This window comes from Microbacterium ureisolvens (genome assembly GCF_015278315.1).
Classification (GTDB): domain Bacteria; phylum Actinomycetota; class Actinomycetes; order Actinomycetales; family Microbacteriaceae; genus Microbacterium; species Microbacterium ureisolvens.
This window is the reverse complement of sequence record NZ_JADIJE010000008.1, coordinates 169,064-220,639: the sequence shown is the minus strand read 5'-3', so window position 1 is coordinate 220,639 and position 51,576 is coordinate 169,064. Positions and strand designations below refer to the sequence as shown.

45 protein-coding genes, 1 rRNA gene and 2 riboswitches (1 of these 48 running past the window's edge) are annotated in these 51,576 nt (G+C 69.6%); of the genes, 18 read left to right on the top strand and 28 right to left on the bottom strand.

The genetic code is table 11. From position 1 onward, the window contains the following. Positions 1 to 29: 29 nt before the first annotated feature. Positions 30 to 1,553 (bottom strand): 16S ribosomal RNA (locus tag IM767_RS13840). Between the two features lie 559 nt (positions 1,554 to 2,112). Between IM767_RS13840 and dapD the strand changes: the two genes are divergently transcribed. After that, entirely contained in the window at positions 2,113 to 3,069 is a 957-nt protein-coding gene (gene dapD, locus IM767_RS13835; RefSeq protein ID WP_109212372.1) for a 2,3,4,5-tetrahydropyridine-2,6-dicarboxylate N-succinyltransferase, read from the top strand. A 101-nt stretch (positions 3,070 to 3,170) separates the two neighbouring features. On the opposite strand, the gene IM767_RS13830 is transcribed toward dapD, so the two are convergent. The 6 genes from IM767_RS13830 to IM767_RS13805 all read right to left on the bottom strand — a co-directional run bounded on the left by IM767_RS13830 (position 3,171) and on the right by IM767_RS13805 (position 7,767). Beyond that, positions 3,171 to 4,469, bottom strand: a complete 1,299-nt coding sequence (locus tag IM767_RS13830) for a citrate synthase (protein ID WP_109212373.1) — start codon at positions 4,467 to 4,469, stop codon at positions 3,171 to 3,173. A gap of 186 nt (positions 4,470 to 4,655) precedes the next feature. Next, positions 4,656 to 5,774, bottom strand: coding sequence for a succinyldiaminopimelate transaminase (gene dapC, locus IM767_RS13825; RefSeq protein WP_109212374.1), 1,119 nt, complete (start codon positions 5,772 to 5,774; stop codon positions 4,656 to 4,658). Position 5,775: 1 nt separating this feature from the next. Continuing rightward, positions 5,776 to 6,096: a ferredoxin gene (fdxA, locus tag IM767_RS13820; protein WP_018170155.1), complete on the bottom strand. Its 321-nt coding sequence runs from the start codon at positions 6,094 to 6,096 to the stop codon at positions 5,776 to 5,778. Positions 6,097 to 6,211: 115 nt separating this feature from the next. Then, positions 6,212 to 6,595, bottom strand: a complete 384-nt coding sequence (locus tag IM767_RS13815) for a DUF6113 family protein (RefSeq protein ID WP_109210947.1) — start codon at positions 6,593 to 6,595, stop codon at positions 6,212 to 6,214. 96 nt (positions 6,596 to 6,691) lie between these two features. Continuing rightward, positions 6,692 to 7,006 (bottom strand): AzlD domain-containing protein, encoded by a 315-nt coding sequence (locus tag IM767_RS13810; protein ID WP_109210946.1) that lies wholly within the window; start codon positions 7,004 to 7,006, stop codon positions 6,692 to 6,694. Continuing rightward, positions 7,003 to 7,767 (bottom strand): AzlC family ABC transporter permease, encoded by a 765-nt coding sequence (locus IM767_RS13805; protein WP_109210945.1) that lies wholly within the window; start codon positions 7,765 to 7,767, stop codon positions 7,003 to 7,005. The genes IM767_RS13810 and IM767_RS13805 overlap by 4 nt, the downstream gene beginning before the upstream one ends. 280 nt (positions 7,768 to 8,047) lie before the next feature. Here IM767_RS13805 and IM767_RS20840 point away from each other — a divergent pair, with 280 nt between their 5' ends. Beyond that, positions 8,048 to 9,394, top strand: a complete 1,347-nt coding sequence (locus IM767_RS20840; protein ID WP_239453362.1) for an SMP-30/gluconolactonase/LRE family protein — start codon at positions 8,048 to 8,050, stop codon at positions 9,392 to 9,394. Between the two features lie 190 nt (positions 9,395 to 9,584). Next, positions 9,585 to 11,273, top strand: coding sequence for a pectate lyase family protein (locus tag IM767_RS13795; RefSeq protein WP_339327398.1), 1,689 nt, complete (start codon positions 9,585 to 9,587; stop codon positions 11,271 to 11,273). Between the two features lie 65 nt (positions 11,274 to 11,338). On the opposite strand, the gene typA is transcribed toward IM767_RS13795, so the two are convergent. Continuing rightward, positions 11,339 to 13,252, bottom strand: coding sequence for a translational GTPase TypA (gene typA / locus IM767_RS13790; protein ID WP_109210943.1), 1,914 nt, complete (start codon positions 13,250 to 13,252; stop codon positions 11,339 to 11,341). Positions 13,253 to 13,343: 91 nt separating this feature from the next. Beyond that, the gene (locus tag IM767_RS13785; RefSeq protein ID WP_109210942.1) at positions 13,344 to 15,104 is read right to left on the bottom strand and encodes an ABC transporter ATP-binding protein; all 1,761 of its coding nucleotides are present in this window, start codon (positions 15,102 to 15,104) and stop codon (positions 13,344 to 13,346) included. A gap of 38 nt (positions 15,105 to 15,142) precedes the next feature. On the opposite strand from IM767_RS13785, the gene IM767_RS13780 reads away from it, so the two are divergent. Continuing rightward, positions 15,143 to 15,748, top strand: a complete 606-nt coding sequence (locus tag IM767_RS13780) for a PH domain-containing protein (RefSeq protein ID WP_109210941.1) — start codon at positions 15,143 to 15,145, stop codon at positions 15,746 to 15,748. Positions 15,749 to 15,762: 14 nt separating this feature from the next. On the opposite strand, the gene IM767_RS13775 is transcribed toward IM767_RS13780, so the two are convergent. The 3 genes from IM767_RS13775 to IM767_RS13765 form a co-directional block, all read right to left on the bottom strand. Continuing rightward, positions 15,763 to 16,917, bottom strand: a complete 1,155-nt coding sequence (locus IM767_RS13775) for an ABC transporter permease (protein ID WP_198425934.1) — start codon at positions 16,915 to 16,917, stop codon at positions 15,763 to 15,765. Beyond that, complete coding sequence (locus IM767_RS13770) at positions 16,917 to 18,452, bottom strand: ABC transporter permease (protein ID WP_109210940.1); 1,536 nt, start codon at positions 18,450 to 18,452, stop codon at positions 16,917 to 16,919. Before IM767_RS13770 ends, IM767_RS13775 begins: the two co-directional genes overlap by 1 nt. Positions 18,453 to 18,611: 159 nt before the next feature. Next, a complete protein-coding gene (locus IM767_RS13765; RefSeq protein WP_239453360.1) occupies positions 18,612 to 20,390 on the bottom strand; it encodes an ABC transporter family substrate-binding protein in 1,779 nt (592 codons plus the stop codon). 163 nt (positions 20,391 to 20,553) lie between these two features. On the opposite strand from IM767_RS13765, the gene IM767_RS13760 reads away from it, so the two are divergent. Both IM767_RS13760 and IM767_RS13755 read left to right on the top strand, forming a co-directional pair. Further along, entirely contained in the window at positions 20,554 to 21,426 is an 873-nt protein-coding gene (locus IM767_RS13760; protein WP_239453358.1) for a CPBP family intramembrane glutamic endopeptidase, read from the top strand. Between the two features lie 408 nt (positions 21,427 to 21,834). Then, a complete protein-coding gene (locus IM767_RS13755; protein ID WP_109210938.1) occupies positions 21,835 to 22,824 on the top strand; it encodes a hypothetical protein in 990 nt (329 codons plus the stop codon). Between the two features lie 431 nt (positions 22,825 to 23,255). Here the strand turns inward: IM767_RS13755 and gcvP are convergent, their stop codons facing one another. The 9 genes from gcvP to IM767_RS13710 all read right to left on the bottom strand — a co-directional run bounded on the left by gcvP (position 23,256) and on the right by IM767_RS13710 (position 34,844). Continuing rightward, positions 23,256 to 26,147, bottom strand: a complete 2,892-nt coding sequence (gcvP, locus tag IM767_RS13750) for an aminomethyl-transferring glycine dehydrogenase (protein ID WP_109210937.1) — start codon at positions 26,145 to 26,147, stop codon at positions 23,256 to 23,258. After that, positions 26,144 to 26,527, bottom strand: a complete 384-nt coding sequence (gene gcvH, locus IM767_RS13745; protein ID WP_109210936.1) for a glycine cleavage system protein GcvH — start codon at positions 26,525 to 26,527, stop codon at positions 26,144 to 26,146. Before gcvH ends, gcvP begins: the two co-directional genes overlap by 4 nt. Next, entirely contained in the window at positions 26,524 to 27,648 is a 1,125-nt protein-coding gene (gene gcvT, locus IM767_RS13740) for a glycine cleavage system aminomethyltransferase GcvT (protein WP_109210935.1), read from the bottom strand. Before gcvT ends, gcvH begins: the two co-directional genes overlap by 4 nt. Before the next feature lie 48 nt (positions 27,649 to 27,696). Further along, positions 27,697 to 27,791: riboswitch (glycine riboswitch) on the bottom strand. 1 nt (position 27,792) lies between these two features. Next, positions 27,793 to 27,889, bottom strand: a riboswitch (glycine riboswitch). Positions 27,890 to 27,932: 43 nt separating this feature from the next. Then, the gene (locus tag IM767_RS13735; protein WP_109210934.1) at positions 27,933 to 29,105 is read right to left on the bottom strand and encodes a MarP family serine protease; all 1,173 of its coding nucleotides are present in this window, start codon (positions 29,103 to 29,105) and stop codon (positions 27,933 to 27,935) included. A gap of 186 nt (positions 29,106 to 29,291) precedes the next feature. Further along, on the bottom strand, positions 29,292 to 30,158 hold the full coding sequence (locus tag IM767_RS13730) for an ABC transporter ATP-binding protein (RefSeq protein ID WP_109210933.1): 867 nt from the start codon (positions 30,156 to 30,158) through the stop codon (positions 29,292 to 29,294). Next, positions 30,155 to 31,048, bottom strand: a complete 894-nt coding sequence (locus IM767_RS13725; RefSeq protein WP_109210932.1) for an ABC transporter ATP-binding protein — start codon at positions 31,046 to 31,048, stop codon at positions 30,155 to 30,157. The genes IM767_RS13730 and IM767_RS13725 overlap by 4 nt, the downstream gene beginning before the upstream one ends. Further along, positions 31,045 to 32,118 (bottom strand): ABC transporter permease, encoded by a 1,074-nt coding sequence (locus tag IM767_RS13720; protein ID WP_422613778.1) that lies wholly within the window; start codon positions 32,116 to 32,118, stop codon positions 31,045 to 31,047. Before IM767_RS13720 ends, IM767_RS13725 begins: the two co-directional genes overlap by 4 nt. 10 nt (positions 32,119 to 32,128) lie before the next feature. Continuing rightward, positions 32,129 to 33,124, bottom strand: a complete 996-nt coding sequence (locus IM767_RS13715; RefSeq protein ID WP_109210931.1) for an ABC transporter permease — start codon at positions 33,122 to 33,124, stop codon at positions 32,129 to 32,131. A gap of 43 nt (positions 33,125 to 33,167) precedes the next feature. Continuing rightward, complete coding sequence (locus IM767_RS13710; RefSeq protein ID WP_109210930.1) at positions 33,168 to 34,844, bottom strand: ABC transporter substrate-binding protein; 1,677 nt, start codon at positions 34,842 to 34,844, stop codon at positions 33,168 to 33,170. Positions 34,845 to 35,103: 259 nt separating this feature from the next. Here IM767_RS13710 and IM767_RS13705 point away from each other — a divergent pair, with 259 nt between their 5' ends. From IM767_RS13705 to IM767_RS13680, 6 genes are all read left to right on the top strand, one after another. After that, positions 35,104 to 35,808 (top strand): NUDIX hydrolase, encoded by a 705-nt coding sequence (locus IM767_RS13705; RefSeq protein WP_109210973.1) that lies wholly within the window; start codon positions 35,104 to 35,106, stop codon positions 35,806 to 35,808. A gap of 23 nt (positions 35,809 to 35,831) precedes the next feature. Continuing rightward, positions 35,832 to 37,208 (top strand): quinolinate synthase NadA, encoded by a 1,377-nt coding sequence (nadA, locus tag IM767_RS13700; protein ID WP_162564308.1) that lies wholly within the window; start codon positions 35,832 to 35,834, stop codon positions 37,206 to 37,208. Then, complete coding sequence (gene nadB / locus IM767_RS13695; protein ID WP_109210929.1) at positions 37,205 to 39,016, top strand: L-aspartate oxidase; 1,812 nt, start codon at positions 37,205 to 37,207, stop codon at positions 39,014 to 39,016. The genes nadA and nadB overlap by 4 nt, the downstream gene beginning before the upstream one ends. After that, positions 39,010 to 39,867 (top strand): carboxylating nicotinate-nucleotide diphosphorylase, encoded by an 858-nt coding sequence (gene nadC / locus IM767_RS13690; protein WP_109210928.1) that lies wholly within the window; start codon positions 39,010 to 39,012, stop codon positions 39,865 to 39,867. The genes nadB and nadC overlap by 7 nt, the downstream gene beginning before the upstream one ends. A 22-nt stretch (positions 39,868 to 39,889) precedes the next feature. Further along, positions 39,890 to 41,032 carry a cysteine desulfurase family protein gene (locus tag IM767_RS13685; protein ID WP_109210971.1) on the top strand — a complete coding sequence of 381 codons (1,143 nt, stop codon included), beginning with the start codon at positions 39,890 to 39,892 and terminating at the stop codon, positions 41,030 to 41,032. 183 nt (positions 41,033 to 41,215) lie between these two features. Continuing rightward, a complete protein-coding gene (locus IM767_RS13680) occupies positions 41,216 to 42,169 on the top strand; it encodes a glycosyltransferase family 2 protein (protein ID WP_109210927.1) in 954 nt (317 codons plus the stop codon). Positions 42,170 to 42,226: 57 nt separating this feature from the next. Here IM767_RS13680 and IM767_RS13675 read toward each other — a convergent pair whose 3' ends face one another. Beyond that, a complete protein-coding gene (locus IM767_RS13675; RefSeq protein WP_109210970.1) occupies positions 42,227 to 44,251 on the bottom strand; it encodes an ABC transporter ATP-binding protein in 2,025 nt (674 codons plus the stop codon). Positions 44,252 to 44,298: 47 nt separating this feature from the next. Between IM767_RS13675 and IM767_RS13670 the strand changes: the two genes are divergently transcribed. From IM767_RS13670 to IM767_RS13660, 3 genes are all read left to right on the top strand, one after another. Beyond that, positions 44,299 to 44,508, top strand: a complete 210-nt coding sequence (locus tag IM767_RS13670; RefSeq protein ID WP_109210926.1) for a hypothetical protein — start codon at positions 44,299 to 44,301, stop codon at positions 44,506 to 44,508. A 132-nt stretch (positions 44,509 to 44,640) separates the two neighbouring features. After that, a complete protein-coding gene (locus IM767_RS13665; protein ID WP_109210925.1) occupies positions 44,641 to 46,170 on the top strand; it encodes an MDR family MFS transporter in 1,530 nt (509 codons plus the stop codon). A gap of 110 nt (positions 46,171 to 46,280) precedes the next feature. Further along, entirely contained in the window at positions 46,281 to 46,880 is a 600-nt protein-coding gene (locus tag IM767_RS13660) for a carboxymuconolactone decarboxylase family protein (RefSeq protein WP_109210924.1), read from the top strand. Here IM767_RS13660 and IM767_RS13655 read toward each other — a convergent pair. The 4 genes from IM767_RS13655 to IM767_RS20835 all read right to left on the bottom strand — a co-directional run bounded on the left by IM767_RS13655 (position 46,867) and on the right by IM767_RS20835 (position 48,987). Then, a complete protein-coding gene (locus tag IM767_RS13655) occupies positions 46,867 to 47,376 on the bottom strand; it encodes a hypothetical protein (protein ID WP_109210923.1) in 510 nt (169 codons plus the stop codon). The genes IM767_RS13660 and IM767_RS13655 overlap by 14 nt on opposite strands. A 33-nt stretch (positions 47,377 to 47,409) precedes the next feature. Further along, positions 47,410 to 47,532 (bottom strand): hypothetical protein, encoded by a 123-nt coding sequence (locus IM767_RS21040; RefSeq protein WP_275426024.1) that lies wholly within the window; start codon positions 47,530 to 47,532, stop codon positions 47,410 to 47,412. A gap of 70 nt (positions 47,533 to 47,602) precedes the next feature. Beyond that, positions 47,603 to 48,448, bottom strand: a complete 846-nt coding sequence (locus IM767_RS13650; RefSeq protein WP_109210922.1) for a DNA-formamidopyrimidine glycosylase family protein — start codon at positions 48,446 to 48,448, stop codon at positions 47,603 to 47,605. Positions 48,449 to 48,486: 38 nt separating this feature from the next. Beyond that, positions 48,487 to 48,987: a hypothetical protein gene (locus IM767_RS20835; protein WP_239453356.1), complete on the bottom strand. Its 501-nt coding sequence runs from the start codon at positions 48,985 to 48,987 to the stop codon at positions 48,487 to 48,489. A gap of 259 nt (positions 48,988 to 49,246) precedes the next feature. Here IM767_RS20835 and IM767_RS13640 point away from each other — a divergent pair, with 259 nt between their 5' ends. Continuing rightward, entirely contained in the window at positions 49,247 to 49,660 is a 414-nt protein-coding gene (locus IM767_RS13640; protein ID WP_109210921.1) for a CBS domain-containing protein, read from the top strand. A 95-nt stretch (positions 49,661 to 49,755) separates the two neighbouring features. On the opposite strand, the gene IM767_RS13635 is transcribed toward IM767_RS13640, so the two are convergent. Beyond that, positions 49,756 to 50,124 (bottom strand): DUF7882 family protein, encoded by a 369-nt coding sequence (locus tag IM767_RS13635; protein WP_109210920.1) that lies wholly within the window; start codon positions 50,122 to 50,124, stop codon positions 49,756 to 49,758. Positions 50,125 to 50,289: 165 nt separating this feature from the next. Here IM767_RS13635 and IM767_RS13630 point away from each other — a divergent pair, with 165 nt between their 5' ends. Next, on the top strand, positions 50,290 to 50,751 hold the full coding sequence (locus IM767_RS13630) for a MarR family winged helix-turn-helix transcriptional regulator (RefSeq protein ID WP_109210919.1): 462 nt from the start codon (positions 50,290 to 50,292) through the stop codon (positions 50,749 to 50,751). A 14-nt stretch (positions 50,752 to 50,765) separates the two neighbouring features. Here IM767_RS13630 and IM767_RS13625 read toward each other — a convergent pair whose 3' ends face one another. Then, the gene (locus IM767_RS13625; RefSeq protein WP_162564307.1) at positions 50,766 to 51,047 is read right to left on the bottom strand and encodes a hypothetical protein; all 282 of its coding nucleotides are present in this window, start codon (positions 51,045 to 51,047) and stop codon (positions 50,766 to 50,768) included. 146 nt (positions 51,048 to 51,193) lie between these two features. Here IM767_RS13625 and IM767_RS13620 point away from each other — a divergent pair, with 146 nt between their 5' ends. Beyond that, on the top strand, positions 51,194 to 51,576 hold the 5' portion of the coding sequence (locus IM767_RS13620) for an EI24 domain-containing protein (RefSeq protein WP_109210968.1). It continues 355 nt past the right edge of the window; the window shows 383 of its 738 coding nt (coding positions 1-383); its start codon is at positions 51,194 to 51,196; the stop codon falls past the right edge of the window.

The following is a 51,576-nucleotide window of genomic DNA, read 5'->3' as shown; positions in this document are numbered from 1 at the left end:
CAACCCCGAAGGATTGAGGTGCTCCTTAGAAAGGAGGTGATCCAGCCGCACCTTCCGGTACGGCTACCTTGTTACGACTTAGTCCTAATTACCGATCCCACCTTCGACGGCTCCCCCCACAAGGGTTAGGCCACCGGCTTCAGGTGTTACCGACTTTCATGACTTGACGGGCGGTGTGTACAAGACCCGGGAACGTATTCACCGCAGCGTTGCTGATCTGCGATTACTAGCGACTCCGACTTCATGAGGTCGAGTTGCAGACCTCAATCCGAACTGGGACCGGCTTTTTGGGATTCGCTCCACCTCACGGTATTGCAGCCCTTTGTACCGGCCATTGTAGCATGCGTGAAGCCCAAGACATAAGGGGCATGATGATTTGACGTCATCCCCACCTTCCTCCGAGTTGACCCCGGCAGTATCCCATGAGTTCCCACCATTACGTGCTGGCAACATAGAACGAGGGTTGCGCTCGTTGCGGGACTTAACCCAACATCTCACGACACGAGCTGACGACAACCATGCACCACCTGTTCACGAGTGTCCAAAGAGTCCCCTATTTCTAGGGTGTTCTCGTGTATGTCAAGCCTTGGTAAGGTTCTTCGCGTTGCATCGAATTAATCCGCATGCTCCGCCGCTTGTGCGGGTCCCCGTCAATTCCTTTGAGTTTTAGCCTTGCGGCCGTACTCCCCAGGCGGGGAACTTAATGCGTTAGCTGCGTCACGGAATCCGTGGAAAGGACCCCACAACTAGTTCCCAACGTTTACGGGGTGGACTACCAGGGTATCTAAGCCTGTTTGCTCCCCACCCTTTCGCTCCTCAGCGTCAGTTACGGCCCAGAGATCTGCCTTCGCCATCGGTGTTCCTCCTGATATCTGCGCATTCCACCGCTACACCAGGAATTCCAATCTCCCCTACCGCACTCTAGTCTGCCCGTACCCACTGCAGGCCCGAGGTTGAGCCTCGGGATTTCACAGCAGACGCGACAAACCGCCTACGAGCTCTTTACGCCCAATAATTCCGGATAACGCTTGCGCCCTACGTATTACCGCGGCTGCTGGCACGTAGTTAGCCGGCGCTTTTTCTGCAAGTACCGTCACAAAAAGCTTCTTCCTTGCTAAAAGAGGTTTACAACCCGAAGGCCGTCATCCCTCACGCGGCGTTGCTGCATCAGGCTTCCGCCCATTGTGCAATATTCCCCACTGCTGCCTCCCGTAGGAGTCTGGGCCGTGTCTCAGTCCCAGTGTGGCCGGTCACCCTCTCAGGCCGGCTACCCGTCGACGCCTTGGTGAGCCATTACCTCACCAACAAGCTGATAGGCCGCGAGCCCATCCCAGACCGAAAAATCTTTCCAAACGTTGACCATGCGATCACGTCTCATATCCAGTATTAGACGCCGTTTCCAGCGCTTATCCCAGAGTCCAGGGCAGGTTGCTCACGTGTTACTCACCCGTTCGCCACTGATCCACCCAGCAAGCTGGGCTTCACCGTTCGACTTGCATGTGTTAAGCACGCCGCCAGCGTTCATCCTGAGCCAGGATCAAACTCTCCATAAAAAAATGATGCTGCAAACAGTCGGAATAAGACCGCAAGCAACGAGTTCAATCATGACCAAAAACGAATATCAAACTGACATCCATGAATTGATCCAAAAAGACCCCCACCAACCAGAAAACTGATCGACAGAGAAAAAAATTGGCATTTGACAAGTGCACGCTGTTGAGTTCTCAAAGATCGGACGCACCCGCGTTCCAGTCTTTCAACCTTCGCCGCAGGGCAACTTCTCTATCTTACACATCCCGGCCCGCCTGTCAAACCAGCCAGGCGAGGCACACGACCTCACCACAGCCGGATGCAACCGACACGAGAGTGGAAGAAACCCATCCTAAACCGAAACCCGGCCCGCTCACCAGGAGCAGATCGGATGGGGTGGTTCGCTGCTTGAGGGGAGCCAGGCCTTCCGGCCTTCCGCTCTACCCTTTGGGGCGAACAACAAGAACATTACGCCGAACCCGCACCGACGTCGAATCGGCCCCACATCCCGGGCGTGTCGCACCCCGCCACCCGCGGAATCACGCGGAAACCGGCTCAGCCGGCCGCGCTACCGTTGATTCCATGACCGATGAACGATGGGTGTGGGGCGTCGGCCTCGCCACGACCGCCGAAGACGGGACCGTGCTCGACACGTGGTTCCCCTTCCCCGCCGCGGGGCGGATTCCGCTCGGGTTCGATCCGCAGATGCCGCCCGACCAGCTGGACCGCCTCGCTGTGGCTGACGACCGACGTGCGGTGAGCGTCGACGTGGTGACGATCGAGGTCGATCTCGACGCCGCCCCGTCCTCGACCCCGGACGCCTACCTCCGCCTGCACGCGCTGTCGCATCGGCTCGTGCGCCCCAACGAGGTGAATCTCGACGGCGTCTTCGGCCATCTCCCCAACGTCGCGTGGACCACGGCCGGCCCGATGCACCCCGACGCCGTCACCCGGCTGCGCCCGTTCCTCGCGCGCGACGGGATCCAGATCCAGGGACTGGACAAGTTCCCCCGGCTGCTGGACTACGTCACTCCCCCGGGTGTCCGGATCGCCGACGCCTCCCGCGTGCGTCTGGGCGCATACCTCTCGCCCGGCACGACCGTCATGCACGAGGGCTTCGTGAACTTCAACGCCGGCACGCTCGGCCAGAGCATGGTGGAGGGTCGCATCTCGCAGGGTGTCGTCGTCGGCGACGGCAGCGACATCGGCGGCGGCGCCTCGATCATGGGCACACTGTCCGGCGGCGGTACCCACAAGGTGTCGGTCGGCGCCCGCACGCTGCTCGGAGCGAACGCCGGAATCGGCATCTCGCTCGGGGACGACTGCGTGGTCGAGGCCGGACTCTACGTCACGGCGGGGACGAAGATCGTGCTCGCCGACGAGCCTCGCCGCGCCGACGGCTCGCTTCCGACCGTCAAGGGCGGCGAGCTCTCGGGCCGCGCCGGTCTGCTGTTCCGGCGCAACTCGCTGACCGGCGCCGTCGAGGCCGTGCGTCGCGCAGGCGTGGGCGTCACCCTCAACGAGGCGCTGCACGCCTGATCTCCGTCCGAGAACGCCGGATGCCGCGCCCCCGATCGGGGCGCGGCATCCGTCATTCCATCGCCACGTCGCGAAGTGGCACCTCCGCGCGGCGGCTCGATTCAGGACAGACCGGGGTAATTCCGCTCCGCGGCCCCGACGTACAGCTGCTGCGGGCGGCCGATCTTGGTCTGCGGGTCGCCGGCGGCCTCGCGCCACTGGGCGAGCCATCCGGGCAGACGCCCGATCGCGAACAGCACCGTGAACATGCGGGTCGGGAAGCCCATCGCCTTGTAGATCACGCCGGTGTAGAAATCGACGTTCGGGTACAGGCGGCGGTCCTGGAAGTACGCGTCGTTGAGCGCGATCTCTTCGAGCTCCTTGGCGAGATCCAGCAGCGGATCGCTGACGCCGAGAGCCGAGAGCACCTCGTCGGCGGACTCCTTGACGAGCTTGGCGCGCGGGTCGTAGTTCTTGTAGACCCGGTGCCCGAAGCCCATGAGCTTGACGCCGTCCTCCTTGTTCTTGACCCGCTCGACGAAGCGCTGCACGCTCTCGCCGGAGTCGCGGATGCGCGCCAGCATGTCGAGCACCGCCTCGTTCGCCCCGCCGTGCAACGGCCCGTAGAGCGCGTTGATTCCGGCGGAGATGGACGAGAACTGGTTCGCGCCGGTCGAGCCGACCAGGCGCACGGTCGAGGTCGATGCGTTCTGCTCGTGGTCCTCGTGCAGGATGAGCAGCCGCTCGAGTGCACGCGACATCACGGGGTCGACCTGGTAGACCTCGGACAGCACCCCGAAGTTGAGCTTCAGGAAGTTGTCGACGAAACCGAGCGAGTTGTCGGGGTACAGGAACGCCTGGCCGATGCTCTTCTTGTGCGCGTACGCCGCGATCACGGGGAGCTTCGCGAGCATGCGGATGGTGTTCAGCTCGACGTGCTCGGGGTTGTTCGGGTCGGACTGGTGCTCGTAGTAGGTCGACAGCGCCGAGACCGCCGACGACAGCACCGACATGGGATGCGCCGTGTGCGGGAGCGCCGAGAAGAACCGCTTGAGGTCTTCGTGCAGCAGGGTGTGACGACGGATCTTCTCGTCGAACTCGGCCAGCTCGTCGGCCGAGGGCAGCTCGCCGTAGATGAGCAGCCAGGCCACCTCGAGGTAGGTGCTGTTCTTCGCAAGCTGCTCGATCGGATACCCGCGGTAGCGCAGCACACCCTGGTCGCCGTCGATGTACGTGATCGCGGACTTGGTCGCCGCGGTGTTCACGAAGCCGTAGTCGAGAGCCGTGTAGCCGGTCTGGCGGGTGAGGGTGGAGAGGTCCACGCTCGGGGTGCCGTCCGTGCCCCGCAGGAGCGGGAACTCAGCGGTCCTCTCACCGATCGTGAGGGTGGCCTTCTCCTGCTGGGTGCCCGCTTCGCTCACGGCGCCTCCTCGCGATTTCTGGTCGTATGGGGGTGTCGTCCAGTCCTGGGCGACACCGGGGACGGTCTGCGTCAGGACGGAGGAACGGGACGGGGGATGCCGCGTCGCCGCGTCTCTACAGCCTAGTCCGCCGTCAGGACTACTGCTGACACGGCCAAAGGGATGCGGCATCCGATGGAGGAATCCTCAGCCCCGCGACCCGGCCGCGCGCAGGCGGTCAGCGGCCGCCGCGATGCGGTCGTCGGACGCGGTGAGCGACAGGCGGATGTGCTGCGGGAAGTGCGTGCCGTAGAAGTGACCGGGGCCGGCGAGGATCCCGAGATCGGCGAGGCGGCCGAGGCTCTCCCACGCGTCGCGGCCCTCGGTGGCCCACAGATAGAGGCCGGCTTCGCTCGCGTCGATGCGGAACCCCGCCGACTCGACAGCCGGTCGCAGCACCTCGCGGCGCCGGCGGTAGAGCTCCTTCTGCGCCGCGACGTGGCGGTCATCGTCGAGGGCGGCGACCATCGCGGCCTGCACCGGGAGCGGCAGCATGAGTCCCAGGTGCTTGCGGGCGGTCAGCAGGCGCGCGACCACAGCGGGGTCGCCGGCGAGGAAGGCGGCGCGGTAGCCGGCGAGGTTCGACTGCTTGCTGAGCGAGTAGACCGACAGGATGCCGCGCACGTCGCCGTCCGTCACACGGGGGTCCAGAGCCGACGGCACGGGCTCGGCATCCCACGGCGCGTCCCAACCGAGCTCGGCGTAGCACTCGTCGGAGGCGAGCACCGCCCCCAGCTCCCGAGCTCTGGCCACGGCGGCGCCGAGCTCCGCGACATCGAGCACCCGGCCGTCCGGGTTTCCGGGCGAGTTCACCCATACCAGGCGCGTTCCCGCAGGCCACTGCGCCGGATCGTCCGCGGCCACCGGGGTGGCGCCGACGAGGCGCGCACCCACCTCGTACGTCGGGTAGGCGGCACGCGGGTGGACGACGACGTCACCCTCGCCGAGGCCGAGGAGGAGGGGCAGCAGCGCGACGAGCTCCTTCGACCCCACGGTCGGCAGCACGTTCTCGGACGTCAAGCCCGGGACGCCGCGTCGGCGCTCGTACCACTGCGCGATCGCGGCGCGCAGCTCGGGGGTGCCCATCGTCTGCGGATAGGCGTGCGCGTCGGTTGCGACGCGCAGCGCGTCGGCGACCACGGCGGGCGTCGGGTCGACCGGGGATCCGATGGACAGGTCGACGATTCCGTCCGGGTGCGAGCGGGCTCGCGCGGCGTACGGTGCCACCGCGTCCCAGGGATAGTCGGCGAGGTCGGCGACCCCCACGTCAGTGTTCCTGCGGCGGCAGCGCCTCGATGATGGGGTGGTCCTTGTGGATCACGCCGACCTTGGCGGCGCCGCCGGGGGATCCGATGTCGTCGAAGAACTCGACGTTGGCCTTGTAGTAGTCCTGCCACTCGTCGGGCAGGTCGTCTTCGTAGTAGATCGCTTCGACGGGGCACACCGGCTCGCAGGCGCCGCAGTCCACGCACTCGTCGGGGTGGATGTACAGCGACCGGTCACCCTCGTAGATGCAGTCCACCGGGCACTCGTCGATGCAGGCGCGGTCCTTGACGTCCACGCAGGGAAGGGCGATCACGTACGTCACGGGACCAGTCTACGTGCGAGCGAGGGGCGAGCCCCACATGCCTCGAGGGCGGGCAGGGCTACGCCTCAGGCCGTGGGACGGCGGCCCGAGGACCGCGCCGTATGACGGCGCGAACTCAGGCGGGTGAGGTCGGCTGCTCGGTGCGAGGGAGACGCTCGGGCCACGCCACGGCCACCGCGACCAGCACCGGGACGGTGAGGGTCCAGACGACGGCCAGGCCGGTCTGCGGCACGACCACCGATCCACCGGGTCCGCTGCCGGAGAACACCGTCGTCGAGATCACCATGCCGACGCCCGTCGCCAGGGTCGCCCAGCGATCGGCTGTGAGCAGCCGCACCGCGAGGAGCAGGGCGGCCGTGCCGATGACGCCGAGGATCAGGCCGAGGGGAAACCAGCCGATGGCGTACGCGTGGGCGACCGTCCCGGCCACGCCGTAGACCAGCCCCACCAGCAGGGCGACGATCCAGCTTCCGATGCGGGCGGGAACCGAGGGGCGCATCCCTCGATGGTACCCACCGTGCCCGCGGCGGACCGTCGGCGGGCCAGGTCCGCCGGCATGCGGTGACGCCGGGGCACCGGCATCCGTCTGCGTCGCCTACGCGGCCCAGCCCCACAGCCGCAGCAGCGCCGCGACCAGCGCGGCGGCGATCACCACGACGAGGAAGGGTGCCCGGAGCATCAGCAGACCCGCAGCCACCAGCAGGGCCGGCACCCGGGCGTCCACGACGACCGCCTGCCCGGCACCGAGCGTCTGCACGGCGACGAGCGCGGCGAGCAGCGCCACCGTCAGGAGGTCGGCGATGCGCAGCGGCGTGGGCGCCTCGACCCATTTCGCCGGAATCAGGTACCCCACCGTCTTCAGGGCGACGCACACGATGGAGGCGACGAGCACAGCGGTCCACATGGTCACGGCAGCCCCTCCCTCTCGGCCACGTCATCCGGCTCGGCGGCGGGCGTCTTGTCGTCCCTGCCGAGCCAGTTCGTCCATCCGACGACGATGGCGACCGCCGCCGCGATGATCACGGGCAACCCGGGCATGAGGACCGGCGTGAGCACGGTGGCCACGACCGCCGCCGCCACCCCTACGACGATCGGCTGCCGGGCACGCAGGCGCGGCCACAGCAGCGCCAGGAACGCGGCGGCCGCGGCAGCATCCAGTCCATAGGCGCGGGGGTCGCCGAGCACGTCGCCGAGCAGCGCGCCGGCGAGCGTCGAGAGGTTCCAGCCGATGTAGATGCCGATGCCGGTGACCCAGAACCCCAGCGTGCGCGCGTGCCGCGTCTTCTGGGCGAGTGACACCGCGGTCGACTCGTCGATCGTGAACTGCGCGGCGACTGCGCGACGCCAGAAGCCCGTCCCGATCACCGGCGACATGCGGATGCCGTACGCCACGTTGCGCACGCCCAGCAGCGCCGCCGAAGCGATGGCCGACGAGCCGGCGGCCAATCCCCCGGCGCCGACGATGCCGACGAACGCGAACTGCGAGCCGCCCGTGAACATGACGAGGCTGAGCACGCACGTCTGCCAGACGTCGAGACCCGAGGCGACCGCCAGCGCTCCGAACGAGATGCCGTACGCGCTCGTCGCGAGGGCGACCCCGAGACCCTCGCGAACCGCCCGCTTCGCCTCGCCGGCGCTGTGCGCGTCGTCGAAGTGAGGGTCGTGGGTCACCTCGTCATGCTAGCGACGGCCCGGCGGCGGGGCGCCGGGCCGCTCTGCCAGAAGTGGCCGGGTCCCTCCAGCCGGCGGCGGGGCCGCTGCCGGCGGCGGGGCCGCTGCTGGCGGCGGGGCATCGCTCAGCCAGCAGTCGACGGTGCCGGGGCCGCTGCGCAGGCCGGTGCCGGAAGACGGGGTTCGCCGTGCGCGCAACCGGGTCGTCGAAGGCCCGAGATCCGTCTGAGAGCTTTCTCATATCCCCCCTCTCGGCCGGCCACAGACGTGTCGTGAGGCCATGTCCGGTCCAACGCTCGTACGTGCCCTGACTGCCGCCGCCGTAGCCGGCATGCTGGCCGTCTCGTCGGCGACAGCCGCCGGCGCTGTCGAAGCACCGCGTGGAGGCGGCGCTGTCGAAGATCTCATCGAGCTGCCCGACGGGTTCCAGCCCGAGGGCATCACCATCGATCCGCGCGGCACCGCGTACCTCGGTTCGCTGGCCGACGGCGACATCTACGCCGCGAACCTGCGCTCCGGCGAGGGCGAGGTCATCAGCGAGGGTCCCGGCATCCCCGCCGCCGGCCTCAAGGTCGACCGATTCGGGCGCCTGTTCATCTCCGGCGGCCCCACCGGAGTGGTTCGCGTCGTCGACTCCGGTACGGGCGAGGAGCTCGCCCGCTATCAGCTCGCACCGGCGGGCGCCTTCATCAACGACGTGGTCCTCACCCGCGACGGCGCGTGGTTCACGAACAGCACGGCCGCGGAGCTGTACTTCCTCCCCATCTCGCCCTCGGGAGAGCTTCCCGACGCATCCGAGGTGGTCACGCTGCCCCTCACAGGCGAATGGGTGCAGCAGCCGGGGTTCAATGCGAACGGGATCGCCGAGACGACGGACCACAAGGCGCTCCTCGTGATCCAGTCGTCGACCGGAACGCTCTTCCGCGTCGATCCGGCCACCGGCGAGGCCGACGCCGTGGATCTCGGTGGCGCCTCGCTGCAGTTCGGCGACGGCATCCTCGTCATCGGGCGCACCCTCTACGTCGTGCAGAACCGTCTTGATCAGATCGCCGTCGTCCGGCTGGATGCCGACGGCTCATCGGGCTCGCTCGTCGACACGCCACGAACGACGCGTTCGACGTTCCCACCACCGTCGCCGCGTACGGGTCGAGTCTGTTCCTGCCGAACGCGCGCTTCGGCACCCCGCCGACGCCCGCCACCGAGTACGACGTGGTGCGCGCCCCCCGCTGAGCACCCCGGACCGGCACGACCCGTCTTCCGGTCCCGGTCCACACCGCCTCTGCCGCGCCGGGCTGCGGAAGCCGCGCGGCAGCATCGGGCATTGCGGTTTCGCGCCGGCTTGACCATGCTGGTCGCAGACGCAGAAAACGCTTCCCCGCTTGTGGGCACCGGGTGCCCGTTCTCATCACGGATTCTGCCCAGGACGAAGGAGTCCCATGAGAACGATGCTGCCCGCGCGTGCCGCGCGAGCGCGACGCCCCCTTCCCGCCCGCATCGGCGCCGCGAGCCTGGCGACCGTGCTCGCCGTCGCCCTCGCGCCCGCGGGGATCGCGGTCGCCGCACCGCCCGCCGGCCAGGCGCCCTCGCCCGCCGTGGACCTCGGTCGCGAGGTGATCGCGCCGGGTGACGGGTGGGCGTCGTGGTCGGGCCCGACTTTCCCCGAGCGGGTGCAGCGCAACGCCGCGCCGGTCACCGGCGGCGCCACGGCCGCCGCGGCCGACGTGTACGTCGTCGACGACTGGCAGGAGTTGCGGGATGCGCTGGCCGGCGCGCCCGGCGGCTCGCAGAACGACGCCCGCTACAACAAGGTGCCGCGGATGGTCTACGTCACCGGCACGATCGACCCCTGGCAGCGCCCCGACGGGTCGCGGGTCACGTGCGACGACATCGCGGGCGAGGTGACCGTCGCCGGCACCGGGCAGCCGTTCCGGATGGCGGACTACATCGCGGCGTTCGGTCCGGGCGTGGACCCTTCCGGCCCGCTCGAGCAGGCGCGCGTCGAGGCCGCCGGCCTCCAGGCGAAGCTCACGCTGCAGCACATCGGCTCGAACGTGACTCTCGTGGGTGTGGGCGACGACGCGCACGTCGTCGGGGCATCCCTCCGCATCCGCGACGCGCACAACGTGATCGTGCGCAATCTCACCCTCTCGGACGCCTACGACTGCTTCCCGCAGTGGGACGCCGGCGACGGGGCGGGCGGCGCGTGGAACTCGGCATACGACAACCTCTCGGTGTGGACGTCGACGAGCGTGTGGATCGACCACAACACCTTCGACGACGGCGACCACCCGCCCCGGAGCCTCGAGAAGGTCTACGGTCAGACCTTCGAGGTGCACGACGGCCTCGTCGACATCACGCACGGCTCGGACCTCGTGACGATGTCGTGGAACTGGATGCAGCACCACGACAAGACCGACATCATCGGCTCGTCCGACTCCCGGCTGCAGGACCGAGGCCAGCACCGCGTGACGCAGCACCACAACCGCTGGACCGACATCGGCCAGCGTGGGCCGCGCGTCCGCTTCGGCGACGTGCACGTCTACAACAACCTCTACGAGCAGACCGGTGACACCATCGCGTCTTCCGCGACGGGCTCATCGTTCTTCCAGTACTACTGGGGAGCCGGCCGCGAGAGCAGCCTCGTCGCCGAGTCCAACGCCGTCGAGCTCATCGACCCGTCGAGCGTCTCGCGCATCATCGCGGGATGGGGCGGCACCGAGCTGCGCGCCGACGACACCCTCGTGAACGGCGAATCGGTCGACGTCCTCGCGGCGTACAACGCGACAGCGGCGACCCCGCTGTCGTCCGCCGTGCGCTGGGATCCGGCGAACGCGTACCCTTACACGCTCGACCCCGTGGCCGAGGTCGCCGCGATCGTCAGGGAGGGGGCGGGCGCCGGCGTCATCGACTCCGGCACACCGATCGCCACGGCCGCGCCGGGCACGTTCGCGGTTTCCGACGACAACGGTCACGACACCGGGCTCCGCGACGGGACGTACCGCGTGCTCGCCGACCTGTGGTGGGGGCAGAACGCCACCGTCGTGAAGCTCTACGAGAACGGAGTGCTCGTCGACGCGCAGCGAGTCGAGGGGGCGAGCCCCGCAGCACAGCGGGTCGCGTTCGACGTCGCGGGACGTGCGAACGGCGCCTACGAGTACCGTGTGGTCGCCCTGAACCCGCACGGCGAGTCGGCGTCGCGCGTGCACACCGTGACGGTGACGGATGCCGCGCCCGCGCGCGCGGTCCTCAGCGCCTCGGGCGTGCGCACCGGATCGGTGACGATCTCGGCCGATCTGTGGTGGGGCACCAACGCGATCGAGTACGTCCTGCACCAGGACGGTGTCGAGATCGATCGGCAGTCGCTCACGGCCGCCACGCCGGGAGCCCAGCACGTTGCCACCGCCGTCGGTGGGCTCGCACCCGGAACCTACGAGTTCACCGCGACGCTCTCCAACGCGGCCGGCTCGACACCGGCGCGGCCGATCACGGTGACCGTGAAGGACTGAGAACGGCGGATGCCGCGACCTCATGCCTCAGCGAGGCGCGGGGTCGCGGCATCCGTTCTCGTTCTCTACGCGTTGGCGTCCTGGCGCTTCAGGCGCGAGGCGGCGCGGCCGCGCTCGGTCGCGTCGAGGATCACCTTGCGGATGCGCACCTTCTCAGGCGTCACCTCGACGCATTCGTCGTCGCGGGCGAACTCGAGGCTCTCCTCGAGCGAGAGCTGGCGCGGCGGGGTCAGACGCTCGAGCTCGTCGGCGGTCGACGAGCGCATGTTGGTGAGCTTCTTCTCCTTGGTGATGTTGACGTCCATGTCGTCGGCGCGCGTGTTCTCGCCGACGACCATGCCCTCGTACACCTCTTCGGTGGGCTGGACGAAGAAGCTCATGCGCTCCTGCAGCGCCATCATCGCGAACGGCGTCACGACGCCCGCGCGGTCGGCCACGATCGAGCCGTTCTGGCGGGCCTGGATGTGGCCGGCCCAGTCGTCGTAGCCGTGCGAGATCGCGTTGGCGATGCCGGTGCCGCGGGTGATCGAGAGGAACTCGGTGCGGAACCCGATGAGGCCGCGCGAGGGGACGACGAACTCCATGCGCACCCAGCCGGTGCCGTGGTTGACCATGGTCTCCATGCGGCCCTTGCGAGACGCCATCAGCTGGGTGATCGCGCCGAGGTACTCCTCCGGGGCGTCGATCGTGAGGTGCTCGAACGGCTCCTTGACCTTGCCGTCCTCGCCCTTGCGCGTGACGACCTGGGGCTTGCCGACGGTGAGCTCGAAGCCCTCGCGGCGCATGTTCTCCACGAGGATCGCGAGGGCCAGCTCGCCGCGACCCTGCACCTCCCACGCGTCGGGGCGTCCGATGTCGACGACCTTGAGCGAGACGTTGCCGATGAGCTCGCGGTCGAGGCGGTCCTTCACCATGCGGGCGGTGACCTTGTGGCCCTTCACCTTGCCCACGAGCGGCGAGGTGTTCGTGCCGATGGTCATCGAGATGGCCGGGTCGTCGACGGTGATCGCGGGCAGCGGCCGGACGTCCTCGGGGTCGGCGATCGTCTCGCCGATCGTGATCTCCTCGATGCCGGCGATCGCGACGATGTCGCCGGGGCCGGCCTCTTCGGCGGGGTAGCGCTCGAGGGCACGGGTCTTCAGCAGCTCGGTGATGCGGGCGTTGGAGTGCGAGCCGTCGTGGCGCACCCAGGCGACGGTCTGGCCCTTCTTGAGCGTGCCGTTGAAGACGCGCAGGAGGGCCAGGCGGCCGAGGAACGGGCTCGAGTCGAGGTTCGTGACCCAGGCCTGCAGCGGCGCCTCGTCGTCGTACGCCGGAGCGGGCACGTGCTCGAGGATCGCCTCGAACAGCGGCTCGAGGTCGGTGTTGTCGGGCAGCGCGCCATTGTCGGGACGGGTGCGGGATGCCGCGCCCGCGCGCCCGCTCGCGTAGACCACCGGCACGTCCAGCAGGGCGTCGACGTCGAGGTCGGGCACGTCCTCGTGGAGGTCGGAGGCGAGCCCGAGCAGCAGGTCGTGCGCCTCCTCCTCGACCTCGGCGATGCGGGCGTCGGGGCGGTCGGTCTTGTTGACCAGGAGGATCACCGGCAGCTTGGCCTCGAGAGCCTTGCGCAGCACGAAGCGGGTCTGCGGGAGCGGGCCCTCGCTCGCGTCGACGAGCAGGACGACGCCGTCCACCATCGACAGGCCGCGCTCGACCTCGCCGCCGAAGTCGGCGTGGCCGGGGGTGTCGATGACGTTGATCGTGACCGGCACGTCGGTGTGGGCACCGTTGTAGGTGATCGCCGTGTTCTTGGCGAGGATCGTGATGCCCTTCTCACGCTCGAGGTCGTTCGAGTCCATCGCGCGCTCCTCCACGTGCGCGTGCTCGCCGAATGAGCCGGTCTGGCGGAGCATGGCGTCGACGAGCGTGGTCTTGCCGTGGTCGACGTGGGCGACGATCGCCACGTTGCGGAGGTCCGGTCGGAGGGCGCGCGCCATGAGGGAATCCTTGAAAGATATGGGGGATGCCGGAATGCCGGCATCCCCCATTCTATTGGGCAGTCCTGTGTATCGCCTTTCGGCGCCGTGATCAGCCTTCCAGGCCCGCCTCGAGCAAAGCCGCGCGAGCTTCGCGACGCACGCGCTGCTCGTCGGGATCGGGCACCGGGATGGCGGCGATCAGGCGGCGCGTGTAGTCCTCCTGGGGCGCGCGCAGGATCTGGCCCGTCGCGCCCTGCTCGACGATGTGGCCGTGGTGCATCACGATGATGCGGTCGGCGAGCGAGTCGACGACCGCCAGGTCGTGACTGATGAAGAGGCAGGCGAAGCCCATGTCTGCCTGGAGCTGACGCAGCAGCTGCAGCACGGTCGCCTGCACCGAGACGTCCAGCGCGGAGGTCGGCTCATCGGCGATCAGCAGCTTCGGCTGCAGCGACAGCGCGCGCGCTATGCCCACGCGCTGCTTCTGGCCGCCGGAGAGCTCGTGCGGGTAGCGGTTGCGATAGGAGCGGGGCAGCTCGACCGAATCCAGCAGCTCCTGCACCTTCACATCGAGCTCGCGGCCCTTCGCGATCCCGGCCAGCAGCATGGGCTCGCCGATCGACTGGCCGATCGGCAGCCGGGGGTTGAGCGACGACGACGGGTCCTGGAAGACGATGCCGACGTCCTTGTGGACCTTGTGGAGGAGGCGACGGTCGGCCTTCGAGATGTCGTAGCCGACGACCTCGGCCTTGCCGTCGGCGATCGGCAGGAGGCCGATGGCCGCGCGGCCGACCGTGGTCTTGCCCGAGCCCGACTCCCCCACCAGGCCCGTGACCTCACCGGGGTAGATGGTGAAGTTCGCGTGCTCCACCGCGCGGAACGCCGGAACGCGCCCCTTCTTCGGGTAGTCGATCGCCACGTCCTGGAAATCGAGCACCGGTGCGCCGAGGCTCTTGCGACGCTCCGCGTCCTCGCGAGCGGCGACATCGGCCAGACGGATCACCGAGGTGTCGCCGGCGAGTGCCGCCGTGGTGTCGATCGTCTCGCCCTGCGCGTCGCCGATGCGCGGCACGGCCGCGAGAAGCTGCTGCGTGTACGGGTGTGTGGGGCGGTTGAACACCGCGTCGACGCTGCCGCGCTCGACGATCTCGCCCTTGCGCATCACGACGATGTCGTCGGCGATGTCGGCGACCACGCCCATGTCGTGCGTGATGATGAGGATCGCCGAATCGAGGCGGTGCCGGAGGTCGCGCATGAGGTCGAGGATCTCGGCCTGCACCGTCACGTCGAGCGCCGTCGTCGGCTCGTCGGCGATCAGCAGCTGCGGATCGCACGAGATGGACTGCGCGATCATCGCGCGCTGGCGCTGACCGCCCGACAGCTGGTGCGGGTAAGAGTTGAAGGCCTTGAGCGGATCAGGCAGCTCGACCAGGTCGAGCAGCTCCAGCGCGCGCGTGCGGGCCGCGCTCGGGGTCATGCCCTGGTGGATCCGGAGGGTCTCGATGATCTGGAAGCCCACCGTGAACACCGGGTTCAGCGCGGTCATCGGCTCCTGGAAGATCACCGCGATCTCGCGGCCGCGGACCCGGCGCAGATCGTCCTTGCGGAGCCCGAGGATCTCGCGGCCGCCGAGCTTCACGCTGCCCGACACGCGGGCGTTGGACGGCAGGAGCCCGAGCATCGCCATGGAGCTCGCGCTCTTGCCGGAGCCGGACTCGCCCACGATCGCGAGCGCCTTGCCCGACTCGACGGTGTAGTTGAGCTTCTTCGCCGCGGGCACCCAGTAGTTGTCGACGGCGAAGTCGACGGACAGTCCGCTCACCTCCAGCAGCGGGCTGCCGGTGACCGGGATTTCGGGGGACACGTTCATTGGATGGTCCTTGTGGGATCGGAAGAGAGAATGAAGAGGTGACCGACCAGCCGATCCGCATCGACTCCCGTTTCAACCGCATCGCGGCCGTCATCGTGTGGAGTCTCGCGGCGCTCGCACTGATCACCGCCGTGTGGAGCGCGGATGCGCGGCTGGCGTGGGTCTACGCCGCCGCACCGCTGGCCGCCCTGCTCGGCTGGATGGCGCTGTGGCGCCCGTGTGTGGTCGTGTCGGATCGCGGTGTGCGCGTCGAGAACGTCAGCCACGACGTCGATGTGCCGTGGGAGGCGCTCGTTCACGTCGAGACCGCTCGCGCGCTGACGCTGCACACCCCGTCCGGAAGCTTCACCGCGTGGTCCGCGCCGGCGCCGGGCTTCTTCACCACCATGATGGGCAACGCGAAGGCTCGCCGTGAGGAGCGCGCCGCCGGCGGCGAGGCGCGCCCGAGCGACCGGCTGGGAACCGACTCGGGCGATGCCGCGCTCGTCGTGCGCGAGACCTGGCGCCGCCGGCTCGACGCCGGTCAGATCCTGCTCGGCGTGGCCGACGAGACGCCGGTCCAGCGCCGCTGGCACGTGCTTTTCCTCGTCACGTCGGTCCTGCTCGCGGCACTCTCGATCGCGCTGATCGTCGTCACGGCCTGACGGCCTGGCGGGCATCATCCGCGCCGGTCCGGGTCAGGGGCGATCTCCTCGTCCAGGACGTCGTCGCCGCGGTCGCTGGTGACGCCTTCGACGACAGCAGCGCCGCCCGCGGTCACCAGCGCACCCTCGGGCACGTCGGCGGTCGCGCCGGAGACGATGACCGCGTCCTCCGGGAGCTCCTTGACCTTGCGGAAGATCACGCGCTTCTGGCGCGGATCGAACGCATCGCGCAGCCCGTCGCCGACGAAGTTGACGAGCAGCGAGAGGATGACGATGAACGCCGCCGGCCACCAGAACAGCCACGGGCGCGTCTGGAACGCCGACTCGTTGGAGGAGATCAGCAGACCCAGCGACACGTCGGGCGAGCGGACCCCGTAGCCGAGGAACGACAGCGACGTCTCGAGGATGACCGCCGCCGCGATCAGCAGCGTGGTGGCGACGATGACGACACCGATCGCGTTCGGGAGGATGTGCTTGAAGATGATCCGGGCGTCGGACGCGCCGGCCACGCGCGCAGCTTCGACGAACTCGCGCTCGCGCAGCGTCAGGAACTCCGCGCGCACCAGTCGCGCGATGCCCGTCCAGGCCACGAAGCCGAGGAACAGCGCCAGGAGCACCGGCCCGAGGCCGCCGACCGCCGAGCCGACGACCGCGCCGATGACGATGACGGGGATCACGATGACGATGTCGGTGATGCGCATGAGCACCGAGTCGACCCAGCCGCGGTAGTAGCCGGCCAACGCACCGACGACGACGCCGATGATCGCGCCGATGATGCCGATCACGAACATGATGTACGACGAGTTCACGAGACCGCGCATGGTCATCGCGAAGTAGTCCTTGCCCACCGTGCTCTGCCCGAAGGGGTGCTCGCCGAGCGAGAAGGGCCACAGCGTCAGCGTGGGCTTGCCGCCGTTGGTGATCGGGAGGAGCTGTTCGTAGTTCCACTTCCACCAGCCCGGGATCGGGCCGATGCCGGTCGCCGAGACGGCGAACCCGACGATGAGGATGAACAGCACGGCGCTGATCACGGCGGGCTTGTGGGCGATGAAGCGACGGAAGGTCAGTCGCCCCTGACTGACGCCGCGCTCGTCGGCGGTCTGGACGTGCACGCCGCCGTCGGACGGCGCGGTGGGCGGCTCGAGGGCCGGATCGATGGGGATCGACATTACTTGACCCTCACTCTCGGGTCGATCGCCGAGTACGCGAGGTCGGCGAGGAAGTTGAACGTGATGGCGAACACCGCGATGACGACGAAGTACGCCATGACGGGGTTCGGATCGGCGTGCTGCAGGCCCTGGTTGAAGAGAGCGCCCATGCCGCTGAACGCGAAGATGCGCTCGGTGATGATCGCGCCTCCGATGAGGGCTCCGACGTCCGCGGCGACGATCGTGGTGATCGGGATGAGCGAGTTGCGGAACGCGTGGCGGACGACGACCGTGCGCTCGGGCAGGCCCTTGGCGCGCGCGGTGCGGATGTAGTCCTGGTTCAGCGTCTCGAGCATTCCACCGCGCGAGTACCGGGTGTACGCCGCGAACGAGATCAGCATGAGGCTGATCGTCGGCAGGAGCAGGTGGGTGAACGTGTCGATGCTCTGGATCCACCAGTCGCCCTGCAGGTTGGGCGTCTCCGAGCCGATCGTCGCGATCGGGCGGCCGTTCACCTTGGGGTTGTTGACGTACGAGTTCCAGTTCTGCATGAACTGATCGAGGATGATCACGCCCATGCCGAGAGCGCCGGTGAGGATGCCGATGCGGATCGCCTGGCCCTTGTCGTACTCGCCGAGGAACCATCCCGCAACCGCGCCGACCAGCGACGCCGCGACGAAGAGCGCGAACACCCCCCAGCCGTTGAACGACTTGAGGAACGGCTGCAGCACGAAGTAGGCGGCGATGAGGACGATCACGGTGACGCCCGCGGTCCGCCACGCGTAGCGCGCCCGGGCTCCGGCGATGATCAGCACCATTGCGGCGCCGAAGGCGGCGATCAGCAGCGGGGTGAGGATCGGGCCGAGCGACGGGTTGAGGAACCACGCCGTCACGCTCATGCCGTAGAGCATCGCACCGGTGGTCACGACGGAGGCGAGGAAGACGACCAGGCGACGCTGCCTGGGTCCGCCGATGATCGCCTGCCAGAAGACTCCGGACACGAGACTCAACGCGATGATCCACGGCCATGTGAACACCGGACTGTCGAGCCAGTCGTTGAAGCCGAGAGCGACGAAGACCTTGAGCAGAACACCCATCACGAAGGAGGGCAGTGAGTAGAAGAGGAAGCTGGCGAACGTGAACGAGTAGTCGATCGCGCTGTACTGGCGCAGAGCCGAGACGATGCCGACGAGGATGCCGAGGACGATGGCGAGGATCGTGGAGGCCGTCACGAGCTGGAGCGTCGCGCCCATGGCGCGGGCCAGGACGATGGTGACGGGCTGGTTCTGGATGGTGACGCCCAGGTCGCATCCGCCGAACGGGATGACGCAGCGCGCCGCGCCGAGGAACCAGTTGAACCAGCGGACGGGGATGGGCTGGTCGAGATTGAGCCACGCGGTGCGCTGAGCGATCAGCGCATCCTTGTTCGGGCTGTTGGAGGCGTACAGGTCCTCGAGCGGATCCCTTGCCAGGGCCACGAGGGTGTACATCAGGAAGGAGGCGGCGATCAGGATCAGGATCGAGACCCCGACGCGCCGCAGGACAAAGCTAAGCACTGGGCTGGCCCTTCATGCAGAAAAGGTAGCAGGCGGGCGACGGCGGCAGATGAGACCGGGCGTCGGGTTCGCCGGCTGTGGACGGTAAGACACACGCACGGGGCGCCGGGCTGTTAGCACCCGACGCCCCATGGCGTGGTGTTTCAGTCAGTCACCGAATTACTCGGCGACCGTCCACTCCCAGAAGTTCCAGAACACACCGGTCTGGTTGCCCATGAAGGTGATGCCCTCGATGCTGTCCGAGTGCGCCTCGAGACCGGGACCCTGGAAGAGCGGCAGGCCGTAGGCGTCGGCGAACAGCTCGCCGTCCGCCTCCACCGTGAGCTCGTCGATGGTCTCGATGTCGAGGGTGGTCGGGATCTCGCGGGCGATTTCGTCGACGCGCTCGTTGGCGTACTTGTTGTAGTTGCTGCCACCGAAGCTCGCGAAGATCTGCGGGATGGTGCCGTTGCCGACACCGGGCGAGATCCAGCCGAAGATGACGGCGTCGTAGATGTCGGAGCCGAGCTGCGCGCTCCAGTCCTCGCGGCCCACGTCCTCGATCACGAAGCCGGCCTCAGCAGCCGAAGCCTGGATGGCCTCGAACGCCGCAACGCGGTTCGGGTTGTTGATGTTGTACATCAGGCGGATCGTCGGGGTCGCACCGGCGAGGAGCTCCTTGGCGCCCTCGATGTCGACCTCGGCGTACGCGTCGGAGCCGTTGGAGGCCACGGCGTCCTCGTACGCGTTCTGAGCCGGGATGAAGAGGTTCGAGTTGAGAACCTCAGCCTCGGGGTTGATCGGCTTGATCAGCGTGTCGACGAGCTGCTGACGCGGGATCGTCTTGAGGAACGCCTCGCGGACGTTCTGCTCGGCGAACGGACCCGCGAAGGTCAGGTCGAGGTGGTCGTAGTTCAGAGCGTCGCCCTGGATGACCGTGACGCCGTCGAGGCCCTCGAGCGCGGTCAGCGTGTCGCCGCTCGCCTGCGGGGCGATCACGTCGACCTCGCCGTTCTGGAGAGCGGTCACCTGGGCCTGGGCGTCACCGATGAAGCGGATGACCAGCTCGGAGAACTGCGGCTTGAGGTCGCCGGTGTACTTGTCGTTGAGCTTCAGCGTCATCGACTGGGTCGGCTCGTAGGAGTCGATGATGAACGGTCCGCTCGACAGGTACAGCGAGGGGTCGTCCGGCAGCGACGTCATGTCGAAGCCCGTGTTCCAGAAGTCCGCAGCGGCCTTGAGGGTCTCGTTGACCGGGGCCGGAGCAGCCGCGTCGCCGCGGGGGCTCGTCAGGATCGTGTCGACGAGCTCAGCCTGGTCGACGCCCGACTTCTCGGCGACGACGTGGACGGGCTGGTCGATGAGGTCCTGGATGTTCCAGTCGACGAAGGGCTCGTCGTACTCGAGGACGAGCGAGAGCTTGTCGTCGGCGACCTCGGTGATGGTCGACGTCTTGAGGCCCTCGGTGCTGCCCGCGTACTGGAAGTACTGCGTGCCGCTCACCGGCTCACCCGACTCGGGGTCGAGCGTGGCGTCGTCGAAGACACCGGACGTGACGGCCCAGCCGAAGACGAGGTCGTCGGTGGTGATGGGCTCGTCGTCCGACCACACGAGGCCGTCGTTGAGCGTGTACTTGACCTGGAGGGGGTCTTCGCTGACGACCTCCATGGTTCCGAACGACTCGTCGGGGACCACTTCGTAGCTGTCGCTGACGTAGTAGAACGTGGACTTGGTCAGATAGTCGACCTTGCCGTTGATGTCGAGGTTGCCGTTGACGCTGTTCGAGTTCGTACCCGTGAACTCGTTCGTCTCCGCAACGGTAACCGCGGTGTCGGTGGTCTCCGGGGCGGCCTCATCCTCCGGCGGGGTGGTCGAGCAGCCGGCGAGGACCAATGCGGTCATGCCGACGCCCGCCGCGACTCCGAGTGCGCGCTTGCGCCACGTCGTCTTGTCAGACACTGTGTCTCCTCCTGTGCAGGGTAATGCGCGCGAGTACGGCAGGAAACCGGACGGGCGCGCGGATGGGAAAACGATAAGCACCGGTTGTGAGATGGTCAAAACGATCGACGAAAACGTTACAGAGCCTTAACTCAATCGACGCGGAGTGTGACAATCTGACAAGATGACCCCTCCGAACCCTGCCGCCGACAGGAGGGAATCCACTACCCTCTCGCCCTTGGATCGCTATGCGCGGCGCAGGCTGGTGTGGGAGGTCTGGATCGTCCTGGCGATCACGGTCGGACAGTCCGCGGTGTACTCGGTCCTCTCGCTCGTGCGGAAGCTCCTCGCCCCCGTCCCGCTCGGGCAGCAGCAGACGCAGGTGAACCCCGCACGAGACGCGCAGGCCGTGTGGGACGTGGTCTACCAGCTCCTCTCCGTCTTCTTCGCGCTCGCCCTCGTGGCGCTCGTCGTCTACCTGCTCTGGGAGCCGGGCAGTAACGCGCTGCGCCGCATCGGTCTCGACTTCACGAGGTTCGGCGGCGACCTCGGCCGCGGCATCCTGCTCGCCGCCGTCATCGGGCTCCCCGGTCTCGCGCTCTACGCGGCCGGCCGTGCGCTGGGAGTCACGGTGGCCGTCGTCGCCTCGCCGTTGGATGCCGCGTGGTGGACCGTGCCGCTCCTCCTGCTGTCGGCCCTGCGAGCCGGGCTGACCGAGGAGGTCATCTTCATCGCCTACCTGTTCGACCGGCTGCGCCGTCTCGGGTGGAACGACTGGTCGATCATCCTGTCGGCCGCCGCCCTGCGGGGGGCCTATCACGCCTATCAGGGCATCGGCGCGATCGTCGGCAACGTCGTCATGGGTGTCGTGTTCGGCTGGTGCTATCGCCGGTGGGGCCGGGTGATGCCGCTCGTCATCGCGCACACGGTGCTCGACATCGTCGCCTTCGTCGGCTACCCGCTCGCTGCGGCGCTCTGGCCCGGCGTCTTCGCCCCCATCCCCACCCCGACGCCGACCTCCCCGTCGCCGTCCCCCACGCCGACGCCCGCCGCCTGAGCCCCGACCCCGTCCGCGGCCGCGCGCCGTAGGCGCGGCGCCGCCGCCCTGGGTACGACGCCCTGGGCGCCCCTGCTGGGCGCGGTCGGCGCCGCGGCCCGCGGCATCCGTCCCTCGCCCCGTCCCTCCCCCGGTGGCGGCCACGCGTCTTCGACCGTGAGGCGACACTAGGCGGACGAGACGACGGGCCACCCCCGAGGTTTCGTCCGCCTACTGTCGTTTCACGGCGCGGGTACGGGCACGGGACGCGGGCACGGGCACGGGACGCCGGCACGGGCACGGGACGCCGGCGCGGGCCCGGGAGGCACGGAGCGCGCGGCTTCTGCACAGAGCACGAGGTGGCGCGGCTCTCCCCAATCGTGGCTCGGTGAGCGGACGGTGCGCCCCTCGAGTCGCAAGCATTGACGGATGCCGCAGCTTCTGTCCCCGATCACCATTCAGCCGGCGCCGCTTCCGCTGTTGCGGGCGGACGAGGTGCCACACCCCGAGCGGGCGGTTGCACGGCGCGAGCTGATCAAGGTGCGGCGTGGCCTCTACGCGCCAGCGGAGGCGTGGCTCAGGCTTGCGCCGTGGACGAGATATCTCGCCCACGTGCACGCGGCACTGCTTCTCGATCCCACGGCCGTTCCCTCCCACGAGTCGGCGGTTGCATTGCTCGGCGGGCCGGTGTTCGGCAACCCAGGCGTCGTTCACGTGCTTGCCCATGCGGCGGGGGCATCTCGCCTCGTGGCGGGAATCCGCACGCACACCACGACGGACGACCGCGCCCTCATCGTCGCCGGCGGGATCACCCTGGCGGCGCCGGCGGAGGCGGTGATCGACATCGCACGCTCGCGGCATCCGGCGATCGGACTGGCCGTCGCCGACTCGATGCTGAGGAGATACGACCTGCCGTCACGCGAGTACCTGCAGCTACTGAATGAGACGCGGGCAACCAAGCGCGGGAGGGACATCGCACGCTGGCCGCTCGAACGAGCGACGGCGGAGGCCGAGACGGCGTTCGAATCCGTCAGTCGAGCCGCGATCGAGTGGCTGGGGTTCCCGGCACCCGAACTGCAGAGGTCGTTCGTCTCGTCGAACGGGGAGGTCGATCGGAGCGACTTCGTCTGGGGCTCCTCGTCGCTCGTGGGCGAGGCCGACGGCGATCTCAAGTTCGATGGGAGGTTCGGCGACGCCTCGACACTTCTCAAGCGTCAGCGTGCTCGGGACGCCCGGCTCCGACAGCACGTCCGAATGGTCGCGCACTGGGGCTGGCAGGACGCGACGACGTTCACGCCTCTCGCCACGCTCCTCCACGGCGCCGGCCTCCCTCGAATCGCCCCGGAGAACGTCGCCGCGCTCGCGTCCATGCGCCATGCTCTGGGAGGACACCCTCCGCACCCGACCGCGCCGATCTGACCGTCTCCCGGTCTCCATTTCCCCGCACCTGCACACGGCACACCCTCATACGGGGCGCAGGACGACACCCTCGGGTCAGCACCGTGGTCTCGTCCAGCCCGTCGCGCCAGTCCTCGCCGATCGGCCAGCCCTCGCCGGTGAGTCCACAGCTGTCGGACGAGACACTGGGTCGACGCCATGGTCTCGTCCGTCACCTGTCGTCTCACGGATCCAGCTGCGGGCCTCCCGACACCCAAGAACCTGTCGCACCAGCCTTCGCCGATGAGACGACAGCTACTCGACGAGACGCTGGGTGGACCCCGATGTCTCGTCCGCGCCGTGTCGTCTCACCGCCTGGACCTAGACCTGGCCGGGGGCGGGGCGGGCACCGGGCGCGGACGAAGGAGCGACGGGATGCCGGGGGCACCGGCATCCCGTCGCTCAGGAGGTGGTCAGGCGAAGGCCTCGATGGGCGGGCAGGCGCACACCAGGTTGCGATCGCCGTAGGCCTGGTCGATGCGACGGACCGGCGGCCAGTACTTGGTGCGCACGAGGGCGTGCACCGGGTAGACGGCGGTCTCGCGCGAGTACGGGTGCTCCCACGAACCCGCGACCACGGATTCGGCCGTGTGCGGGGCGTTCGCGAGGGGGTTGTCGTCCCGCGGCCACTCCCCCGCGCCGACCCGGTCGGCCTCGGCCTTGATCGCGATCATCGCCTCGATGAAGCGCTCGATCTCGGCGAGGTCCTCGGACTCCGTCGGCTCGACCATCAGCGTGCCCGCGACCGGGAACGACATCGTCGGGGCGTGGAAGCCGTAGTCGATGAGGCGCTTGGCGACATCGTCGACCGTCACCCCCGTCGCCTCGCGCAGCGGGCGCAGGTCGAGGATGCACTCGTGCGCGACCAGGCCGTCCTCGCCGGTGTACAGCACCGGGTAGTGGTCGCGCAGCCGCAGGGCGATGTAGTTCGCCGCGAGCACCGCCGCAGCGGTGGCGTTGCGCAGGCCCTCCGCGCCCATCATCCGGACGTACGCCCACGAGATGGGAAGGATGCCGGCGGAGCCGTGCGGTGCGGCCGAGATGGGTCCACCGTCGAAGACGCCGCCGGCGTGGTCCTTGCGCTGCGAGAACGGATGCGAGGGCAGGTACGGCGCCAGGTGGGCCTTCGCGGCGACCGGTCCGACGCCCGGGCCGCCGCCGCCGTGCGGGATGGCGAACGTCTTGTGCAGGTTGAGGTGCGACACGTCCCCGCCCAGATCGCCGAAGCGCGCGTAGCCCAGAAGCGCGTTGAGGTTCGCGCCGTCGACGTACACCTGCCCGCCGGCGTCGTGCACGGCCTGCGTGATCTCCAGCACGTCGTGCTCGTAGACGCCGTGCGTCGACGGGTACGTGATCATGAGCGCGGCGAGCTCGTCGGCGTTCGCCGCGATCTTCGCCCGCAGGTCGTCGAGGTCGACGTTGCCGGCCTCGTCGCACGCCACCACGACGACCCGCATGCCCGCGAGCACCGCGGAGGCGGCGTTCGTGCCGTGCGCCGACGACGGGATGAGGCACACCGTGCGGCCCGCGTCGCCGTTCGCGCGGTGGTACCCGCGGATCGCCATGAGCCCCGCGAGCTCGCCCTGCGAGCCGGCGTTGGGCTGCAGCGACACGGCGTCGTACCCCGTGACCTCGGCGAGCCACACCTCGAGCTGCTCGATCATCGCGAGGTAGCCGCGGGCGTCGTCTTCGGGCGCGAACGGGTGCACGCGCGAGAACTCCGGCCACGACACCGCCGCCATCTCGGTGGCCGCGTTGAGCTTCATCGTGCACGAGCCCAGCGGGATCATGCCGCGGTCCAGGGCGTAGTCGCGGTCGGCGAGCTGCTTGAGGTAGCGCATCATCGCCGTCTCGGACCGGTGCGTGTTGAACACCGGGTGCGTGAGGAACTCCTCCACGCGATGCAGCCCGGACGGCACACCCGCCAGCGGCGCGGCATCCGCGAACGGGAGCACGCGCTCGCCCTGCTTACCGGCGCCGAGGAATTCGCCCTCGGGCAGGCCGAAGGCCCATGCCACGGCGGCGAGGTCGTCGGCGGTCGTGGTCTCATCGACCGAGACGCCGACCGTCGCGTCGTCGGCCCAGAAGAGCTGGTACCCGCGCTCCCGCGCGCGCTCGATGACGCGGCGCGAGGCACCCGGAGTCGCCACGCGGATGGTGTCGAAGAACGAGTCCGAACGCAGCGACAGCCCGTACGAGCGCAGGCGGGACGCGAGTGCCTCCGCCTTGCGAGCCACATCGGTCGCGATCGCGCGCAGGCCCTCGGGGCCGTGGTACACCGCGTACATGGAGGCCATCACCGCCAGCAGGACCTGCGACGTGCAGATGTTGGACGTGGCCTTCTCGCGGCGGATGTGCTGCTCGCGCGTCTGCAGCGCGAGACGGTACGCGGGGTGGCCCGCGGCGTCCTGCGAGACGCCCACCAGGCGGCCGGGCAGCTGGCGCTCCAGTCCCTGACGCACCGCCATGTAGCCCGCGTGCGGACCGCCGAAGCCCAGCGGCACCCCGAAGCGCTGGGTCGTGCCCACCGCGACGTCGGCGCCGAACGACCCGGGCGACCGCAGCAGCGTGAGCGCGAGGATGTCGGCGGCGGCGACCACCAGCGCGCCGGCGACGTGCGCCGCGTCCACGACGCCCGACGGGTCCCACACGTTGCCGGAGGCACCCGGGTACTGCACGAGCACGCCGAACAGCTCCTCGGGCAGCGTGGCGCCGTGCGCGAGGTCGAGCTCGACCAGCTCGATACCCACCGCGGCGGCGCGGTGGGCCAGCAGCGCCTTGGTCTGCGGAAGCGCGTCGGCGTCCACCACGAACACATTCGATGCCGACTTCGAGCCGCGGCGGGCGACCAGCATGCCCTCGACCACCGCGGTCGACTCGTCGAGCATCGAGGCGTTGGCGGTCGCGAGCCCGGTGAGGTCGGTGACCATGGTCTGGAAGTTGATCAGCGCCTCAAGCCGCCCCTGCGAGATCTCGGGTTGGTAGGGCGTGTACGCCGTGTACCAGGACGGGTTCTCGAGCACGTTCCGCGCGATCACCGAGGGCGTGATCGTGTCGGCGTATCCGAGGCCGATCATCGGGCGGGCCCCGCGATTCTGCGACGCGAGAGCCCGCAGCTCGGCGAGCGCCTCCGCCTCGGTCGCGGCCGGCGGGATGTCGCTCGTGGAGCGGGGCTTCGCGTGGATGGATGCCGGAACCGCCGCCTCGACGAGGGCGTCGACGCTGTCGTAGCCCAGGGCATCGAGCATAAGACGCTGGGCCGCGGCATCCGTTCCGATGTGACGATCGGCGAACGAACCCGTCATTCGGCGCCGCCCGTGAGCGAGATGTACGCGTCGCGGTCCATGAGTCCGTCGAGCGACGCCGGGTCGACCGTGATCTTGACGAGCCAGCCGGCGCCGAACGGATCGGCGTTGACGAGCGACGGGTCGTCGACCACGGCGTCGTTGACCTCGAGCACCGCGCCGGTCACGGGGGCGTAGAGCTCGCCGACGGACTTCGTCGACTCGATCTCGCCGACGACGGTGGCCGCGGTCACCGAGCTGCCCACGGCGGGGAGCTCGACGAAGACGACGTCGCCCAGCTTGTCGGCGGCGTACTCGGTGATGCCGACGGTGGCCACATCGCCGTCGAGGGCGACCCACTCGTGCTCGGCGGTGTACTTGAGGGCGGTGAGGTCGGTCATGAGTTCCTCCGGTAGAAGGGCAGGGCGGTCACGGTCGCGGGGATGCGGGTTCCCCGCACGTCGATGAAGAGCTGGGTTCCGGGCTCGCTCACGGCCGGTGAGACGAACGCCATGGCGATGGGATGCCCGAGCGTCGGGCTGAGCGCCCCGCTCGTGATCTCGCCGACGGGGGTGTCGGCGTCGGGCGCGTCGAAGACCCCGTAGCCGGCGCGGCCGGCGCGCCGGCCCTCCGACATCAGGCCCACCAGCACGGGGGCATCGGGCGCGTCGAGCGCAGCCTTGCCGACGAAGTCGGGCTTGTCGGCTGCGACGACGCGGCCCAGGCCCGCCTGCGCGGGCAGGATGTCGAGCGACAGCTCGTGGCCGTACAGCGGCATGCCCGCCTCGAGCCGCAGGGTGTCGCGGGCGGCGAGGCCGGCAGGCACGAGACCGAGCGGCTCACCCGCCGCGAGCAGCGCATCCCACAGCGCCGGAGCGCACGTCGCCCGGATGTAGAGCTCGAACCCGTCCTCCCCGGTGTAGCCGGTGCGGCCGATGTGCATCGGGACGGCCGGCTCGCCCGGCGCCGTGAACTCGGCGTGGGTCATGCGGTAGTACTTCAGCTCGTCGTACGGCGTGCGGGGAGTGCCGATCTGCGACGTCGCCTCGAGGATCGCCTGCGCCGCCGGGCCCTGCACCGCGATGAGCGCGATGTGGTCGGTCGCATCGTCCAGCTCGACGTCGAATCCGGCGGCACGCTCGGTCAGCGCGGCGACCGCCGCCTCACGGTTGCCCGCGTTGGCGACGACCATGAAGCTCTCGGCGTTGTGCCGGTACACGATGACGTCGTCGACGATGCCGCCGGCGGCTTCGAGCAGGAGCGAGTACTTCGCCTGGTCGTCGGCGATCGTCGAGAGGCGTCCGGCGAGCGCGTAGTCCAGGAACGCGCCGGCGTCCGGACCCTCGACGAGCAGCTCGGCCATGTGCGAGATGTCGAAGAGACCCGCCGCCGTGCGCACGGCGTGGTGCTCGGCGAGATCGGAGCTGTAGCGCACCGGCATGAGCCAGCCGCCGAAGTCGGTGAAGGAGGCGCCGAGCGCCTCGTGGCGCTCGTGCAGGGCAGTCGTACGGAGTTCTGTCATGAGTTCTCCCGGTCGCGGACGGGCAGACGCCGGAAGGCGCCTGTGAACTCCCCCTCTGTCATAGGCCTGAGAGTTTCGCCCGCTCCGCGAGGGAGCGGGGTTTCACCGTCGGCGGATGCGGCGAGCATCGCTTTTCAGAGTCGGCCTGCCCGGACGGTACGCGTACCTGAGAGATTGGCGGGGAGGCTTGCTCCTTCGGTGCTCGGCGATCGCGCTGCCGAGGCTCTCCCGCCCGGGTTATGGGCCGTTATTGACTTGCGGAGCCAGCATACCCGGCGGCGCCGTCAGCCGACGCAGGAACCCGACGACACGGTGTTCGACAGCGACGGCGCCTGCTCCGCCACCGGCGTGAGCTCGGTCATGGTCATGGCGTAGCCGAGATCCTCGTCGTCCTCGGCGCGCGCGAACACGACGCCGGCCACGGCGCCGTCGCCCGTCAGCAGCGGGCCTCCGGAGTTGCCGGGCCTGACAGTCGCCTGCAGCGCGTAGATCTCGCGGGGGTTCCAAGAGCCGTCGTACACGTCGGGCACGTTCGCCGTGCCCACCGAGCGCACGCCGGCCGACACCATCGTGAAAGGACCGCCGTACGGATAGCCCTGCACCACCGCGGCCTCGCCCTCGGCGAGCGTCGGCGAGAAGGGCAGCGCCTCGGCGCCCAGGTCGTCGACCGCGATCACGGCGAGATCGTCGACCGGGTCGAAGTAGACGACCCTGCCCTCGCGGGCGGCCACGCCGGGCAGCTCGACGACGGGCGTGTCGACACCGGCGACGACATGCGCGTTGGTGACCACGCGGTCCTCGGCGACGACGAAGCCGGTCCCCGACGATCCGCGGCCGCACGCGTAGGCGTTGCCTGACACGCGGGCGACGGATGCCGCGGCCCGCTGCAGCTCGGGATCGTCCAGGGCGATCGGGGGCGCCGGTTCGACCGTGCCCGGGCCCAGCAGCTGCCCGAGCCCCGGGAGGCCGTCGTCGATCAACGCGCCGCGCAGCTGCGCCAGCGCGGCGGCCACCGGATCCGGGGTCGCCGCCTCGATCGAGCGCAGGACTGTGGACGACGCCACGGCGGACGACACGACCGGGATGCCGGCGACGGCGATCGCCGGGGCGACGAGGGCGAGGGCGAGCACGGCGGCGAGCACCGACGCGATGCCGCCGAGGAACCGCTCGATGCCGCGGAGCTTGAGGCGGTCGGCGCCCGAGCGCAGCGCCGAGCCGATCGCCGCTCCGAGGGCCGCGCCCGCGAACACGAGTCCCACCGCGGTGATGAGCACGGCGGGACCGCGCCACACCCGCGAGGGAACCCAGGCGCTCACGAGGGGCGTCAGCCAGTACGCCGCGAAGGCGCCGGCAGCGAGGCCCGCGAGCGTGCCGATGCTCGCGAAGAAGCCGCGCTGGACGCCGGCGACGCAGGCCAGCACGAGGATGAGGATGACGAGGACGTCGACGACGACCATGCCCACCCCTTCCGCCGTCCGGACTCGTCTCGACAGGCTACGCATCGTGCCTGGGAGACGACCCCGACAGCGGCCCCGGGCGTGTCGCGCCACGAGGCTCGCCGGCGCGCCCGGGCAGGGCTGCGCGCGGCCGGCTGAAGCCCGCGCCGAGACGGCTTCGCCTGAGCGTGCCTGGGGCGCAGCGCTTCAGCCCTGCTGCCCCGCGAGCTCCCTCCGGACCTCGTCGCGAAGGCGTCCCTGATTGTCGGGATCCGGGGCCGCGCCCAGGAGCGTCCGCGTGTACTCGTGCTCGGGCTCGAGGATCACCCGGTCGGCGGGGCCGCGCTCGACGATGTCGCCGCGGTACATCACGAGGATCTCGTCCGAGAAGTGCCGGGCCGTCGCGAGGTCGTGGGTGATGTAGAGCACGCCGAGGTGATCCTCGCGCTGCAGCTGGGCCAGCAGGTTGAGGACGCCCAGCCGGATCGACACGTCGAGCATCGAGACGGGCTCGTCCGCGATGATGAACTGCGCGCCGGGGGCAAGCGCACGAGCGATCGCGACCCGCTGCCTCTGGCCGCCTGACAGCTCGTGGGGTCGCCGCTCGGCCATCTTGTCGGTCGGGGTGAGCCGCACGCGATCGAGCAGCTCGAGCACACGGCGGCGCACCTCGTCGTTGCCGATGCCTGGGTTGTGTATCCGCAGCGGCCGCTCGAGGTGATGGGCGATGGAGTGGAACGGGTTCAGCGAGGCGAAGGGGTCCTGGAACACCATCTGCACGTCGCCGCGGTACTTCGCGATCTCGCGGCTGCGGCCCCCCGCCGGGGTGCCGTCCAGCAGGATCTGACCGCTCGTAGGCGTCTCGAGCCGGGCGAGCATGCGGGCGATGGTCGACTTGCCCGAGCCGGACTCCCCGACCAGCGCGATCGTGCGGCCCGCTTCGAGCGTGAAGGACACGTCCTTGACCGCGTGGAGCGTCGAGAACTTCAGCCCGCTGCGCAGCCGGAAGTCCTTGACGAGGTTGCGCGCCTCGAGGGTGCGCGGCCGGTCGGCGGCGGGGTTCTCGGCGGTCATGCGACGCCTCCTTCGACGGTGCCCGCGGTCGAGCCGAGCCCCGCCGACACCGGCTGCGCGCCGGTGCGCACGAAGTCGCCGCGCGCGCCTCGCAGGCTGGGGAAGCTCGACAGCAGCTTCTTGGTGTACTCGTGCTGGGGATCGCGGTAGATCTGCGTGGCCGTTCCCAGCTCGACGATCTCCCCCTGCAGCATGACCGCGATGCGATCGCTGATCTCGATGAGCATCGGCAGATCGTGCGTGATGAAGATGACGGCGAACCCGAGCTTCTCGCGCAGGCGCATGATCTCGCGGATGATCCCACGCTGCACCACGACGTCGAGTGCCGTGGTGGGCTCGTCCATGATCATGACCTGCGGGTCGAGCGCGAGCGCCATCGCGATCATGACGCGCTGGCGCATGCCGCCGGACAGCTCGTGAGGGAAGCTCGTCAGCCGCTTCGGGTCGACGCCGACCAGTTCGAGCAGCTCTTCGCTGCGCTGCTGCTTCTGCCGCTTGGACATCTCGGGCCGGTGCGTCGTGAAGACGTCGAACAGCTGTGCGCGCACGTTGATCACGGGGTTGAGGGAGTTCATCGCCCCTTGGAAGACCATCGACACCTTGTCCCAGCGGAACTGGCGCAGCTGCTCGTCCTTCAGCCCCACGACGTCGATGTCCTCGCCGGAGCGGTCGTGGAAGACGACCTCACCTGAGGTCATCAGCGCCGGCGGCTTCAGCAGGCGGTTGACGCCGTAGGCGAGCGTGGACTTGCCGCAGCCCGACTCGCCGGCGAGGCCGAGGATCTCACCCCGGTTCAGCGTGAGCGACACGTCGCGCACGGCCTTCACGGGCGGATCGACCTCGTACTCGATGGAGACGTTCCTCGCGGTGAGGACGGCATCGCCGTTCATGCTTCGGCTCCGTTCGCGACGCGGGTCGACTCGACGCCGCGGCCGGCGCGCTTGGCCTGGCGCACCCGGCGGGCGTTCTCAGGAGCGAGCCGCAGCTTGGGGTTGATGATCTCGTCGATCGAGAAGTTGATCAGCGAGAGGCCGGCGCCCAGGAGCGCGATCATGAGGCCCGGCGGCACGAACCACCACCAGGCGCCCGTTCCGAGCGCCTGACCGGTCTGCGCGTCGTTGAGCATGGTGCCCCAGGTGATGGATCCGGTGGGTCCGAGGCCGAGATAGGAGAGCCCCGCCTCGCCGAGGATCGCGAAGATGATGGCGAAGAGGAACTGGGCGGCCAGCAGCGGCAGGAGGTTCGGCAGGATCTCGACCCGGATGATGCGCGCCGTCTTCTCCCCCGCCACTCGGCTGGCCGCCACGTAGTCGCGCGACCGGAGCGACCGCGCCTGCGCGCGCAGCACGACCGCAGAGCCTGCCCACCCGGTGATTCCGAGGACGAGGGCCACCAGCATCCAACTGCGTCCGGGTATGTAGGTGGCGATCACCATGACCAGCGGCAGTCCCGGGATCACGAGCATGATGTTCGTGAACAGCGACAGGATCTCGTCCCACCAGCCGCCCTTGTAGCCGGCGATGATGCCGAACACGATCGACAGGATGAGGGCGATGAGGCCTGCCACGATGCCCACCATGAGCGATCCGCGGGTGCCCCACGCGAGCTGGGCGAGCACGTCGTAGCCGAGCTTCGTCGTGCCGAGCCAGTGCTCTGCGCTCGGCGGCGACAGCGCCGGGTTGTCGGAGTTCATCGGGTCCTGTGCGAACAGCGGCGCCAGGATGCCGAACAGCGTGATGCCGATCACGATGGTGAGGCCGAGGGCGAGCTTCAGCGACATGCGGGGCAGCAGCTGCCGGAAGCCGCGACGGGCGGCGCGCGCCTCTTCGCGCGCCGCGTCGACGTCGGCGTCGACGGGCGGAGACATCATCGCGCCGGGAGCGATGATCGCGGGATCGATCGTGCGATCGGACAGCGTCTCGGGGACGCTTTCGAGATCGGTGGTCGACGAGTCGGTCACTTCGAGCCTCTCAGACATTGTGGCGCGCCCTCGGGTCGATGAATCCGTAGACGATGTCCATGATGAAGTTCGCTGCGAGCACCGCGATGGTGATCACGAGGAACACACCCTGCATGAGCGCGTAGTCGCTGTTCTGCACGGACTGGATCATCAGCTTGCCGATGCCGGGGTAGGTGAACACCTGCTCCATCACGATGGAGCCGGCCACGACGAAGCCGAGCGAGATGCCGAAGCCGGCGATCGACGGGATGGCGGCGTTGCGGGTCGCGTAGGTGCGGAGGATGCGCATGGGCTTGAGGCCCTTGGCCTCGGCGGTGACGATGTAGTCCTCCGAGACGGTCGAGACCATCATGTTGCGCATGCCGAGCAGCCAGCCGCCGACTGAGCTGAGCACGATCGTGAGAGCGGGCAGGAAGCCGTGGTACACCGCGCTGCCGATGAAGTCCCAGCTCCACTCGGGTCCCTCGGGGAACTCCCACACGTCATAGCCGCCGAAGATCGGGAACCACCTCAGCGCGACCGAGAAGATCGCGACCAGCACGAGGGCGAGCCAGAAGTAGGGAATGGACTGCAGCACGGTGGTGAACGGCACCAGGTGGTCCACCCAGGTGCCCCGGCGCCAGCCGACCCACGCGCCGACCCCCACGCCCAGGACGAAGGAGATGACGGTGGCGAGGCCCACCAGCACCAGCGTCCACGGCAGGGCGGCGGCGATGAGGTCGGTGACCGGGGCCGGGTACTTCGTGATGGAGATGCCCAGATCCCCCTGAAGCATCCGGCCCCAGTACGCGACGTACTGATCCCACATCGACGAGGAGTCGCCGCCGAGGAGGGTCTTGATGTTGCGGACCGTGGTCTCGCTGATCTCGCCGCCGGCTCGCTGCATCTTCGCGAGCAGGATGTCGGCGGGGTCGCCGGGCAGAAGCCTCGGCAGGAGGAAGTTGAGGGAGATCGTCGCCCACAGTGTCACCACGTAGAACGCGATCCGCCGCGCATAGAACTTCATTGCGGCCTGCTCCTCCTCGCCGCGGCCTCTGCCCGGTTCTGCATTACTTCACCGGCTCCAGGTGCTGCAGGACGTAGCCGGCGGCCACCGATCCCCAGGCGGGCGGGAAGGCGTACAGGTCGTCCTCGGTCGGCCAGCCCGTGAAGTCCTTCGTGTTGAAGAAGGTCTGGGTGGCGTTGATGACCAGCGGGATGTAGGGCAGGTCGCGGACGATCTCGGTCTGCAGCGCGGCGTAGGCCTCCTGCTTGACGGCCTCGTCGTTCGTCGCTGCGGCCGCGGCGACGGCCTCGTTCACGATCGGGTTGTCGTAGCGGCTGAAGTTCCAGCGACCGGTCGGGACCTCTTCGCCGACCTGCGAGGTGGACTCACCGGCGAACCAGTCCTTGTAGATCTGGAACGGGTCTGCCACCGACGTGCCGATGACGCCGCCCATGATCAGCTGGTACTGGCCGGTCTGGCGCGCGTCCGAGAACTCCTGCCACTGCACCGTCGAGGCGTTGACCTTGATGCCGGCCTCGGCAGCCTGCTCGCTGATGAGCTTCGCGGCGTCGTTGTAGTCCGTCCAGCCGTCGACCGAGACGAGGCTCAGCTCGATCGGCGCGCCGTCCTTGCCGTAGAAGCCGTCGCCGCCCTTGGTGTAGCCGGCGGCCTCGAGGATCTCACCGGCGGCCGCCGCGTCGGGCGACTGCGGGCTGATCTCGTTGGCGGGGTCGGCGACCCACTTCTGGTCACGCGGCAGCAGCGCGAAGGTCGGCGAGATGTCACCGGTGAGACCGACGAACGCCTTCTCCTTGATCGTGCCGCGGTCGATCGCGACGTTGAGCGCCTGGCGGACGGCGACATCGGTCTGCGGACCGGTGCAGCCGAGCTCCGCGTTCGAGCAGGTGTAGAGCACCGTCGGGTCCTGCGGCGTGTTCAGCATGCTGATGACGCCGTTCGAGGTCACCGAGTCCGGGTTCGGCACGAACATGCCGGTCCAGTCGAGCTCGCCGGCGGTCAGGAGGTCCTGAGCGGACTGGTTCGCGTCGATGCCGATGTACTGCACCTTCTTGATGGCGGGGACGCCCTCCTCGCGGAAGTTCTCGTTCGCCACGACGGTGTACGAGGCATCCGTCACCTTGTCGACCACGTACGGGCCGGTGCCCACCGGCTCCTCGTCGGTGAAGGTGGTGTAGTCGTCGACCTCGGCCCAGACGTGCTCGGGCAGCATCCACGTGGTGCCGAGGATCTGGAACTCGTTGGTGAACTGCGGCGTCTCATAGGTGAGGACCACCGTGCTCTCGTCCGTCGCCTCGGCCGAGATCAGGCCGTCGCGCTGGTTGGGCTCGTAGTTGAACGTGAACGCTGCGTCGTCGGCGGTGAAGTCCTCGCCGTCGCTCCACTTCACGCCCTCCTTCAGCGTGACCGTGATGACGGTGCCGTCCTCGTTGTACTCGAAGCTCTCGCCGAGCATCGGCTGCGGCGCCTCGTCGGACGTCTTGTTGTAGAAGAACAGCGGCTCGTAGATCGGGCCGAGCGCGGCGTGCAGGACGGTCGGCGAGAACGGGTTGAAGTTGGCCTCGATCGGCGTCTGGCTACCGGCCCAGACCCGCAGCGTGCGTCCTTCGGAGTCGCCGCTGTCGTCGCCGCCGCCACCGGCGCAGCCCGACAGGCCGATGCCGAGGACCGCAGCCCCGGCCACGGCGATGAGCGCCGCTCGGCGCTTCGCGTTTCGAATCATCGTTGGTTCTTTCTCTCGTGCGGCATTGCAGGGAGGAGTGCGAGGGGCACCCGAGGGCATTCATTAAGTACTGAGTCCTAACAAATGTGTGTTAGTAAACCTAACAAACATTCCCTCCGCTTCGCACCCCCTGAGTGCGGCGCGTACGTCACGTCTTGGCAACAGTTCGCCTCGAGTGACCTTCGCCCGCGTTGTTACGGCCGGCGTTTGGCTTCTGGTCATCATGACACTATGATCGATCCCGAGAGTTAGAGTCATGATGACCAGAACAAGCCCTGAGCCCCAGTCCCCCGCCGACGCGACCCGCGTGGCGGTCTCGACCGTGATCTTCACGCTGCGCCGCCTTCCGGGCAGCGACGCTCACCAGGTCGTGCTCCCCCTCGTGCGCCGGACACGCGATCCGCATGAAGGGCAGTGGGCACTGCCCGGCGGATGGCTCGACATCGCGGAGAGCCTGGATGCCGCGGCATCCCGCACTCTCGCCGAGACGACCGGGCTGGCACCGAGCTATCTCGAACAGCTGTACGCGTTCGGAGCGGTCGAGCGCTCCCCCACCCGCGTGGTCTCGATCGTCTACTGGGCGCTGCTGCGCGCCGACGAGATCACCGACAGCACCGTCGAGAACGTGCGGTGGTTCGACGCCGCGGATCTCCCCCAGCTCGCCTTCGATCACAACGAGATCGTCGACTACGCGCTGTGGCGCCTGCGCAACAAGGTCGGCTACAGCCGAATCGCACACGGACTGCTCGCCGAGGAGTTCACCCTCGCCGAGCTTCGCGAGGTGTACGAGGCGATCCTCGGGCGTCAGCTCGACCCGGCCAACTTCCGCCGTCAGGTGGAGAACTCCGGCACCCTCATCCCGACCGACCGCTTCCGCACGGGCAGCCACCGCCCCGCCCGCCTCTACCGCTACAACCAGGACGTCGAGCTCGCCGACCGCGGCCCGCTCGACAGCCGCCATTGACCCGACCGAACGGAGCGCCCGACATGCCTGCCGTCAACATCACCCTCCAGCCCCGACTCGACGCCGCCCTCGCACAGCCGGCCGGCACCGATCCCTCGGTGGACCACGCGATCCAGGCGATCATCGCCGGCGCGCAGGTCGGCCAGACGTGCAACACCGACCTCGCCGCGGGCCCCTGGGACTTCGACGCGCGCCCCGGCTACGGTCCGGGCTCGTCGATGGGCGACGTCATCCCCACCGGCTCGCCGCGCCAAGGTGAGCTGCCGCGCGAGTACCGCGAGGCGTCCGAGGCCGAGCTCGCCGAGCGCATCCGGGCCGCCAAGTCCACCCTCGGCGACCGCGTCGTCGTGCTCGGTCACTTCTACCAGCGCGAAGAGGTGGTCGTGCACGCCGATTACGTGGGCGACTCCTTCCAGCTCGCGAACGCGGCGCTCGAGCACCCGGATGCCGAGGCCATCGTGTTCTGCGGCGTGCACTTCATGGCAGAGACCGCCGACCTGCTGTCGCGCCCCGACCAGGCCGTCATCCTCCCCAACCTCGCCGCCGGCTGCTCGATGGCCGACATGGCCGACATCGACCAGGTCGAGGACTGCTGGGAGCAGCTGGCAGACATCTACGGCGACATGGATGCGGTGGATGCCGACGGCCTCGTGCCCGTCGTCCCCGTGACGTATATGAACTCCTCGGCCGCGATCAAGGGCTTCGTCGGCCGCCACGGCGGCATCGTGTGCACCTCCTCGAACGCGCGGACGGTGCTCGAGTGGGCCTTCCAGCGCGGCCGCCGCGTCCTCTTCTTCCCCGACCAGCACCTCGGCCGCAACACGGCGAAGGCGATGGGCGTGCCGCTGGAGCAGATGCCGATGTGGAACCCGCGCAAGCCGCTGGGCGGGGCATCCGCCGACGATCTCGCCGAGGCACGCGTCATCCTGTGGCACGGCTTCTGCTCGGTGCACCGCCGCTTCTCGGTCGACCAGATCGAGAAGGCGCGCGCCGAGCACCCGGGCGTGCGCGTCATCGTGCACCCGGAGTGCCCGATGGAGGTGGTCGATGCCGCCGACGAGGCGGGCTCGACGGACTACATCCGCAAGGCGATCGAGGCCGCGACCGAGCCGACCACCTTCGCGATCGGCACCGAGGTGAACCTGGTGCAGCGCCTCGCGGCCGACCACCCTCAGCACACGATCTTCTGCCTCGACCCCGTGGTCTGCCCGTGCTCGACGATGTACCGCATCCACCCCGGCTACCTCGCCTGGGTGCTCGAGGGCCTGGTCGAGGGCGACGTGCGCAACCGCATCACGGTTCCGCAGGACGTCGCCGACCCGGCACGGGTGGCACTGGAGCGGATGCTGGCGGCCAAGCCCCCGGCAGCTCCCGCGGCCGCGTGGGAGAACGCGTCATGACGGCGCCGCGCACGAGCGGGGCCACGCCCCATGCGGTCGTGGTCGGATCGGGCATCGCCGGGCTCCTCACCGCACTGCACGCCGTCGAGCACGGCTGCCGCGTCACGCTCGTCACGAAGGACGTGCTCGAGCACGCCAACACCCGCTACGCCCAGGGCGGCATCGCCGGCGTGATGTTCGACGACGATCGCGCCGAGGACCACGTGCGCGACACGCTCGTCGCCGGCGCCGGCCTCGGCGATCCCGAGGCCGTGCGCGTGCTCGTCGGCGAGGGGCCGGCACGGATCCGCGAGCTGATCGCCTTGGGCGTCGCGTTCGACCGCGACGCGGAAGGCGGTCTCGTGAAGGGCCTCGAGGCCGCGCACTCGTACCCGCGCATCCTGCACGCGGGCGGCGACGCCACCGGCACCGCGATCGAGAAGGCGCTCGTCGCCCGGCTGCGCGCGAGCGACGTCGAGGTGATCGAGCACGCGTTCCTCGTCGACCTCGTCCAGAACCCGTCGAACCCGGGAGCCCACACCGAGACCGGTGACCGCGCGCCGGGTCTCGGCGCGGATCCCCTGGCTCGCCGGGTCACCGGCGTCGAGCTGCTGATCGGAGAGACGGATGCCGCACCCGGCCACCGCCTGATCCTCGAGGCCGACGCCGTCGTGCTCGCCACCGGCGGCGCAGGAGAGCTGTACGCGCACTCGACCAATCCCGAGGTCGCGACCGGCGACGGCATCGCCGCCGCGATCCGCGCCGGCGCGGCGACCGCCGATCTGGAGTTCTTCCAGTTCCACCCGACGGTGCTGGAAGGCAGTGCCGACGCCGCGGGTCTCCCCGGTGGCGACGACCGCGATGCGTTCCTGGTGTCGGAGGCGGTGCGCGGCGAGGGCGCGACCCTCGTCGACGAGCACGGCCGGCGGTTCGCGTTCGACGCCCACCCGGACGGCGAGCTCGCGCCGCGCGACGTCGTCGCCCGCGCGATCGCGCGGCAGATGGAGGCGCAGGACGGCCGTCCGGTCTTCCTCGATGCCACCGGCCTGCACTTCGCCGAGGCCGGCGAGCGCGCCGCGTTCCTGGCGCGGCGCTTCCCCACCATCGATCGCGCTGTGCGAGAGCGCGGCCTCGACTGGGCGCGGGAACCCATCCCCGTCACGCCGGCCGCGCACTACCTGATGGGTGGCGTGGCGACCGACCTGCTCGGACGCACGACGATCCCCGGGCTCTACGCCGTGGGCGAGGCCGCCCGCACCGGCGTGCACGGCGCCAACCGCCTCGCGTCGAACTCGCTGCTGGAAGGTGCGGTGTTCGGGGCGCGCGCCGGCGACGTCATCGCCGCCGACGCGGCATCCGGATCCTGGCCCGCCCCCTCTCTCCGGCCGTCACGCGCGCACGCGGATTCCGCCCTCTCCCGCGCACAGGCGGCGGACGATCCCGCGAGCGGCATGACGAGCGCGGCCGGGGCGTTCTCGCGCGCGGCGCTGCAGGAGCTCCTCTGGGATCACGCGGGACTCGTGCGCGATGCAGCGGGGCTCGGGCACGCGGCATCCGTCATCGCGACGTGGCGCGCGCAGCAGCGCCTCCCGGTCTCCGAGCGCGACTACGAGGACGAGAACCTGCTCCTGGTCGCCGAGCACCTCGTGTCCGCTGCGCTGGCCCGCCGCGAGTCGGTCGGCGCGCACTTCCGCTCCGACGACCCGTCGGTCGCAGCTGCTCAGGATTCCGGTTCGGCGGAGGCATCCGTTCGCACCGTCCGGGCGACGGCGCCCGTCGTGAGGAGCGCCCGCCCCAGCCGCGCCCCTGAGGAGGCCGTCGCATGCTGACCCGTGCCGTGATCGACCGCGCCGTGACTGCCGCGCTCGAAGAGGACGCGCCGTGGGGCGACCTCACGAGCGAGGCGCTGATCCCCGAGAACGCCGTCGCCCGCGCCGACCTGGTCGCCCGGGAGCACGGCGTGTTCTCGGGCGGCGACGTGTTCGAGGCAGCCTTCCGCCTCACCGACCCCGCGATCGAGGTCGACCTCGTCGCCCTGGACGGCGAGTGGTTCGAGCCCGGCGCCGTGCTGGCGGTGGTGACCGGCCCCGCGCGCGGCGTGCTGACCGCCGAGCGCATCGGGCTCAACTTCGTGCAGCGGATGTCGGGCATAGCGACCCTCACCGGCGCGTACGTCGCCGAGGTGGCCCACACCGGGGCCCGCATCGCCGACACGCGCAAGACCACGCCCGGACTCCGGGCGTTCGAGCGCAAGGCGGTGCGCGACGGCGGCGGGCGCAATCACCGTCACTCCCTGTCGGATGCTGTCATGGCCAAGGACAACCACCTCGCCGTGCTGGCACAGAAGGGCGTCTCGACGACGGCTGCCCTGCTCGCGGCGAAGGACCTCCTCCCCCACACGACGCACATCGAGGTGGAGGTGGACTCGCTGGAGCAGATCGAGCCCGTGCTCGCCGCCGGCATCGGCACGATCATGCTCGACAACTTCTCGCTCGACGACCTGCGCACCGGCGTCGCGCAGGTCGCGGGACGCGCGACGGTGGAGGCCTCCGGCGGCGTGTCGCTGGACACCGTGCGGGCGATCGCCGAGACCGGCGTCGACGTCATCTCGGTCGGTGCGCTGACCCACTCGGCGCGCGCCCTCGACCTCGGCCTCGACGTGCGGATCGACGCCGACTGAGCTGCTGGATACCGCCATGAGCATGCTGTACCTCGACAATGCCGCCACGACGCCGGTTCGCCCCGAAGTCCTCGAGGCGATGATGCCGTACCTCACCCGCTGGTACGGCAACCCCTCGAGCCATCACACCGTGGGCGAGGCTGCCGCCGACGCCCTCGCCGACGCCCGCTCGCGCGTCGCGCGCGTGCTGGGCCTCCGCAGCGGCGACATCGTGTTCACCTCGGGCGGCACGGAGGCCAACAACCTCGCGGTCAAGGGCATCGCGATCGCGGCGGCGCAGCGGCGCCCCGACCGGCGCGCGCACGTGGTCACCACCCCCATCGAGCACGAGTCGGTGCTCGAGTCGGTCGACTACCTCGAGCGCGTGCACGGGTACGACGCGACGCTCGTGCCGGTCGACGAGCACGCGCGGGTGTCGACGGATGCCGCGACCGCCGCCCTGCGCGACGACACGGTGCTGGTGAGCGTCGGGTACGCGAACAACGAAGTCGGGACGGTGCAGGATGTCGCGGCCCTCGCCGCCGTCGCCCGCGAAGCGCGCGTCCCGCTGCACCTCGACGCGGTGCAGGCCGCCGGCTGGCTTCCGCTCTCGGCCGAGGAGCTCGGCTACGACGCCATCTCGCTCGCCGGCCACAAGCTGGGCGCCCCGAAGGGCATGGGGGTCCTGGGCGTGCGGGGCCGCGTCCCGCTCGAGCCCCTGCTCCACGGCGGCGGGCAGGAGCGCGGGCGCCGCAGCGGCACCGAGGACGTCGCGGGAGCGGTCGGGTTCGCGACCGCGCTCGAGCTGGCCGAAGCCGAGCGGGTCGAGGCATCCGCTCGCGTCTCGGCGATCCGCGACCGCTTCATCGCCCGCGTCTGCGAGCGCGTGCCCTCGGCGCGCCTCACCGGCGACCCGGTGCACCGCCTCGCAGGCACCGCCAGCTTCACGTTCGAGGGCACGAGCGGCGAGGCGGTGCTCCTCGAACTCGAACGCCGCGGCGTGGTGTCCTCCAGCGGCTCCGCGTGCGCGGCGGGCAGCGACGAGCCGTCTCACGTGCTCGTGGCGATGGGCATCGCGCCCGAGATCGCGCAGACCGCGGTGAGGTTCACGTTCCCGCGCTGGCTGAACGCGCCCCTGGATGCCGTCGCCGACGCGGTCGAGGCATCCGTCGCCGCCGTGCGCTGATCGGCACGCCGACGCAAGATCGGATCCGCTCGTGCGGGCCGCGGAGCGCGGCGCGCCGCGCGATCCGACGCCGGATCGGCGTGTCGCAGCGGCGCTCCGCTCCTGCGGATCCGATTCCGTGACGCGGTGTCATACGCGTGCGCTGCCGCGCCCGGGTCCGCGGGTCGCCCATAGGATCGGACGGTGCCCCCCGCCGTGACCGTCATCGTCCCCGGCTACGACGTGGCCCTCTACGCCGCCGAGGCGCTGGACTCGCTGCGCGCCCAGACGCGCACCGACTGGACGGCCATCCTGGTCGATGACGCCTCGACCGACGAGACGGGCGCGCTGTTCGACGCCGCAGCGGCGATCGACCAGCGGTTCCAGGTCGTGCACCACCGCGAGCAGAGCGGGCTCGGGGCGGCGCGGAACACCGCGCTGGACCTCGTGCGCACGCCCTTCGTCGGATTCCTCGACGCCGACGACCGGCTCACTCCGCACGCCCTCGAGCGCCTGGTCGGCACGGTGACCGCCAGCGGCAGCGACTTCGCCGTCGGAGCCTACGTGCGGCTGCGGCCCGACACCGCCGGCGGCTACGAGGCCGGCGGTGTGCAGCCGTGGGTATCCGCCGCCACCGATCCGGCCCGCGTCGGCACCACCCTCGCCGACCACCCCGAGGCATCGGGCAACATCGTCGCGTGGTCGAAGGTCAGCCGCACCGACCTGTGGCACCGCACCGGCCTCCGCTTTCCCGTCGGCAAGGCCTACGAGGACCAGATCGTCGCACAGCAGATGTACACACGCGCCCGTGCGTTCGACGTCATCCCCGACGTCGTGGTGGAGTGGCGCGAGCGCGCCGACGGCTCGTCGATCACGCAGCACAAGGGCGAGCTGCCCGTGCTGCGCGACTACCTCGAGGCGCTCGGCGGCGGGATCGCGGTGCTGGATGCCGCCGGTCAGACTCGCGCCGCGGCAGCCCGCGTGCGTCTCATCCTGGCGATGGACCTGCCGCCCCTCGTCGACCTCGCGCGCGACCACGCCGACGACGCGTACCGGCGCGAGCTCGGGGCGTTCGCCCGCGAACTGTGGTCGCGTTCGGGCGATCCGGTCCTGAGCGACCCCGCGGCGACGGCGGTGGCAGCCGCGCGGCTCTGGTGAGGTCAGCCCGCCGCTGGTGAGCGCCTGCGGGTGGCTCGCCGAGATCGCGCGGCGCGCTCAGCGCTGATCGGACTCGGGGTCGCCGACGCTGCCGCGACCCGCGGCGAGCACTTCGCTCGGGGCGACGACGGGGGTGTCCGGCGCCGTGTCGGCGCGACGTTCGGGGTGGTCGGCCGGGGGCTCGGAGTCCTCCACCTCGGCTTCGGCCTCGAGGATCCTCGTCGTCGCGAGCTGCTGCGCCGCCAGCTCGGCGTACAGCCCGCCGGCCGCCAGCAGCGAGGCGTGCGTGCCGGATTCGACGATGCGGCCGGCTTCGACCACGTGGATCACGTCGGCGGCGATCACCGTCGACAGCCGGTGCGCGATCGACAGCGTGGTGCGGCCGCGCGCGGCGGCGTCGAGCGCCTCCTGCACGACGCGCTCGGACACCGTGTCCAGCGCCGAGGTGGCCTCGTCCAGCAGCAGCACGGGCGGGTCCTTGAGCAGCACGCGGGCGATGGCGATCCGCTGCTTCTCGCCGCCCGAGAGCCGGTAGCCGCGCTCGCCGACGACGGTGTCGTACCCCTTCTCGAACCGTTCGATCACGTGGTGGATGTTGGCGGCGCGGCAGGCGGCCTCGAGCTCGGCATCCGTCGCGTCGGGCTTCGCGTACCGCAGGTTCTCGCGGATCGTCGCGTGGAAGAGGTAGGTCTCCTGCGACACGATGCCGACGTGGTCGACGATCGACTCCTGGTGGAGCCGGCGCACGTCCTCGCCGGCGAAGAGGACGGACCCGCCGGATGCCTCGTACAGGCGCGGCGTCAGGTACAGCACGGTGGTCTTGCCGGCGCCCGAAGGGCCGACGAAGGCGACGTGCTGACCCGGCTCCGCCGTGAACGACACGCCCTGCAGCGTCGCGCGGGCGTCGGGGGCGGCATCCGGATACCGGAAGACGACGTCGCGGAACTCGATGCGTCCGAGCGGACCCGGCGCGTCGGCGACGTCGACCGCGTCGGGTGCGTCGCGGATGGCGGGCACGAGATCGAGGTACTCGAAGATGCGGGCGAACAGCGCGGACGAGGTCTGCAGGTCGAGCGAGACGCGCATGAGACCCATGAGGGGCATGAGGAGGCGCGCCTGGACCGTCGTGAACGCGACGATCGTGCCGGCGGTGATCGCGTCGGTGCCGCCGCCGATCAGGTAGCCCGACACGAGGTAGATGATCGCCGGCACGCTCGCCATGATCACCTGCACGACGGCGAAGAAGCCCTGGCCGCTCATGGCCCGCCGCACCTGCAGGCGCACTTGGTTGACGTTCTCGTCGGCGTAGCGCGTCGACTCGGTGCGCTGCCGGTTGAACGACTTCGACAGCAGGATGCCCGAGACGCTCAGCGTCTCCTGCGTGATGGAGGTCAGCTCCGACAGCGACTCCTGCGTCTCGCCCGCGATTCGTGCGCGCACCTGACCCACGCGGCGCTGAACGATCACGAGGAACGGCATCAGCACGACGGCGATGATGGTCAGCCGCCAGTCGATGAGGATCATCGCCACGAGCGAGGCGACCACGGTGACGGTGTTGCCGAGGATGCTGGTGACGGTGTTGGTGAGGACGCCCGAGACGCCGCCGACGTCGTTCTGCAGTCGGGACTGGATGACGCCGGTCTTGGTGCGGGTGAAGAAGCCGAGCTCCATCGACTGCAGGTGGTCGAAGAGCTTCACGCGCAGGTCGCCGGTCACGCGGTTGCCGACCGTGGAGGTCAGCCACGTCTGCGCCACGCCCACCGCGGCGGACAGGAGGAACAGCGCGATCATCGCCACCACCAGCTGCCACAGCAGCGTGAGGTCGGGCGCGGACCCGTCGACGGGGAACAGCGCGTCGTCGAAGACCTTCTGCACCAGCAGCGGCGGGATGACCGCGATGCCGGCGCCGGCCACCACCAGGATGCCGGTGACGACGATCGGCCATGTGTAGGGGCGGAAGAGCGCGACCACCCGCCGGCCCAGGTTCGGGATCTCGGGCGCCTCGGCGTTGGCCTTGCGCTGCGCCTCGGTGTCGACGGGCCGGAACCCGGGGTGCCCTCCCCCGCCACCACCGCCGCGCATGCTCACTCCGCCAGCCTAATCAGCGTCGCCGACGCTAGGCTCGTGCCATGAACTCGACTCCCGACCGGCCCGAACACGACGGCAGCGACCTCGCCGAGCTGCGCAAGGAGATCGACGAGCTCCAGGCGATCCCGCATGAGGAGGTCGTCAACCCGCTTCCGAAGAACATCGAGGATCGCGAGCCGGAAGCCGAGCCCACCGACGCCATCGGCTCGGAGGACTGGAACGGCCCGGAGGCCGAGCGCTCCGACCGCTGATCCGGCGGGTCGGCTGACCGCCGGCATCCGTTCCCGGATCGGGAATGGGATGTCGGAACCTGTGGTTATCCTGAAGGCTTGCCATCCTCGGGTGGCACATCGCTGCCCATCCGAGCCTCGAGGAGACGACCCATGGCCGCCATCGAAACGACCCCCGGCACCGGCAGCCTCCCCGCCGTCTCGAGCCGGTCGGCCGACGGCACGCCGAAGCTCAGCACTGAGGAGAGCCGCGTCATCTGGCTGCTCCTGGCGGCCGCCTTCGTCGCGATCCTGAACGAGACCACGATGGGCGTGGCGATCCCGCATCTCATCGTCGACCTCGGCATCACGGCGCTCGCCGCGCAGTGGCTCACGACCGCGTTCATGCTGACGATGGCCGTGATCATCCCCATCACCGGCTTCCTGCTGCGCCGCTTCACGACGCGCGCGATGTTCGTCGCCGCCATGGGGCTGTTCTCCCTCGGCACGCTCCTGGCGTTCCTGTCGCCCGGCTTCCCCATGCTCCTCGCGGCGCGCGTGGTGCAGGCCTCGGGCACCGCTGTGATGATGCCCCTGCTCATGACGACGCTCATGACCGTCGTGCCGGCGGCGATCCGCGGACGCATGATGGGCCGCGTCAGCATCGTGATGTCACTCGCGCCGGCCATCGGGCCGACCCTCGCCGGCGCGCTCCTGAACAGCTTCGAGTGGCGCTGGATCTTCGGCGTCGTCCTCCCGATCGCCGTCGTCGCGCTCGTCGTCGGCGCCCGCTGGATCCACAACCTCGGCGAGACCACGCACGCACCGATCGACGTGCCGTCGGTGATCCTGTCGGCACTCGGTTTCGGCGGCCTGGTCTTCGGACTCAGCCAGCTGGGCGCGGGCGGGCACGGGGGCGGAGCGGATGCCGCCGCCGCGAGCGCCGCGTCGACCACCACGCTGATCGTGTCCCTCGCCGTCGGGGTCGTCGCGCTCGGCGTCTTCGGCTGGCGCCAGGTCGTGCTGCAGCGCAAGGACGACGCCCTGCTGGACCTCCGCGTGTTCCGCAGCGGCAACTTCTCGCTCTCGATCGCCCAGATGGCGATCATGTCGATGGCGTTCTTCGGCGCGATCACGGTGGTGCCGCTCTACCTTCAGGACGTCCTCGGCGTGGACGCGCTGACCGCGGGCCTGGTGGTGCTGCCCGGCGCTCTCGCGATGGGACTCGCCGGCCCGCTCATCGGCCGGGTCTACGACCGCTGGGGAACGAGGGTGCTGCTGGTGCCGGGCGCGGTCATCACGAGCGGCATGCTGTGGGTGTACACGACGTTCACCGAGGCGACGCCGGTGTGGGTGATCGCCGTCACGCAGACCGTGCTGTCGCTCGGGCTCGCGCTGTCGTTCACGCCGCTGTTCACGGCGTCGCTGGGATCGCTCCAGCCGCGGTTCTATTCGTACGGTTCGGCCGTCGTCGGCACCGTGCAGCAGGTCGCGGGCGCAGCGGGCATCGCGCTGATGTTCGGCGTCATGGCCGCCGCCACCAGTGCGGCGACGGCGTCGGGCGCCTCCGAGGTCGCGGCAGGAGCAGCCGGCACGCACGCCGCGTTCCTGATCGCCGCCATCCTCTCGCTGCCGCTCCTTGTCGGGGCCTTCCTGATCCGCAAGCCGGCCGATCAGCCGATGGGCGCGCCCGTCGGCCACTGAGCCCGGGGGCTTCGCCCCCACGTATCACGCGGATGCCCCGCCCCTCGACAAGGGGTGGGGCATCCGCGATTCTGGTTGCGCCCCCAAGCTCCCACGGGAAAGGCAGCACGATGATCGTCAGCACACCGGAGATCGACGACGCGACCGGCCACGTCGCCGAGATGTACGACGGCGACCTCCGTGGCGACGGCTTCGTCTTCGCGCACACGCGCGCGATGGCGGTGAACCCCGAGGCGCACCACGCCTTCGAAGACCTGATCCACGCGATCGTGCCCTCGATCGGCCTGCGCACGTACGAACTGGCGACGCTCGGTGCCGCGCGCGCCGTCGGCTCGGAGCACTGCCTGCTCGCGCACGGGCGCAAGAGCCTGCGGGCCGGTCTCTTCGACGAGGACCAGCTCGCCCGGCTCGTCCGGGACCATGCCGACGCCGACCTCGACGAGGCGGACCTCGCCGTGGTCGCGTACGCCGAGAAGCTGTCGACGGATGCCGCGTCGATGACAGACGCCGACACGCTGCGCCTGCGGGCGGTCGGCTTCAGCGATCGGCAGATCGTCGACATCACCCTCGCCGCGGCAGCGCGCAACTACTTCAGCAGGGCCCTCCAGGCGCTCGCCGTCCCCGTCGACGACGTGCCCGGCCTGAGTCCGGCACTCACGGCGGCTCTGCGCGCACCGGGCGCGGTCGCCCGCGACGTCAGTGGTGGATGATCGCCTTCAGCAGGATCAGCACGCCGCCGAACGCGGCGGTGATGACCGCGCTGAGGATGCGTGGCAGCCAGTGCGTGCTCCACCGCGCGACGGCGATCCAGCCCAGCGCACCGAGCAGGACGGTGTTCACGATCAGGGCCGTCCACAGGGCGAACGAGTCGTCGATGACGCGCGTGGCACCGAGGAGCAGGACGACGAGCGGCGCCACAGAGGCGAGCAGCATCCCGCCCGACTGATGAGCCGATGCCCGGAGACTCGCGCGGAGCCCCGCCCGTCCGTCCGTGGCCGCCAGACGACCGAGGGTGCCGGCGAAGACGTGCGCGGCGAAGAAGACGAGCACGGTGATCGCCACCGTGATGAGGGCGTCCCAGGAGGTCCCCTTCGACGAGCCGCTCACGACGATCATGCCGGAGACGAGGATGAGTCCGTAGATCGCCTCCTCCGACATGAGGATGCGGCCCACTCGCGGGGTGATGTGCAGCTGTTCGTCTGTCATCGACGGCGAGGGGTCGGGATCTCGAACGCGGTATCAGTCGATGCTGCAGCTGCCGCCGCCGCAGCAGGAACCCGCGGACTCGACGACGGTGAGGAGGTTCTTCTCATCGGGCACGGGGGCGAGGGTGATCGGGGCGGGCTGCTGCGAAGTCGTCATGACGACCATGCTACCGAGGTCCTGGTCACCGAGGCGGTTGCGCGATCGCGCGAGCGTCAGCGCCGCTCGATCACAGCGGCTCGCCGCCGTTCTGGCAGGTCGGGCAGTACTGCGCCGAGGCGCCCGAGAATGTGAGATCGAGGATGGTGTCGCCGCAGACCGGGCACGGCTCGCCGGTGCGACCGTGCACACGCATGGCAGCCACCTTCTCGGCTTTGAGGCGATCGATCGGGACACCGTTCCTCGCCTCGATCGCACCCCGCACGGTCGCGACCGTCGCCTCGAACAGGCGGTCGGCACCCTCGGCATCGAGTGTCGCGGCGTGGGCGACAGGTGCCACCTTGGCCAGATGGAGGATCTCGTCGGAGTAGGCATTGCCGATGCCGGCCAGCGACTCCTGCTCCTGCAGGATCGCCTTGATCTGCTTTCGGCGACGGCCCAGCGCGCGGTCGAAGTCCTCACGTGTGAACCCTGGATCGGCGGGGTCCGGGCCGAGCTTGGCGATGGCGGGCACATCGGCCGCGTGGCCGACCACATAGAAGCCCAGCGAGACCCAGTCACCGGCATCCGTCACCTCCAGCGTCCGGTCGCCGGAGAGCCCGAAGGTCGCCAGTGCCGGTGGCGGGTCGACGGCGTCTGCCGGGTCGCCGACGGGGGAATCCGCGAGCGGGTCGACCCAGCGCATCCACCCGTGACGGCCGAGCGAGACGACCAGGCTGACACCGTCGAGGACGAGTTCGACATGCTTGCCGTGGCGCGTCGCACCGGTGATCGTCCGCCCTGCCAGCCCCGACGGCGGCGCACCGCGCGTCTTCACGGTGCGGAACTCGAGCACGTCGACATCGCGGATCTCTCGACCGGATGCCTCGGCACCGAGGAACCGCGCGAGGGCCTCCACCTCCGGCGACTCGGGCATGGCCCCATCCTGCCACCGACCGGCGACATCACGGTGGGTCAGCTGCGAGCGGGTGGGCGGTGGGGAATCGGGGCAGGCTTGAAGGACCGGGTGCCGCAGGGGTGGTCGAGCAGCTCCATGGCGGCGAGGAACACCGCATCGAGCGACTCGTAGCGCGCAGCTCCGAGACCGAGAGACACCCAGACGGCCTCATAGGTCCCGGTGTCGAGCAGCTCGACGTACGCGACCAGGCTGGCCGCGTCACCGCGCACCACGTTGCGATCGCACAGACGCCAGGAACGGTCGGCGAGCGGGGTCAACACCAGTTGGTGGATGCCTTCGTGCTCCATGTCGCCTCCCGGGGCCCACTCGCTCCGGTCAGCGGATGCGACCGGTCCGGGGTCGAAGCGTCGTTCGCGCAGGCGGCGCTCGGCGCTCTGCTCCGCAGACGTGCCCCGCGCTGGATCGCCGGGCTGCTCCGCGGAGCGCGGACGCTCGGTGTGACGAACGCGGAGGCTGGCGCGTTCGCCGGCGACATCGCGCGGCGCTGTGTCGCTCATCGTCGGGCCTCCTCCTCGAGCCGTGATGCGGCCGAGCATGAACCCCGCAGGCGCTCAGGTGTGAGGGGGTTGACAGACGGGCAGGGCCCTGGCACGTGCCGTCGTGGACGACGGGGCACCGTCATGCGCTCGGGGAAAGGTCCGGCTACGCCTGCTGTTCCCAGCTGTCAAGCCCCTCAGCCGCGGGTGTGGTCGCACGTACCGTCGCCGACGACCGAGAACACCCGGGCATACCCGGACGATTCGAAGGAGAGGACCGATGACCACCGCCAGGGACATCATGACTCCCGACCCCCGTTGTGTGGGCGAGAACGAGACGCTCGTCGACGCCGCCCGCCTCATGGCGTCGCTCGACGTCGGAGCACTGCCGATCTGCGGAGAAGACAAGCGACTGAAAGGCATGCTCACCGACCGGGACATCGTGGTCAGATGCATCGCCGAGGGCGGCGACCCCTCATCGACCACCGCGGGAAGCCTCGGCCAGGGCAAGCCGGTCACCATCGGCGCGGATGACGACATCCAGGAAGCGCTCGATGTGATGAAGCGCCATCAGGTGCGCCGGCTGCCGGTGATCGATGACCATGAACTCGTGGGCATCATCAGTCAGGCGGACATCGCGCTCTCGCTGTCGGCCGAGGACGCCGGCGAGACCGTTGCCGAGATCTCCGAGTGACCCGCCGAACGGGCGGGCGGACGGCCCCTCAGAGCAGCGCCCGCGGCCGCTGAGGGCGCCTGGTTCAGGACGCCCCGGGGCTGCCGGGCGGCGGGTCACGCCGCCGGCTGAGCGGCCTTCGGCGTCGCTGCGCCCGATCGGGCAGCCTTCGCGCTCGACGACGGCATCACTGAGACCTCCTCCAGTTCGAGGGTCAGTCCGCCGTTCGAGCTCGCCGCCGCCGCGAGGCGGCTGAGGAGTTCTCGGTCGATCACGGCCTCTTCCGGGGTGTCGAACACGAACCGCAGGGGAATCGCCGGCTGGAGCCAGATCGATGACCGACCGCTGCCGTCCGGATGCCGCCACGACATCATGAAACTCTCGTTGCGACGCAGCTTGGTGGCGATGACGGCCTTGACGTGCACGAGCAGATGCTCCGGGATCTCGATCGCGGCACCGTCGGCGCCGTAGATCAGCTGAGCCATGAGGTTCTCCCTTCGGAGGGTACTCCCATGTTAGTTCGAGATCGAATAATACGATAATGAGAATTTCATCACCATAGCTTCGAAAAGCAAGTGTTTCGTGACCGAATAGTCCAGGATGTGGGAATAATAGGATTCGAGAGACGACCGGACGGACGGTGAGGAACGATGTCGACCAGAACGGCGGATGACGCACGACCCGACGTCGCGGGCATTCTGGAACGTCTGCGCCTCGCGGAAGCCAAGCTCGCCCGCCAACGGGAGCAGCAGACCGGGATGAACGAGAGTGACCGGGCGGCCATGCGCTATCTGCTCGAGCGGGTCGACACCGAAGAGATCACCCCGGGCATCATCGCACACGCCCTGCATCTGTCGCCGGCATCGGGGACGGCGCTCATCGACCGACTGGTCGCGCGCGGCCTCGTCGTGGTCGGCAACCACCCGCGTGACCGGAGGAAGAAGCTGGTGCGTCCGTTCGACCGCAACGTCGACCCGGATCACCTCGATCCGCTCACGACGCGACTCCGCACGATCGCCGACGGACTCACGACCGGCGACGCCCGCATCGTCGCGGGCTTCCTCGAAGACGTCCTCAGCACAGTGACCCACGCCACCGCCCCGGCCGCGTGACGGCGCGCCCCCCCTCAGCTCTGCGGTATGGACAGTCGCTCGGAGATCTGATCGAGCGCGTCGCGCAGCGAGTCGAACTCGCATACGCCTGCCGAGCCACTGACCCACAGCAGGTAGACGCGACCGTCTTTGCACTCGAGGTAGGCGAGCACGCGGCGCGGGTCGCTCGTATCCACAGCCGGGTCGCACGCCACCCAGGCCCCGGACCCCACCCACAGCAGCTCCGGCCGACGGACCTGGTCCCCGGTGATCGGTGTCGCGAGCATCGCACCCTCCCCCTGCGGCTGTTCGCGCATCCTGCGCGTCACGATAAAGATGGCGGACGCCGACCTCCGCGAAGAAGGGCTTGACGCGGCGGCTGCGATCTGCATCCCCCGGCACCGCTGTAGCCGGACGACCGCCCCTGTCCTGCTCCCCGCGACGGCGACGTAGGGTGATGGAGATGCGCGAGTTCGTCCGAGGAGCCGGCCTGCTGGGAAACGGATTCGCCTACTGGCGCCGTCGCCCGGGTCTCATGGCGCTCGGCCTATTGCCGGCCGCGATCGTGGGTCTGCTGTTCCTGTCGGGACTGATCGCGCTCGGGACATTCCTCCCCGCGATCACCGAGGCGGTGACGCCCTTCGCCGACGGGTGGCCCGGCGTCTGGGCGACGGTGTTCCGTGTGGCCGTCGGCACCGCGCTGCTCGGTGCGGCGCTCGTGCTGGTCGCCGTCTCATTCACCGCGCTGACGCTCGTGGTGGGCGAACCGTTCTATGAGCGCATCTGGCGTGCGGTCGAGACCGATCTCGGGCCATCGGGCATCGAGTCCCCCTACGGCTTCTGGCG

Coding starts and splice junctions, on each gene's coding strand:
- dapD (WP_109212372.1), top strand. CDS start 2,113: ATGACCGATGAACGATGGGTGTGGGGCGTCGGCCTCGCCACGACCGCC.
- IM767_RS13815 (WP_109210947.1), bottom strand. CDS start 6,595: ATGCGCCCCTCGGTTCCCGCCCGCATCGGAAGCTGGATCGTCGCCCTG.
- IM767_RS20840 (WP_239453362.1), top strand. CDS start 8,048: ATGTCCGGTCCAACGCTCGTACGTGCCCTGACTGCCGCCGCCGTAGCC.
- IM767_RS13795 (WP_339327398.1), top strand. CDS start 9,585: ATGGTCTACGTCACCGGCACGATCGACCCCTGGCAGCGCCCCGACGGG.
- typA (WP_109210943.1), bottom strand. CDS start 13,252: ATGGCGCGCGCCCTCCGACCGGACCTCCGCAACGTGGCGATCGTCGCC.
- IM767_RS13785 (WP_109210942.1), bottom strand. CDS start 15,104: ATGAACGTGTCCCCCGAAATCCCGGTCACCGGCAGCCCGCTGCTGGAG.
- IM767_RS13775 (WP_198425934.1), bottom strand. CDS start 16,917: ATGTCGATCCCCATCGATCCGGCCCTCGAGCCGCCCACCGCGCCGTCC.
- IM767_RS13760 (WP_239453358.1), top strand. CDS start 20,554: ATGACCCCTCCGAACCCTGCCGCCGACAGGAGGGAATCCACTACCCTC.
- IM767_RS13755 (WP_109210938.1), top strand. CDS start 21,835: ATGCCGCAGCTTCTGTCCCCGATCACCATTCAGCCGGCGCCGCTTCCG.
- gcvP (WP_109210937.1), bottom strand. CDS start 26,147: ATGACGGGTTCGTTCGCCGATCGTCACATCGGAACGGATGCCGCGGCC.
- gcvH (WP_109210936.1), bottom strand. CDS start 26,527: ATGACCGACCTCACCGCCCTCAAGTACACCGCCGAGCACGAGTGGGTC.
- gcvT (WP_109210935.1), bottom strand. CDS start 27,648: ATGACAGAACTCCGTACGACTGCCCTGCACGAGCGCCACGAGGCGCTC.
- IM767_RS13735 (WP_109210934.1), bottom strand. CDS start 29,105: ATGGTCGTCGTCGACGTCCTCGTCATCCTCATCCTCGTGCTGGCCTGC.
- IM767_RS13730 (WP_109210933.1), bottom strand. CDS start 30,158: ATGACCGCCGAGAACCCCGCCGCCGACCGGCCGCGCACCCTCGAGGCG.
- IM767_RS13725 (WP_109210932.1), bottom strand. CDS start 31,048: ATGAACGGCGATGCCGTCCTCACCGCGAGGAACGTCTCCATCGAGTAC.
- IM767_RS13715 (WP_109210931.1), bottom strand. CDS start 33,124: ATGAAGTTCTATGCGCGGCGGATCGCGTTCTACGTGGTGACACTGTGG.
- IM767_RS13710 (WP_109210930.1), bottom strand. CDS start 34,844: ATGATTCGAAACGCGAAGCGCCGAGCGGCGCTCATCGCCGTGGCCGGG.
- IM767_RS13705 (WP_109210973.1), top strand. CDS start 35,104: ATGACCAGAACAAGCCCTGAGCCCCAGTCCCCCGCCGACGCGACCCGC.
- nadA (WP_162564308.1), top strand. CDS start 35,832: ATGCCTGCCGTCAACATCACCCTCCAGCCCCGACTCGACGCCGCCCTC.
- nadB (WP_109210929.1), top strand. CDS start 37,205: ATGACGGCGCCGCGCACGAGCGGGGCCACGCCCCATGCGGTCGTGGTC.
- nadC (WP_109210928.1), top strand. CDS start 39,010: ATGCTGACCCGTGCCGTGATCGACCGCGCCGTGACTGCCGCGCTCGAA.
- IM767_RS13685 (WP_109210971.1), top strand. CDS start 39,890: ATGCTGTACCTCGACAATGCCGCCACGACGCCGGTTCGCCCCGAAGTC.
- IM767_RS13675 (WP_109210970.1), bottom strand. CDS start 44,251: ATGCGCGGCGGTGGTGGCGGGGGAGGGCACCCCGGGTTCCGGCCCGTC.
- IM767_RS13670 (WP_109210926.1), top strand. CDS start 44,299: ATGAACTCGACTCCCGACCGGCCCGAACACGACGGCAGCGACCTCGCC.
- IM767_RS13665 (WP_109210925.1), top strand. CDS start 44,641: ATGGCCGCCATCGAAACGACCCCCGGCACCGGCAGCCTCCCCGCCGTC.
- IM767_RS13660 (WP_109210924.1), top strand. CDS start 46,281: ATGATCGTCAGCACACCGGAGATCGACGACGCGACCGGCCACGTCGCC.
- IM767_RS13655 (WP_109210923.1), bottom strand. CDS start 47,376: ATGACAGACGAACAGCTGCACATCACCCCGCGAGTGGGCCGCATCCTC.
- IM767_RS21040 (WP_275426024.1), bottom strand. CDS start 47,532: ATGACGACTTCGCAGCAGCCCGCCCCGATCACCCTCGCCCCCGTGCCC.
- IM767_RS13650 (WP_109210922.1), bottom strand. CDS start 48,448: ATGCCCGAGTCGCCGGAGGTGGAGGCCCTCGCGCGGTTCCTCGGTGCC.
- IM767_RS20835 (WP_239453356.1), bottom strand. CDS start 48,987: ATGAGCGACACAGCGCCGCGCGATGTCGCCGGCGAACGCGCCAGCCTC.
- IM767_RS13640 (WP_109210921.1), top strand. CDS start 49,247: ATGACCACCGCCAGGGACATCATGACTCCCGACCCCCGTTGTGTGGGC.
- IM767_RS13635 (WP_109210920.1), bottom strand. CDS start 50,124: ATGGCTCAGCTGATCTACGGCGCCGACGGTGCCGCGATCGAGATCCCG.
- IM767_RS13630 (WP_109210919.1), top strand. CDS start 50,290: ATGTCGACCAGAACGGCGGATGACGCACGACCCGACGTCGCGGGCATT.
- IM767_RS13625 (WP_162564307.1), bottom strand. CDS start 51,047: ATGCGCGAACAGCCGCAGGGGGAGGGTGCGATGCTCGCGACACCGATC.